Below are 57,671 nucleotides of genomic sequence, written 5' to 3' on the forward strand. Positions count from 1 at the left end.
ACAGCACCGTCAGCCACGAAGTAAGTCAGACCCAAACCCGGTCAACCACCCACACCCATTCTCACTGCCACGAAGGGTCAGGGAGCCGACTGTGCCGGTCCGGCCCCGAAGACGGTCCGGTACCAGATCGCGGTGAGGATCTCGATGGCCGTGTCGTCGTCGGGGATGGGTCCGGCGGCGTCACCGCGGACCGCAAGCCAGGTCCAGCACGTGGATTCGAGGGTCGCGACCAGCGCGGACGCCAGCGGCTCGAGCGGCAGCCCGATGGAGTAACCCGCGCGCTCGGCACCGTGCAGACCGGACAACACCTGCTTCACACCGGACACCCGGTTGGCCAGCCAGCGGTTGCGGAAATCGTCGTCGGTCATCGACATCTGGAACAGGCCGATGATCTCGGGCAGGTACTTCTTGTATGTCGTCCAGTACGCGGTCACGGCCGCGCGGACGCTCGCCTCCGGCTCGGTGTGCCGGGTCGCGAGCGACTGCTCCACCACTTCGTCCGAGAATTGATCCAGCAGGGCTTCGAGCAGTCGGTCCTTGCTGTCGTAGTAGTTATAGAACGAACCGGTCGACCGGCCGGCAGCGGCGGAGATGTCCGAGATCTTGGTGTTCAGGTAGCCCTTTTCGGCGAACGTCCGGCGCGCGGCGTCGAGAAACGCGGCCTCGGTCTGGCGACCTTTGTTCGTCGGCGGCACCGTGAGCTCCTTCCGCGGACCGATTCTCCATCGAACCATGGGGACGGTCGATGACCGCACTCGGATCGACGGAAAGTGTGACCCTTGTCATCTTCTGAACCTGAATCTAGCATCAGAAAAACGCAGAGACAGGAGTTCGGCATGGAATCGTTCGTCCAGCACCGCAAGGGGCGCACGCCTCGGCAGGTGCACCGAGATGTCGCCGATCTGAAAGACGATGAGCTCGGACGATACGGTTTCACCGGCCGCACGGCACATCTGTATCGACGCAACGACCCGACGCAGTTCCGGGCGGTGGGCACCCACACCGGCGTCGATCGAATCGTCACCGACCTCGCGCCCACCGACCAGAACGACCCCGCGGGTGAGCCGCTGCTGATGTTCCATAACGAGGACTGCCGGATTTCTTTGAGTCGTCGGAAAGAGGCCGCTCCGTTCTGGTTTCGCCCGGTCGACGGCGACGAACTCGTCTTCGTCCACGAGGGCACCGGGTATTTCGAGACCGAGTTCGGTCGATTGCCCTACCGGCCCGGCGATTACGTATATCTCCCCAAGGGGTGCACCTATCGTCAGGTGCCCGACGGTGCGTCGTTGCTGCTCGTCATCGAGGCGGTCGACGAGTTCCGGGTGCCCGAACCGGGCGTACTGGGCAGGTTCTTCCCCTTCGACTCCTCGCTCGTCGTCGTTCCCGAGGCGGAGGCGTTCGACGGTGACGGCCGAGACGAGTACGAGGTGCGGTTCCGGCAGCGAGAGGGGCAGACATCGCTGTTCTACCCGTTCCACCCGCTCGACGTAGAGGGCTGGCGTGGAGACAATTTCCCGTTCACGTTCAACATCGAGGACTACGACGTCATCACCTCCGAGACGGTGCATCTGCCGCCCACGGTGCATCTGTTCATGCAGGCGACCGGGGTGTACGTGATGAACTTCCTGCCGCGCCCCGCCGAGGCGCGCAGAGGTGCCGAACGGCTGCCGTGGTACCACCGGAACACCGACTTCGACGAGATCGCGTTCTTCCACGGCGGCAGCATGTTCGGAGTCGGCATGCCGCCGGGCCTGATCTCCCACGCACCCCAGGGGATGCATCACGGCATCCCGGAGCGGGCGCGAGAGCGTTCCCGGCGCAAGTTCGACGAGTTCGACCGCGTGGAATGGCAGGTGATCTCGATCGACACCCGTCGACGGTTGATCGCCGCACCCGCACTTTTCGAATCCGGGGTCGCGGACTCCGCACAGGCCGGCGCCGGGTCACGAGTATGAGCGACCGGGGGGACGTGCCTCGTCACGACTACGACCGCATTCCCTATCTCGTTGTCTTCGATGATCTCTCGGCGTACCAGGACACCTACGGCGGGGTGACCGAGAGTGTGGTGCTCGAGAGCTACCTGCTCCGCCCCTGTGGCGTGCCGTCGAAGAACGTCATCGTCTTCATGCACCCGATCGGGGGCGGCGCCTACTTGCCGATGACCAATGCGCTCGCCCGCGCCGGCCACCATGTCATCTACTGCAACAGCCGGTATCGCGGCGTCGACAGTGCGTTGATCATGGAGAAGGTGGTGCAGGATCTCGGTGCGTGCGTGAAGGATGCGCGCGAACGCCTCGGTTACGAGAAGGTCATCCTGGCCGGGTGGAGCGGCGGCGGCGCACTGTCGCTGTACTACCAGCAGCAGGCACAGCACGCGACGGTCGCCGCCACACCTGCCGGGGAACCGCCGGACCTGACCGCCCTCGACCTCCCCGCCGCCGACGGCATGATGCTGCTCGCGGCGCACGTCTCGCGGCACGGGACCCTGACCGAGTGGATGGACCCGTCGATCCTCGACGAGTCGGATCCCGACAACCGCGATCCGGAGCTGGACCTCTACAATCCCTCGAACCCGAACCAGCCGCCGTACTCGGCGGAGTTCCTCGACCGTTACCGCGCGGCGCAGATCGACCGCAACCGGCGGATCACCGCCTGGGTGAAAGAGCGACTCGTCGATCTGCGCGGGCGGGGCGAACCGCTGATGGAGCGCGGTTTCATCGTGCACGGAACGATGGCCGATCCGCGCTGGCTCGACCTGACCGTCGACCCGAGCGATCGCAAGCTCGGTTGCTATCTGGGTGATCCGCGGATCGTCAACATGGGCCCGGTCGGACTCGCCCGGTTCACCACGCTGCGAAGTTGGCTGTCGCAGTGGAGCTTCGACGACGCCAACGGCGACGGTCCCCGGTGTGCGGCCGATCTCGCGGTCCCGACACTGGTCATCGGCAACTCCGCCGACAACGCGTGCACGCCCAGTCATACGCACCGCCTCTTCGACGCGGTCGGTCATCCCGACAAGACCCTGCACACCATTGTCGGTGCGACGCACTACTACTCGGGCCGAGACCAGATCCCACACCTGAAAGAGGCGGTCGGGACCATCACCGAGTGGCTGGCCGAGCGGTCGTGGGCCAACTGACGGCCTGGGTTCGCTGAAAACCGCCCGGTGGAAAGTGCTCGGGGACGTAGCGCCCGGTGTCCGTTTCTGATGGGCGGTTATCAGCTTGGCTTTCTCCAGGCAGGCGACCGGGTGCGGTGGTACCCCCGAGCGATGATCTCGGCGATGTCCGCATAGGTGTCGGCCCAGTCGCCGAACACCTGTGCATAGGTGACCCGCAACGGAAAGTAACCGCGTGAGATCAGCTTTCGGTCTCGAGTGCGATCCTCCTCGTACTTCTCGATTCCGGAGTGGTGTTCGACGCTGTCCAGCTCGAGCGCGAGCCGTTCTCCGACGAGCAGATCGACCCATCCGACACTGGGTACGTGGTGCTGGACCGTGACTCGCAAGCCGGCGCTTCTGAGACGCAGGCGGGCTGCTGTCTCGGTTCCCGACGCGGCGAGTCGGTGAGTCTTCTCGATGGCGCGCTTGATGAACATCGGCGCGTCATCGAACTCGGTGCGGAGTCGTGCGGGCGTGATCTTGCCGGTGTTGAGTGCGGAGTCGCACAGGATGACGAATCCCTCGACGTCGAAGCATCGGGCGGCGTACTGCAATGCTGTCGCGACATCGTCGACGGCGCCGTTGGCCGGGGTCGGCCGGCCGTACCGTCGGCACCTGTCGTGGGATCGGCGTCGCTCGTGGCGCGTCACACGCGAATGCACTTGTTCGGGATGTTCAGGTATCCAGAGTCCGTGGCGTCGTAGCGCGGTCGCACAGGAGACGACGCCATGATCGGCGACTGCCTCGACCACTTCTGGTTCGGCGGCCTCGGTCCGGCACCACCCGTGGCGTATCGACGAGAGCGTGCCGGAACGGCACGCATCCCGGATCGATGCGGAGGTCTCGCCGGCGGCCAGGAGTTGATGGGTGGCGACGACGCCGCCGAACCGCTCGGTGAGCTCGTCGAAGGTCATGCGGGACAGTGTCTATCGTGGCGGCGGGCAGAACCCGGCGTCCGAGACGTCTGTGGATTACTACGTCAGCCGTGTGAAAACCGCCCGTGGAAAACGGACAGCCGGCAGACCGTCGTCGGGTCCGCTCCACCGGGCGGTTTTCAGACGACGGTCACTCCAGCAGCTTCTTCTGCACCTTGCCCATGGCATTGCGCGGGAGGGACTCGACGAACCGGATCTCGCGCGGCCGCTTGTGATTCGACAGCTCGCCGGCGACGAATTCGATGAGCTCGGTGTCGGCGACCTGGTCGCCGACGACGTAGGCGACGATGCGTTGGCCCAGGTAGTCGTCGGGGACGCCGATCACCGCCACCTCACGGACCGCCGGGTGGGCGAGCAGGACGGTCTCGATCTCGCCGGCCCCGATGCGGAACCCGCCGGACTTGATGAGGTCGGTCGCTCGTCGGCCGACGATGCGGTGCATCCCGCCCCCGTCGATGACCGCGACGTCACCGGTCGCGAAAAAGCCGTCCGGAAGCCAGGATTCGGCAGTCGCATCCGGACGATTCAGATACCCGGACGCCATCATCGGGCCGCGGACGTGGAGATCGCCCACGCTCTCGCCGTCGTGGGGCAGCGGCTCACCGTTCTCCACCAGCCTGGTCTCCACGTGGGCGAGCGGGAGACCCACCCATCCGGGCCGGCGCTGTCCGTCGACGCGCGTGCTGACGGTGATCAGTGTTTCGGTCATGCCGTAACGCTCGACGATCTCGTGGCCGGTGAGCTCGTGGATCCGCTCGAAGACCGGCACGGGAAGCGGGGCGCTGCCCGACACCAGGACGCGCGCCGACGACAGCGTCTGTGCCGCAGTCGGATCGGCGGCGACGCGGCTCCACACCGTCGGCACGCCGAAGAACATGGTCGCGCCGGATCCGGCGGCACCGGCGTAGGTGTCCGCGGTCGGGGTGACGGTGTGGATCAGTCGCCCGCCCCGTCGCAGGGGACCCAGGACCCCCAGGATCAACCCGTGGACATGGAACAGCGGAAGGCCATGCGCCAGAGTGTCGTCGGCGGTCCACAACCACGCATCGGCGAGTGCGTCGAGGCCCTCGGCGATGCTCTGCCTGGTGATCGGAACCCCCTTCGGGAGGCCGGTCGTGCCGGAGGTATAGAGGATCAGTGCGGTCGAATCGGCGTGCGGTTCCGGGTGACGGTGCCACGATTTCGCGTAGCGGCGGACCGGGATGACGGGCAGGGTCGGCGCGGTGGGGGCCTGTCCGAGCCACGCCTGTGCCCCCGAGTCCGCGAGGATGTGCTCGAACTCGCGCGGCCCGGAGTCGGGCGGAACGGGGACGACCGGCACCCCGGCGATCAGCGCGCCCACCACCGCCAGCACCGTCTCCACCGTCGGCGTGGCCAGTACCGCGACGGTTCGGGCACCGGCGATCCGTTCGGCGACCGCCGTCGCGGCCCCGACGAGGTCCTCGCGCGACAGCTTGTCGTCGCCGACACGGATCACGGCGGGGTCGTCCGGTGCGGTGGGGGTCAGGGTGGGCAGCAGCACGTGTTCACTGTGCCACGACGGGTCCATCCCGCCCGTCACCTGCGCAGATCGCCGAGGTCACACGGCGTGCGCCCCTCACGCCGACCGCCGTCGGCGGTGGGACACCCCGACCCGCACTCCTGAGCGCATGCCCTCGGCGCCGATGGCATGATCTCGTGCACACGCAGCGACCGATCGGGGGCAACGATGTCTGAGCGCTTTCACCTGAACACCATGCGCCTACGAGACCCGGCCGAACCGGGCCGGACGGCCAGCACGCTCGAGCTCTTCTTCGATCTGGTCTTCGTGGTCGCGGTCAGCATCGCGGCCGTCCAGCTCCATCACGCACTCACCGAGAACCACATCGTCGACGGGGTCGTGTCGTACGCCTTCATCTTCTTCGCCATCTGGTGGGCGTGGATGAACTTCACCTGGTTCGCGACATCGTTCGGCACCGACGACTGGCTCTACCGGGTGCTCACCTTCGTCCAGATGGCGGGTGTGCTGGTGCTGGCCGCCGGGATCGAGCCCGCCTTCGTCGACCACGAGTTCACCCTGGTCGTGTTCGGCTACGTGGTCATGCGCGTCGCGATGGTCGCGCAGTGGTTGCGCGCTTCCGGCTCTGCCGGAGACCGCCGCCGGACGACCCGGCTCTATGCCGCCGGGATCGCCGTCGTCCAGATCCTGTGGCTGCTATGGCTGCTCGTACCGTCGGGAGCAGCCGCAACCATCGGGTTCGTGATGCTCGTCGGTGCCGAGCTCGCGGTGCCGGTGGTCGCCGAGAAGCAGGGAAACACTCCGTGGCATCCGCATCACATCACCGAACGGTACGGACTGTTCACGCTGATCCTGCTCGGCGAGAGCCTGTTGGCGTCGTCGAACGCCATCATCGAGGCGCTGCACAACGAACAGGAGCTCGCCCCGCTGATCTCGATCGCGATCCTCACGTTCATCGCGACCGCCGCGCTGTGGTGGATCTACTTCTGGCCGCCGCACCACCGGGCCATCGGATCGCTCGCCGACTCCCTCCGGTACGGATACGTCCACTACTTCGTCTTCGCCGCTGCTGGTGCCTTCTCGGCCGGTATCGAGGTCGAGATCGACGTCCTGACCCACCACAGCGAGTTGACGGAAACCCAGGCGTCGTTCACTGTCACGATCCCCATCGCGGTCTTCATCTTGGGCATCTGGTGGATTGCTCTGCGCGCCAACGCCGATCGCGTGGTGAACACCGTGGTACCGGTCGGTGCGCTCCTGGTCCTGCTCGACCCGGTCATCCCGGTCCCGTTCGCCTTGACCGCCGTCTTCCTCGTCGCGATCGTCGTCGTCCTGGTCCTTCGACCACCGCTCACCACGGCCGGCGACCCGCACGTGTGACTACCGCATCGCCGCCATGATGCCGGTGAGCAGCCAGCTGCGTAATCGCGCGGTGCTCCAGTTCCGTTCGACGGTGAAGTAGCGATGGGTCGCCGGGCCGGTGAGATAGCTCAGTATGTCGGCGAATTCATCGACCCGGGTGTCGGAGATCAGGCCCCGGTGGACGAACCAGTGGCAGCCGGTGTGCACGTCGTCGAGCCGGCGGAGCTCAGACCGCTCGAGCTGTTCGCCGATGGCCGGGTCGGTGTCGGCCGCCAGCGTCGCGGCATGCCATAGATCGGCGATCCGGCTGTTCGCGGCGACGACGTGGTCGACGTACCGCCCGATGGCGCGATCGGTGTCGGTGTCGTTCATGATCGCGATGAACTCGGGTCGCTCGAGCAGCGAGACGAACTTCTCGTCACCGGTGAAGGCGCGTTCGAGGACGGCCGTCATGAGGGACGCTTTCGACCCCGCCTGATGCACGGTGCCGACGGACACCTCGGCCTGCTGCGCGATCTGCTGCACGGTGGTCCGCGAATATCCCTGCTGGACGAACAGCGCCTGGGCGGCGTCGAGGATGCGTGTCCGCGTCTGCGCGGCGCTGATCGCGCGCTTACGCGGTGTGTAGGGGCGTTTGCTCACGCCGGCCTCCGGTCGGGTCGGACTCCAACGACAACGATAGTAGTGGCGTTGCTGGGCTTCGCCCAAAGGTCGATCACGGTCCCCGAATTCACTTAGCCCGCTGAAGTGCAAAGATGGGACCGATTACGCGAGAGTGATCATCCGTCGTCTAATTTGGTTAGAGTCGAGCTCTATCCAAATGGAGGATCGATGTCGACCATTCTGCTGTGCGCCACGCCGCTGGCCGGACACGTCGGTCCGCTCACCGCTGTCGGACGTGTGCTCGCGGATCGGGGTCACGAGGTGATCATGCTGACCGGCTCGCGTTTCGCCGACCGGGTTGGCGACGCCGGGCTGACCGTCGAATCGCTGACCGGAGTCGCCGATCTGGACGAACGTGACCCCGACAGCTTCACCCCCGACCGGCATCGGTACCGCGGACTGGCGCTCTCGCGCTACCAGGTCGAGCGGACGTTCATCGCGCCGCTGCCGGAGCAGGCGACGGCGGTGACATCGGTCCTCGGCCGCCGGAGTGTCGACGTGATCGTGTGCGACGGAACCTTCGCCGGGATCATCCCCCTGTTGTCCCGGCCCCCGGGCCGGCGGCCTCCGGTGATCGGTGTCGGCACCATGCCGCTCGCTCAGTCCAGTCCCGACGTCGCCCCCTTCAACAGTGGCTTGCCGCCGATGTCCGGTCCACTGGGTCGGCTCCGTAACCGGTTGGCTCACATGGCAGTACGACGGGTGTTGTTCGCGTCCACGCAGTCCTCGGCGCGCGACCTGGTCCGACGGGCCGGGGGCTCGCTTGATCATTTCGTCCTCGACCTGTCCAGGGCGTTCGACCGTTTCGTTCAGTTGGGCCCGGCCGAATTCGAGTATCCGCGATCAGATCTCGCGCCGAACACGGTGTTCGCGGGGCCGGTGTTCCATGGTGGTGCTGTTCCCCCGCCGCCGTGGTGGTCGGAGATGGTCGACGACGACCGCCCGATCGTTCACGTCACCCAGGGCACGCTCGACAACGACGACTTCTCCCAACTGATCGAACCCGCCGTCGCCGGGCTGGCCGAGATGGACGTCCAGGTCGTCGTGACAACCGGCGGTGCGGACCCTGATCCCGTGCCGCGGAACGACAACACGCGGGTCGCGCGGTTCCTCGACTACGACGCACTGTTGCCGCGCACATCGGTGCTGATCACCAACGGCGGCTACGGCGGAGTGCTGCAGGCACTGCGCCACGGCGTGCCCGTCGTCGTCGTACCAGGGGGTGAGGACAAACCCGAAGTCGCGGCTCGGGTGGCGTACTTCGGGGTCGGCGCGAATCTGGGGACCCGGCGACCCGCTCCTGCGGACCTCGCCGCGACGGTACGCCGCATCCTGGCCGACGACGGCGTTGCCGTTCGGTGCCGGCAGATGGCGCATGCGATCGCCGGTTACGACTCGACCCAGACGATTGTGACCGAAGTCGATCGGGCGGTTCGTCGATCGACCCGCTCATCCTGACCCGCCGCGCGGTCTGTGTCATCCGGATACCCGAATGTCGGCGCATCTGCCGACGACAACCGAGAAAGAGAGCCCGACATGAGTGATGCACGAGCAGTCATCGACGCGCACATCGGTGCCTTCAACGACCGCGCACCGGAGAATGAACCATGGGCCGCCGATGCGGAATTGGTCTCGCCGGGTGGGGTGTTCACGGGACGGGAGGGCGTACTGGGTTTCCTGTCCGTCTTCCAGGGCGCCTTCTCCGACGGTCGCCTCACCGTTGGTTCGTATGTCGTCGACGGCGACAACGCCTCGGTGGAGGGCACGTTCGACGGTGTCCACGACGGTGTGTTGCAGAGTCCGTCGGGTCCGGTCGAACCCACCGGACGGCCTGTCTCGTTCCGATGGAGTGCGACCTACCGGATCGACGGCTCGGAGCTGATGTCCGAGCACCTGTACTTCGATCAGCTCGACTTCCTCGGGCAGCTGGGTGTGCTCCCCGGATGAGTCGTGCTCGGCGCCGGTTGATCAGGGTCTTCGCGGCTGCGCTCGTCGCCGGTCCGATCGTCTCGGGTACGCAGGGAATCGTTTCGGCGGCACCGGTATCCGCGTCGGCGTCGGTGATCAGCAGTGTGGCGGTCGGGCCGCAGCGGCACGATCTGGTGATCCGTTCGGCTGCGATGGGCCGGGACGTGCCGGTGAGTGTGTTGCACCCGGCGCACTCCCGGTCGCGCGGGACGCTGTATCTCCTCGACGGGGGCGGCCGCAAGACGGCGATCAGCGACTGGATTCGGGAAGCCCGCGCGGACAGGTATTTCCGCGACAAGGACGTCAATGCGGTGCTGCCCGGCGGCCAGGGGGCGTTCTACACGAACTGGCAGCACGACGACGCGACGTTCGGGCGTCCGCAGTGGGAGACGTTCCTGACCGTCGAACTGCCGTCGCTGATCGACGGCCGGTTCCACGGCAACGGGCGGAACGCGGTCGCGGGCCTGTCCATGGGCGGCCAGGCCGCGTTCACACTCGCGACGCGCCGGCCGGGCCTGTACACGGGCGTCGGTTCCATCAGCGGTTGCCCGTTCACGACCGGCCCGGTGCACGAAGGGCAGATCCGAGCCGCGATTATCCGGGACGGTGGGGATCCCACCAACATGTGGGGTCCGTGGAACGCGCCGGGATGGGCCGACCACGACCCGGGTCGCCGCCTGCCGGCCCTCGTCGGAAAGCGCGTCTTCATCGCGTCCGGGACCGGCGCGCCCGGCCCCCTCGATCAACGCACCCGGCTCGACCCGGGCCGGCACCGTGGGGAGAAGATCGCGACGGGAGCGGTACTGGAGAACTCGGTCAACGCGTGCTCGAACGAGTTCGCCCGCCGGATGAGGTCCGAGGGTCTGCAGCCGGTCGTCCATTTCCGTGCGATCGGAACGCACGCATGGCCCTACTGGGCCGAGGATCTGCCCGTGATGTTCGCCGCACTCGCACCCGGCCTCTGATCGCCCACGAGTGACTTCGCGCCATTCCGGGTACACCGCCCATATGGCTGACAACGACCCCGCCCGCAAACCGTTCAACCCGCAGAACCCCGACCCGTCCAGCACGGCGGGACTCGAGCCCGGCGGCGGAGTGGCGCCCGGTGACACACCGCCGGCGGAATCCGCGGTCGGGGGAGAGGAACATGAACCGCCGGAGCGCAGGCGTGCCGGCGGGGTCATTGTCATCGCCATCGCGGCGCTCATTTTTCTCATCGTCGCGCTCGGTCTGATCGGCCGCGCCGTGGGGCTCTTCTAGGGTTCAGCGCCGTCACCCGGCGTCGACGGGCAGCGGACGCGCCGCCAGCGGATCGCCAGCGCGATCTCACCGATGCCGACGACGAAGAGCACGGGTTGTAGGAAGAAGAACACCTGCAGCAGCGCGATCTGGATGATGATCCAGACCATCAGCGACGACCCGGCGAGCAGGCCGCCGATTATTCCCAACCGCGCGGGCACGGACGGGACGGCGGCGACCACGGCAGCCACGAGGTGGGGTAACGCGATCACGGCGATCAGCGCGACACCGGGAGCGGTCCAGGTCTCGAACGGCGTGTGGGTGAGCCACTCCCGCGGCATCGACCACTGATCGGTCATGAGAGCCGAGCCCCCGGCGAGTGCCGACAACGACACGAACAGCTCCATCCCGGCGAGCGTCCACGCCGTGCCGGTCCGTCGGTTCCCGACCCCCCGTTGGTCGAGGGAGTCGGAGGGCGCGGTCATGGTCGGAAGTCTGCACCGTCCGAGAGCCTCTGTCGTGAGGCAAAGGACACCAACTGAGCCGCACGTCGGCCACGGCGGCGGTGTCAGGGGCGCACCCAGCCGTCGGCGATGAGCTCGACCAGCAACTGGGCCTTGTTCCCGATCGGCCGGCCGGCTTCCTCGTAGCGTCGGGCGACACGCCGATAGTGCTCGCGCACCGTGCTCTCGGCGATCTCGTGGACACGCGACGTCTGACGCAGCGTCGCACCCAGCGTGTAGGTCTGGAGGATCTCCAGCTCCCGCTGGGTGATACGTACCCGGTTCGCGAGTGTGGGTGCGGACGACGGGGTCGGCGGTCCCACCGCAGTCTCGAGCGCCCGCTGCAGCTCGTCCTCGGCGGCCGGGGCCCGCGGTGAGACACGGATGTGATCGAAGCCCGCGACCCCGTTGCCCACGAAGATGACGTTGACGGTGTGCAGCGATGCCACCCGCCGGACGAATCCGAGCATCGCGGCCGACCGCACCAGAATCGCGCTCGGGTTCCGTAGGGCAGCGAGCTGTGCGGGTTCGACGACCGTCGCGTCGTAGCCGGCGCTCTCCACGAGAGCGGCCAGGGCGGCGTCGAAGATGTCGTGCTCGGCAACGACGGCCGTGATCCGCCGCTCCGGACTCGGCGCGGCAGTGGGCCCGGTGCCGGGGGTCGCCGACCGGGGGGCGTCGTTGAGGGGTACGGACACGTGCCGGGATCTCCTGTCGACTTCGATTCGGCCGGGAGCTGTGAGCCGAACAAACGGCGGGACTCTCTCGGATGATCGACATGACTCGCGATCGGGCATCGAGAATTTATTTCACGAACGCCAACTTCTTCAGCCTTACGAACGTGAGACGGTTTGTCAGCGGTATCTCGAACCCGATGTGATGATTGCAGGGTAAATAACTACCCTGTCGTCCGATCGGATGCGTGATCGCGCACACCGCGGACATATCGGGCATGATCATGCCTGTGCCGACCGACATGCGGGTCCTTGTCGCCTCCCCGCTGGGACACGTGGTCGCGGTGCCGCTGACCAAGGCGCTCGACCAGGCCACGGTCACCGTTGCCACCGGCCGCGACGAGTTCGTCCAGTGCATCGCCGGCAACGTGCGATTCGACGTCGTGGTGGCGGATCTGATCTGGAACCGACCCGACCTGGAATGGACCTTCGACGGACTCGACGTCATCGACACCCTCGACCACCATGACCGGCACGCGCCGGTTGTCCTGGCGACCCAGGGACACGGGCTGGAACAGGACCATCTCGACGAGGCGCGGTTGCGCGACGAGGTCGCGGGGGTCATCGCCAAATCGGACGGTTTCGCGACGCTGGTCGGTGTTGTGCGCTCGGTGGCGCTCGGCCAGGCCCTGCCCAGGGCCGCGTCGGCGCGCCGTCCACCGCTCTACCAGTTGTTCGATGGTCGGCGCGGCCATACCGCGGGCCGTCTCGCGGGGGCGATTGCGTCGGGCAGCGCCTCGGACAACGCCTCATTGGCCCGCGCCGCCAAGGTGTCGCCGAACACGGCGAACAAGGTGACGAGCCACTACCTCGGGCCCATCATCGTCGAGCGCGGTGAGCACGACGCATCGCTGCCGATGACCCAGGCCGCCGTCTACCGGTGGTGCGGCCTACACGCGCGATACCTGATCAGCTGGTGCCGACGCCATGGGCACTCCGACGTCCTCGGATCGATGCCCACGTGATCAGTTCGGTTGATCAGTTCGCGTGAACCCCGACGGTCCGGTCTCGCGCTGGAGGCGTCGCGGATTCCGGCACGGTGATCCCGCTCCGCTCGCCGAACCACCGCAGGATCTCGACACCGGCGAGGGCCCCGGTGTCGGCGGTGATCGTGAGCCCGGGCGCCGACCAGCCGAGCGATTCCAGCTCACCGTGCCGCGGGCGGATCGCGTGATCGGCGGCGAGCAACAGGTCGGTGTCGAGCCAGCCGTCGCCGGCCGCGCAGAGCACTGCCGAGTCGTCGAGGGTGCCGTCAGCGACGAGCCGTCGCCGGACTTCGGCGATGGCCGCCGACTTGGTCACCGGCTGCGGGGTCGCGTAGATCTTGCGACCCTGCTGGGAAGCCGTCCAGCCACGTGCGTCGCACCACTGCTGCCATTGTTCGAGGAACTTCGGCGGTTGGACCGCGGGGTCGACGACCAGGTAACAGAAGAGGTCGTCGGCGGTCCGCAGAGCGGTGACCCAGGAGTCGTCGATGCGTGTTCGGAGTTCGTCGCGGACCTCGTCGAGGGTGGCGCCCGCGCGGGTCACCTCGCGGTCGATGTGCGCACGCCATTCCGGATCGTCGGCGCCGTCGACGAGGATCCGGCCACCGTTGCTGACCACGGCGTGGCGAAATGGGCTGCCCGGCAGATCGATCCGGGCAAACTGTGCCGGGGTGCGAGTGGTCGTCGGTACGACGACGACCTCACGTGCCAGGATGGTCATCAGTTCGACGGCGGTCGTGGTCATGTACGACAGCGGCGCGTCGCGGTAGATCTCGACGCACACGGTCTCCAGGGTCGCGAACTGCTCGTCGCCCATGGCGGCGCGTGAGTAGATCATGGTCCGGTCGAGATCGGTGGCGACCAGCGCGTTCACGAGTCCTCCTTGATGAGCCCGACACACGAGTACGCGAGATCGGGCGAGACCTCCACGGGCACATCTCGTTCGGCGGCGAGCAACCGGATGTGGCGATGTTCGGGCAGATCGTCGGCGCGCACCAGGATGCGCCACGGTACGCGACGCAGCAGCACCCGCGTCGTCTCGCCGACGCCGGGCTTGACCAGGTTGATCGACGACAGGCCGTACTCGGCTTGGATCTGTTCCACGGAACGCCAGCCGGACCAGTCGGGCCGGCGTGACTCCGGCGTCATCGCCGACACCGTCGCCCGAACTCGGTCGGCGACTGCATCGAACTCGGCGCTGACGGTGTCCAGGAACAGTCCCGAGACATCGAAGTCGGCGAGATGGCGGTAGAACTTCGCTCCGTGGAACTCGCCCGGACCGATGTGGTCGGCGTTCAGGACGGTGCGCGAGACCAGGCCGGAGACAGTGGAATTCAAGCAGGCGGAGGCGATGAGGAAGTCGTCCCTGGTGCCGAACAGGGTCGTGCAGGAGCCGGAGTCCGCCAGCACCGCGAGTTCGTCGTGCAGTTGCGGCCGGCCGGCGCGCGCGTAGTCGTCGACAGCGGCGGTGAGTTCGCGCTGGATGGCGCCCTTGCCGGTCCAGCCGTCGACGAAGACGACCGACTCGGCAGGGTGCCGCGCCACGATGTGATCGAGTGCGACGGTGTCGATCCCGCGGGCGCGCACGATCGAGATCGTGTAGTGCTGGGGTTCGATGCCGTGGACGGCCGCCATCCACCGTCGGATCAGGATGCCGACCGGGGTGCCGGCCCGCGCCAGCGACACCAGCGTCGGCGTGGAATGCCGCTCGGCCAGGATGAGTTCGGACACCACGCCGACGGCTTCCGCGAGGCGCTGGGCCGAGGACCGTAGCGTCGCATGGAAGAGTTCCTGGTACTCGCGGCCGGGTTGATACTCGATCGGCAACGACTCCGCGTAGTGGGCCTGACCGGACTGGATTCGGCGTTCCCGTTCGCGCAGTTCACCTTCCAACGCCACGTCGGACAGGTCTTTGAGCAGCCAGGTGACCTCGTCGGCCGCGTACGAACCGAACTCCGGTCCGCACAGCGGTGGCGTGGTGGTGGCGATGTCCATCAGCGCACCGCCTCTCGGGTTCGTGCCAGGGAACGTTGGTCGGTGGCGGGCACGACGGCCAGCACCACCGGGTGCCCGGCGGCGGTGAGGACGTCGATGAGTCCACCGGGCGCACGCAGCTCATCGGTGTCGGCCGGCGAGTCGACGATCAGGACGACCTGCGGGTCCGGATGGTCGACGGAGGACACGTTGTAGACATACCTTGGCGTCTCCGGATCGGGTTCCGGTGCGGTGAACCGGAATCCGCGCCGGAGTGGATAACCCGGGACGTCGTGCACCTGGGCCGGCGACCTCGTGGTGGTCTGGTATCCGGTGGCGAAGCCACGACGCTCCAGCGACTCGGCGATGCACAAGGGTGCGTACATCAGTTCCTCGTGCCCGATCACGACAACCGGGCGCCGCGGATCGAGGTGTGCCGCCACGGTGTCGGCGGCCGCGGTCGCCGCTCGCCGGAAGCCCGTCGAGTCGGTGCGGAGAATTCCGTGCCGGCCGCCGTCGGGAACTGCCGCCGGCCAGTCGAGGGCCACCGCGACCAGGCCGCCGCGCCGGGCTGCCACCGGGTTGAGCTCGTCGGACCCGAGCTGCCACACCTCGTCGAGGAGGTCCGGGGGAAGGGTGATCGAGCCGTGCGCGAGCGCCACGTAAGCGACATCGACGCCGAGTTTCGCTGCGAGATCATCGCATTCCGACTTCTGCGCGGGGGTACGCATGTCGACCAGGGACGCCACGACGAACCGCTTACGAGGACGGTCCGCGACGATGGCCTCGATGGCGCCGAGCGCGGTCTTGCCGGTGGAGATCTCGTCGTCGACCAGGATCAATACCTCCTGGGGTGTCATCGCGTCGAGGAAGGCGGAATCGCTGGGCTGCAGCAAATGCGTCGTCGCATGTGAATGCCCTTCCTCGAAGGTGCCCGTCACCACCACATCCGGGCGTCTGCGCCGCGTCGAGTGCAGATACCGGGATGCGGAAATGCGTTCGGCGACACAGTGTCCGAGACCGGTCGCGGTTTCGGCGAAGCCGAAGACGACGGCGTCGCGCGCCGCATTCGCACCGATCTCGGCGATGATCGCGGCGCCCAGATCGTCGGCGGCGCCACGGACAATGGCGGGCGAGGTCGGGATGTGCTTGCCCAGCACGGTCGAGACCAGCAGATGAGCACGGCGTCGATTGTGGCGCAAGCCGAGTGAGACGAGGTCGCGGACCGTGTGACCCGGAGCGTCGCCGACGTCGGCGATCTGAACGCCGAAACGTTCGGTCACCCAGTCGATGCCGACGGTGTCCGGATCGTTCACGAGTTCGCCTGCCCGGGCGAGGCGAGCGCGGTGAGCAGGTCGACGAACGAGACCCCCTGGCGGGTCACGCCGAAGGCGGCAGCGCGATCGATGACCCGCAAGGCCCAGTTGCGGTGGGGCTTCAGCTCGTTCATCTTGTTGCGGTACGACGACGCCCGTACCCCGCCGGACTCGCCGGCCAGGATGTCGAGTGCATCGTGATACTCCTCGTGGGTGACCGCCGACAACGCGTGCACCGCGGCGACATGCGCGGGGTGGATGACGGTCTTGCCGTGCAGGCCGTTGGCGCGGTCGAGGGTGATCTCGCGGAGGAGACCGTCCATGTCGCGGCTGACGAGCTGCTGCCGGAAGTAGACGGCGTCGTTCTCGCGGAACGGCGTGTGACGCAACATGGGCTGGAACATGCGCTCGTGGTCGGCGAAGTACTCCCATACCGGCCCCGTCACGACGAAGCCGCTCTCGTCGCTGCGGCCGAGATGGTTGACGATGCCGGCGATCACATCGGCCGCGACCCGGACGTCGTAGATGGTCAGGTCACGATCCCGGCGGATTCCGAAGTGACTACAGATGTCGGTGGCACCGATGCGCACGGCGAGCACGTGGTCACGGTGCGCGCTCAGGAGCGACGCGAGGGCGGTCAACTCGTCGTCGCGGGTCTCGCGGTGCACGACCGCGGCCGACTCGAGAACCGGCATGACCCAGAGGTGCTTGTCGAGGATCTGTCCGGCAGCGGCAACGGCGTCGAACGCCTCGGGTGCATTCTCCGACGAGAACTTCGGGATGACGAACCCGGTCAGCACCGACGGGGTGTCGAGCGCGGTGGCGATCGGCACTATCCGGTCGGCCGACCGCGGACGGACGAACAGCAACATCGGCCGGCACGGGTTCGCGGCGATACCGCGCAACGCGGCCACGGCGTGCTCGATCGCCTCGGCCTCCTCGTCGTCGGCGACGGCGTCCTCGAGGTCGATGACCATCGAGATCACACCCTCGGCGCGGCGTCGGCGGATGACCTCGGCAAGATCGGGCCGGGTTGCCGGGACGTACAGGGTGGCGCCCAGCGCGACGGCGAGCCGCTGCGCCGGCCAGGTCGGCTCGATCGGCTCGGGCTGCCGATGGAACAGGGAGTTCGAGACCGACGGCTCCAGGTGGTCGAAGTGCCGGATCGTCCCGGGCTCGAGACCGGTGTCGTCGTGTCGTGCAGTGGTGGTCATCCTGCGGCCACCTGTCCTCTCATCCGCGAAACGATCTCGGTGATCCGGTCGTCCACCGCACGCAGCTGCGTCAGGTAGCTCCAGTAGTCGGGGTGGATGCGATCCAGAACCCCTTTGGCGCGCTCGATCCGGTCGGCCTGAGCATCGAGGACCGAGCCCCATTCGTCAACCAGACGGTGATTGACCGCAAAGAGCTGGGCGTCGCGCAGGCGAAAGCGCACGCGCTGCTCCGCGCCCCGCGGGTCGGCGCGCACCTCCCGCAGGAGTCGCAACCGGTCGAGCACGGCGTCGACGGCCTTCTCCGCGACGGCCAGGTCGTCGCGGGCGGCGTCGGCGCGGCCGATGGCCTGGTCGGGGGCAGCATCGACCATCGCGCGGGCGGCCGCGAGCTCGGCGTCGGCGTGTTCGAGCCGTTCGTCGACGACCGAGCCGTTGCGCTGTAGATCGAGGGAGCAATCGGCACTGAACTCCCGGCGCAGTGCCGAGAGGGTGTCGGGGAGTTGCGCGCTCCGGGTGGACACCGCGCTCCGGCGCGTTTCCACCGAACGGATGACCTGCTGTGCGCGGTCGGCGAAGGCGGGGGCCTCGGCGAGAAGTTGTTCGAGGCGACGCGCCGAACTGAGCACGGCTGCCGCGGCGGTCTGCCGGGCACGCAGCCCCGCGCCCTGGTCGAAAGCCGTGAGCGCACGAGCGAGGTCGTCGGTGGCATCCGACACCGACTGCAGTCGTGCCACCGCCGGTGCGGCGTTCTCCAGGGCGGTCATCGCCCGGTTGGCGGCCACCCGCGCCTCGTGGTCCTGGGCGTCGGCGGCCCGCACCGTGGCCCGCGCCCGCTCGAGGGTCTCGGCGTTGGTCCGGGCGAAGTCGCGCATGGAGGCGGTGATCGACCGCAGCGCCTGTGTCGACCGGTCGAGATCCCGGGGGTCGACGCGTGTGCCGGCCGGGGGGGACACCAGCCGGAGGTAGTCCGACGTCGCCTGGGCGTGCTGCTCGCGGATGTCCGACCACGAGGCGCGCAGGCGCGACCGCGGGTCGAGGGCGGCGGTCACCGCGACGGCCGGATCGATCTCGGCCAGGACGGATTCGGACTCCAGGAACGCTGCCGTCATTTGTTCCGATGATGCAGGTGGCGCGGAATTCGTGCGTGAATCGTTCCCGAACCAACGACGTACGAAGTTTCCGGGCACCACTCGATGCTATCGGCTATTTTCATCTCGGTATGAGGCCGGATTCCCCGGCTCACGGCGAGCTGGGATGCCGAGATGCCGGCAGGTGCCGCGGTGCGGGGATGGCGTCGGGAGACGAACGAGGGATGGTCGATCGGCGGCCTCCCCACGGCGCGAGAGAGGCACGTCGAATGCAGTTGGTACAACGGTCCAAACGCGTGGTGGAAGCCAGGCTGAACAACTCCGCGGTCCGCGCGATCAGCGGGTCGATGGTCGCCTACGAGGGACAGGTCACCTTCAAATCGGCGGGCTTCGGCGGCGGCGACGGCGTGCTCGCGGGCCTGAAGCAGCGGGCCACCGGGGAGGCGCTGTCGCTCATGGAGGCCTCGGGCAACGGCATCGTGTACTTCGCGCACAACGCCGCCGAGACGACCGTCATCGAGCTCAACAACGAGACCCTGCAGGTGGAGTCCGAGCAGCTGATGGTGCTCAACGGCAACCTGCAGACCAACGTCACCTTCGCCGGTCTGCGCGGAGCGTCGTCGGGTCAGGGTCTGTTCACCACGACGGTGAGCGGCCACGGACAGATCGCACTGTTGTCCAACGGCGGCCCGCTCATCCACCTCGAGGTGTCACCGCAGTATCCGCTCGTGGTCGACCCGGACGCGTTCGTCTGCGCCCGCGGCCAGTTGAGTCAGTCCTTCGTCACCGATGTCTCCTGGCGGTCGGCGCTGGGACAGGGTGGCGGAGAGGCGTTCTCGTTGCGCTGGGATGGCAGCGGCGTCGTGTCGATCCAGCCGGCCGAGCGGTGAGGGTGAGGTAGCGAGAATGTTCACCAAGGTCAACAGCAAGGTCGTCTCCGTCGACATCGGCCGTACCGGGCCGGTCGTCGCGCGACGCGGGGCGATGCTCTTCTACAAGGGCAACGTGCACTTCCAGCCCCACCAGATCGCGGGAGCCGGCGGTATGGGCGGCGGGATGCCGGGACTGGGCGGCATGGGCGGGATGGCCGGCCGGATGCTCGCCGGCGAGCACGAGTCGACGATGATCGCGCAGGGGCACGGCGAGGTGCACTACGGCTTCCTCGGCATCGAGGTGCACGTCGTGGATCTCGCAGCGGTCGGCGGCACGATCCGGGTCGAGGCGTCGCGGCTGCTCGCCTACGCGGCCAACCTGCAGGCCTCCGTCGTCTCGGTCGCCTCACAGGGCGGTGGTGGCGGCGGTGGTGGCGGCCTCTTCGGTGCATTGCGGTCCGCTGCCGCCGGAGCCGTCACCGGTCAGGGCATGTTCACGACGCAGCTGTCGGGTCCGGGTTCGGCGGTGCTGCTCGGGCACGGTGGGGTCTTCGAGCTCGAGGTGTCCCCGGCCAAGCCGCCGGTGACCGTCGACCCGCAGGCGTTCGTCGGGTCGGCCGGTCAGGTCAACACCAGCCTGCGGTCGGCGATGAGCTGGCGCAACGTGGGTCGAACCGGCGGTGAGGCAATGCAATTGGAGTGCTCCGGACAGGGCATCGTGTACGTGCAGGCATCGGAGGAGAAGCTATGAGTCAACTCAACACCGTGTGGAGTCCGATGAATTTGCCGTCGGACGACAACGTGCCGGACAACAACTACTCCTTCTGCATCGACCTCAACCAGCCGTGGTTCATGTCCAAGGGCGCGATGATCGCCTACTACGGTCAGATGCAGTTCACCGCACTGACCCAGGGTCTGCAGGGAAACATGCTGCAGATGGTGGCGCAGCAGTTCTCCGCCCCGCTGTACCTCGGTGACTACGTCGTCGCCGAGGGCCACGGCAAGCTGATCATCGGCGACCGCGGATACGACATCAACGCTTACGACCTCGAAGACGGCAACCTCACCATCCGGGCAGCCAATCTTCTTGCCTTCCAGCCGAACCTGTCGCTCAACCAGTCGATCGTGCCGGGGTTCCTGACGCTCATCGGCACCGGTAAGTTCCTCGCGTCGTCGAACGGCCCGGTGATGTTCGTCGAACCGCCCGTGCGCGTCGATCCCGAAGCGCTTGTCGGATGGTCGGATTGCCCGTCGCCCAGTCACCACTACGACGAGGCGTGGGTCAACGGTTTCATCGCGGCCGCGGGCCGGCGGATGGGGTTGAACTCGGGCGAGGAGCGCCAGTTCGACTTCACCGGCGCGGGAACGGTTCTCGTGCAATCGAGCGAGAAGGTGCGCGACGACTCGTCGGTCCTGCGCACCATCCAGGGTCATCTCCCGGGCATGTCGGTGCCGAGCCTGCACCAGATCAACCAGCAGATCACCCAGCAACTCGGGCAGCAGCAGGGCTGAGTCGGGCTCTCGAAACCACTGCGCCGCAGGACCTTCGGGTCCTGCGGCGCAGTTGTTCTCTCCGCTCCCTGAGGAGCGAGCTTGCGGGCGTCACGAAGGGTCTTCGCAACGTCGGTCGCCGGACCCTTCGTGACGCGCCCTCCGCAAGCTCCGGACGCTCCTCAGGGAGCAGGGCTGACGCGCCCTCCGCAAGCTCCGGACGCTCCTCAGGGGGCGAAGGGTCAGATGTTGACCTTCTCCTCTTCGCCCTTCGCCGCGAGGCGGTTGCGTCGGACGATGCTGGAGATCAGTGCGGCGATGATCAGCGCGACGCCGATCAGGCCGGTGATGATCTCGGGGACGTGGGTGCCGATGGAGTACAGCAGGATGAACGCCAGCGCGCCGATCGCCCAGTGCGCTCCGTGCTCGAGGTACACATACTCCGACAGCGTGCCCTTGCGCACCAGGTAGACGGTGAGCGAACGGACGAACATCGCACCGATGAGGCCGAGGCCGAGGGCGATGATGATCGGATCCGCCGTGATGGCGAACGCGCCGATGACGCCGTCGAACGAGAACGACGCATCGAGGACCTCGAGGTAGAGGAACAGGAAGAAGCCGGCCTTGCCTGTCGCCTTGGCCAGGTCCGACGGGCCCGACTTCCCGCTGTTCTTCTCGACTGCCGCTTTCTCCGCGGCGTCGGTGCCGGGCTCGGCCGCTTCGTCATCTTCCGCGGTCTCGACGTTGAAGTACTCGCCGAGGCCGTTGACCAGGATGTAGGTGATCATGCCGAGTGAGCCGGCGATCATGACCGTCGACCGCTCGTCGGGTGCGGCGATGTAGGTCGCGGTGAGGACGAGAAGCGTCATGGCGATGACGACCTCGAGCATCTCCAGCTTGCCGATCTTCTCGAGCGGCCGCTCGATCCAGGTCAGCCAGGTGAGCTCCTTCTGCTCGAAGACGAAGCCGAGGAACAGCATCAGCAGGAACATGCCGCCGAAGGCCGCGATCTGCGGGTGGGCGTCGGTGATGATCGTCTCGTAGCTGGGATCGCCGTTGGGGAAGTACGCCGCATCGTTGGGCGGCGGGTTCAGTGCGAGGTCGAGCGCCTCAACCGGGTTGAGACCCGACGCGAGCCACACGATGACCAGCGGGAACACCAGTCGCATACCGAAGACGGCAATCAGGATGCCGATGGTGAGGAAGATCTTCTGCCAGAACTCGCTCATCCGGCGGAGGATCGTGGCATTGATGACCGCGTTGTCGAAGGAGAGCGAGATCTCGAAGACGCCGAGGATGGCGGTCAGGATCAGCGCTTCGACGCCGCCATAGAGGAAAGCGATGATCAGCGACACGATCGTCACGACGACCGAGAGGCCGAAAATTCTTACTACCACTGGTTTGTGGCCTTTCTAGGGTGCGTGGAAACCAGCCGACCGCATTGTCGGAGAGGAGTGGTGACGCGCGGATGCCGCACCCGTTCGACAACGGGTGCGGCATCCACAAGCACGTTCAGGCGGACAGCCGGAGTCTACGAGAGACTCAGACGTTCACACCGAAGTCGCGGGCGATGCCCGCGAGACCCGAGGCGTAGCCCTGGCCGACCGCGCGGAACTTCCACTCCGACCCATGACGGTACAGCTCACCGAAAACCATCGCGGTCTCGGTGGAGGCATCCTCGCTGAGGTCGTAGCGGGCGATCTCGGCGCCGCCGGCCTGGTTGACGACGCGGATGAACGCGTTGCGGACCTGGCCGAACGACTGCGACCGTGCGTCCGCGTCGTAGATCGAGACGGGGAAGACGATGGAGTCGACGTTCGGCGGAACGCCCGCGAGGTCGACCTTGATGACCTCGTCGTCGCCCTCGCCCTCACCGGTCAGGTTGTCGCCGGTGTGCTCGATCGAGCCGTCGGGCGAACGCAGGTTGTTGAAGAAGATGAAGTGCTGGTCGGAGAGGACTTTCTTGTCCGCGCCGAGCGCGATGGCGCTGGCGTCGAGGTCGAAGTCGGTACCGGTCGTGCTTCGGATGTCCCAGCCGAGGCCGACGGAGACCGCAGTCAGGCCCGGAGCCTCCTTGCTCAGCGAAACGTTTCCGCCCTTGCTCAGGCTCACGCCCATGGTTTGCGCCTTTCTGTTGGTACGGGGTCTCGTGATGTCCGATGTGCCCGATACGGGCCACTCGGAGCAATCGACAACACTCTATGTGAACGGTTTGACCCGGTCACTGGTTCGGATGGATGACCTGCGGGTTCGCCCTCGGCGATCCGGACACTGCCGGTGCGGGGCGGTGATGGTCAACCCATCCGGGAGATCAACTCGACCAGTCGCCCGACGGCATCACCGGCAGTGGTCGCCCGCTGGTGACGTGCGGCGCTGTCGGATCCGTTGCCGGTCTGTACCCATTCCGGTGTTCCTCCGACGCTCTGCGCGACGCGCAATGCGTATCGGGCGTGGGGGGACGCGACGCGGACCTCCTCGGGCTTGTCCCGATCGACGCGCAGCGTGACGACCTTGCCCTCCGGGGTCAACACGACCTCGTCGATGGTGTCGGAGGCGGCACGCAGAACCACGCGATTGAGACCGATGGGCCACCCCGGGAGTTCGATCGGTACTCGCGCGGTCTCGGGCACAGTCTCGGTTCGGCCCAGGAAACCCTTGCGCTCGACCTGTCGGGTCACCTCCTTGTGCCCGACCACCGGAAGCGGCCGACGCTGGGCGCGCAATCGCGCGGCTGCGTCGGCGGCTGCGCCGGTGAGGTCGCTCAGTCGCGGCTCGGATGTGGAGGTCATGTCAGTTCGCTCCCCGTGCTTCGTCGATGATGTACTTCGCGATATGCCATTCGGCGCGCTCCTGACCGCACACCCAGTCGTTGTAGGCGTAGACGCCGAGCTCGCCGAAGTACGTGGGCCACGCGAAAGCCCAATCGGGAAGCCAACCGCTGCGGGACGTGATGGCATCCGTGATGTCAGTTGCGACGATCTCGAGTTCGCAGTTGTTGCGCCGTCCGAAGTCTTTGATATGGCCGTTGAACACGTTGGCGAGCTTGATGAACACGTCCTGACCGGAGACGTCGACATCGGCGACCATCGCCCCGATCCGGCGGATCGACTCGAGATGATCGAATCGCTGCGGAATGGCATCGACATGTTGGAGTTCGATGTCGCCGGTGGTCCAGTCACGATCTCCGGGGGTGTCCACGGTGTCGATGGTCTCGACGAAGTCGAGCACGTGCGTCCAGCCGATCTCGGACAGGTCGGCCATACCGCCTCGTGCCGCCCATTCCTGGATCTTCAGCTTCATGATGTTGACCCGAAGCACTTCGAGCGTGAGTGCGGAGGGATCCCACCAGTGAAGGCGCAGGATCGCAGCAGCTACCTGTTTCCACTCCGAGTCGACTACTCGACCCTCATACTCCAACCCCGCGTTCACGCTCGCGCGCAGACCGTCTGAGTAGGACTGCATCTGTGCCACAAACCCGTTGTCGAGGTATTCAGGCGCAGACTCCGGGAGGTGAAAACCGACGGGGCGGCGAGCTGTGACGGGGGCAGCCGCTGCATTCCGGGATTGGCTGTGCACACCCGCCAGTGCCCAGAGGTCGGCACCGCAAGACACACACTGGGCCAGCACGCTGCGATCCGCCGTTGCGCCACACGTGCAGGTGACCTGATCGTTGGCGTGTACGCGAGGAGTGGGCGTTGGCACGGGAGCCGCGTCCTGTCGGTCCGGAGCAGGTCGTGACACACGATCGCGCCGTCGATAGTTGATCGGCTGGCTCGACGATGCCTCGGTTACGGGATCGGCCGGACTGTCCGCAACTGGATCCGCAGTGGCCGGCCTGGCGCGAGATCCCCGGCCCGGATGTTCATAGTTGATCCGGCCCGGATGGGTGTAATCGATGGGCATCAGTCGCCGACCTCGTTCTGTGAGTGGGTTTGTGGCGTGTCGAGACCCTGCGAGTACTCGAAGGCCGGATGGGGGCGCCGGATGCTCGGAGTCACCGCAACCAGACCGTCCAGGTCTCACCTGAGCGTTTGACCCTGGTGACCGTCAGCTCCGGCGGGATCGTCGCCAGCTCGAACATCGCCCGTGCCAACGGATTCACGAGCATGGCCTCGAGGACGTTGGCGACACCACGGCCCCCGAAGTCGAGATTCAATGTCGCGCCCTGGCGCAGAGTCTGCAATGCATCCTCGGCGACTGTCAGCCGCGCGCCGGTGGTTTCGCGAACGCGGTTACCGATGTTCGTCACGAACAGGTCGACCAGGTCGTCGCCGACCGTCTCCGACACAAAGTCGAATACGACGATGTTCTCACCGATTCGGTTCAGCAGCTCCGGGCGACCCAGCTCTCGGGTGAAGTGCTCGGCTACGGCCTCGCGGATGGTCGACTCCACCTCGCGGTAACCGGCACCTCGGGCGATCCGCGGCGTTCGGTGTCCGTCGGCCCCGGTGGTGTAGACACCGAGATTGGATGTGAAGACGATCAGTGCTTCGGAGAAATACACCGTGGAACCGTTTCCGTCGGTGAGGCGGCCGTCTTCGAGAATCTGTAGAAACTTGTCGAAGATTCGCGGGTGGGCCTTCTCCACCTCGTCGAAGAGGATGAGTCGGAACGGTTGCTGTCGGACCGCGTTCGTCAGCTCGCCACCCGCGTTGTGGCCCACGTAGCCCGGTGGGGCCCCGATCAGCCTGGCTTCGGCACCCTCGGCCGAGAACTCGCTCATGTCAAACCGAAGGAATGCATCTTTCCGGCCGAAAACTAACTCGGCCAATGACTTCGCCAGTTCAGTCTTGCCGACGCCCGTCGGTCCGGCGAAGAACAGGACACCCTGGGGGCGCCCGCCGGAACTGGCTGTCTGCGCGCCGGTGAGGCCCATCGTCGACCGGATGAGGATGTCGACCGTCTTGCGGATCGCAGCGGGCTGGCCGAGCACGCTCTTGTTCAGACGGGTTGCGGCGTCGCGGATCTTCGCCTTGAGTGCCGGGTCATGCCACGGGTTGTCGGGGATGCCCACGCGGAAGGTGCGCACCGCGTCGTCGATATTCGGGGCCGGGATTCCGCGGTCGATCGCGAGACGGTTGATCTCGGTGATCGAGCGGAGTGTCATGCCACCGGTGAGCCCGGCGTAGTGGTCGATGAGCTTGGCAGTTTCGGGGTCGGGATCCTGATCGAGGGGCATGGGTGTCGCGCCCGGAAGCGAATTGACCAACGGCTTGATCAGATGTCGTCGGTCTCCCAGGGACGGTAACGGAATCGAGATCACCCGAACCAGGTCACTACCGACGATCCAGTGGGGGAGGTCGGACTCCCGATCGATCATCCAGAAGATGGTGTTGTAGAGAGGCGATCGGTGGGGGCCCTCCACACGCCGACGGGGCGCTGTCAGGAGAACGCGCTCGGCGGTCACCAGGAGCTCGTGGAGCTCGCCACCGAAAGACTCCGAGTCGGCCCGCAGGCGGGAAGCGCCCTCGATGATGAGGCAACACGGAGACTCCGACATCGCAACCATTCGGACTATCCGGCGCAGTTGACCTGTCAACGACGCTTCCGGCCCTGCACTCGACTCGGCTGCGCGTATCAACTCAGAGCCGACCTGCTGGTGCTCCGCCAGAATCCCCAGCCCCTCAGCCGGGTTGAACGAGAGAAGTGTCAGATGTCCGGCCTCGTGCAGCGCGCGTACGAGTGCTGACGTCGGGTCAACCGTGACGAAGCGAGGCCCGGTAGGCCGCGGATTCGGAACGAGCACGAGGTCTCGTAGGTTGCCGGTCAACACCACTTGCGGATTGGCCGGTAGTGCGACGTCGACCTCGCGAAGCCAAGTGGGCAGTGGTGAATCCGCGTACGTCAAGATCGAAGACCTCCGTGCTCAGTCCAGAGAGGTGAGACCGGAGAAGTTTGCCACAGGTCGGGGTCGATCGCTGTCCTATGAACATGTGAACGTGTGCGCCGCCAAGAGTAGCCCCTGTGTGGGACACACGTCCCAGACGGATGTCCGGCAACGTCGGCCTCGGGAATCCGGCGTCCGGACAGGCCGACAACCGCGCTCGTGCCGGATGTCTGCGTCGCAGATGCCGCACTGATGCAATGGAATTCGTACAAAATGATGACAGAGCGCGCTGACCCCGGCTGTTAGCTTCGATGTTCTGAGAATCTCTCGGACTCGTCTCTAACCCATGAGTACGCGGAAGCGTCATGTGTGATGACCAGGCGAGTACATCTCCTAGGAGCGTGTCTGCTGATGGTTGAAGTCGACTACTACGAACTGCTCGGCGTCACCCGCACTGCGAGTGAGGCCGAGATCGAGCAGGCCTCGAAACGGGCGACCCGGCAGTGGACCAAACGCGCATCCTCGCCGAACATCGACGTGCGGCACGAGGCCGAGACGAAGATGAAGCGGCTACGTGAGTCCCGCGAAGTTCTTCTCGGCGGCGCGGACAAGCGCGCGGCGTACGATCGCGCGCTGGCGCAGGGTGTGGCGCCGGCGTCCGCACCGTCACGCCAGCCTGTAGGAGCGGGCGGCCAGGTCGACTGGGTTGCAACGGCCCGAGAGGCTCTGGCGAACAACGACTATCATTCCGCTGCTTACGCGGCGAAAGAGGCGACCACTGTGCTAGCCGGAAACGCCGAGTCCTGGAGCCTTCGGTCTCGTGCGAACCTCGGACTGGGCAGAGTGCAGGACGCCCTATTCGAGGCGCGGCACGCCACTGAGATCGAGATGAACAACGCCGAGTATCACTTCAATCTCGGCAACGTCCATGAGCAGCTCCGGGATTGGGTGGCAGCGCTGAAGGAGTATCAAGTGGCCACTCAACTCGATTCGCAGAACTTCGTCTATCCCCTCGCACAAGGCTCGGTGCTTCAGCAGAACGGGCTCCTCGACGAGGCCATCGACATGTACCGCCGAGTCTTCGCCCAGCACCAGACTGTCGATCCGGTGCGCTACTACCTCGGAATCGCCTTGCTGGAGAAAGCTGAGACAGTTCCGAAGCTGAAGGGAAACGGCCGTTACGCGGTGACCGCGGAGGAGGAGATCGCTCCGATGGTCGCACTCGCGTCCGAGGCGCAGCAGCTCTCTCGGGACCCGGAAATTCAGCAGGAGGCGGCGCGGATTCTCGAATACCTGCACAAGCAGAACGAGATGACGTGGTGCCTACCGACAACAGTGTCCGACGCTCCGTTCATGTGGCTGGGTGGTGTCGTGGGAGCGTTCCTGCTCGGGGTGGTGCTGATGGGCGTCTCCTCCGGCATCGGGGTACTGCTCATTCTCGCGTCACTGGCGGCTGTCGGACTGATCGTGTGGCAGTCCTACGTTCCGGGCTGGAAGAAGTCCAAGCGTAAGAACTCTCTCGCGCTGATGATTGGGCACCTGCAATGAGCAAGGTCATCGGAATCGATCTGGGTACAACGAATTCAGCGGTTGCGGTGCTGGCTGACGACGGCATCCCGACGATCATCCACAACCGCGAAGGCGACAACACGACTCCGTCCGCGGTCTTGTTCGACGACGGTGACGTCACCGTCGGAAAGCAGGCCAAGAACGCAGAGACGTCGATGCCCGGCAACGTCGTCCGCTACGTCAAACGTCACATGGGAAGCCCCGACTACAAGTTCATCCCTGACGGCGACTCGACCGAATACGGACCCGAGTTGATCTCGTCGTTCATCCTCAGATTCTTGGTCGACGATGCATCGGCCTATCTCGGCGAGAAGGTCGACGAGGTGGTCATCACCGTGCCGGCCTATTTCGGTGATGCCGAGCGAACCGCAACACGCCAGGCCGGAGAGATCGCAGGACTGAACGTTCTGCAGGTGATCAACGAACCCACCGCTGCAGCTCTGAGTTTCGGTCTCAAGGGCGGCTACAACGGAAGGGTCCTCGTCTATGACCTCGGCGGTGGCACCTTCGATGTGACGCTGATGGACATCTCGCACAACAACTTCACGGTCCTGGCGTCGGCAGGCGATCGCAACCTGGGCGGCTTCGACTTCGACAACGAGCTCATCAGGTTGACCGAAGCGAAGTATCGGGATCTCGGAGGCGAGCTGGATCCCGACGATGACAAACAACAGGCGCTCATCCGCGAGCAAGCCGAGGCGGCAAAGCACAGGTTGTCCACCAGCGACAAAGCGAAGATCCGGATCGGGACCGAGTCCATCACGATCATGCGTGAAGAATTCGATCGGGTCGTCGGCGACCTGGTGACCCGGACCCGCTACATCCTCGAGGATGTGATGGATCAATGCGGACTGTCCTACTCCGACGTCGACAAACTGTTGCTGGTCGGCGGATCCACCCGGATGAAGATCGTGGAGCGGTCGGTCAAGGAGTGGACCGGACTCGAGCCCGACAAGAGCGTTCATCCCGATGAGGCCGTCGCGCTGGGAGCGGCCATCGTTGCAGAGCTCCGCAACGCGGTAGAGACAGGTGAACCACCAGCGGTGCAGGCGTCCGTGTCCGACGTGGTCGCGCAGGGACTCGGCGTCGCGGTTCTGGCCGACGACGGATCGAAGATGCTGAACAGCCTTGTCGTCGTGCCGAACACGAGGGTGCCCAATCGGGTTGAAGCCAGCTCCTTCTCGACGGTGGGGGCGACGCGCCAGATCAACTTCCGGATCACCGAGGGTGACGAGAACGGAGCCGAACTCCAGTACGTGAAAGTGATCGGAGAGTCGCTACTCGCTCTCGACTATGACTTGCCTGCCAAGGCGCCGCTTCGGGTCGTGTTCGTCATCGGAGAGAACCAGACTGTCGAGGCGGAGCTCCATGACGCGGTGAGCGGTCGGCTGATCGGCCAGATGAACGTACAGCGAACGGCCAACCTCGATGCCATGGAAGTCCAGTCCCTCCGTAAACAAAGTCGAGAGATCGTGGTGCAGTGAGCTCCGCGGACAGCACCGGATGGGCCGCTGATCCGGTACGTGACCCGGCGCCTGCCGGTCCCGCCCGCACCGACGTCGGCGAGTTCACCGAGTGCGATCCGGTGTACCCGGATGTGGATGGGACCGATCGAGCCGCCTCGCGCGAGGGTGCGCCGACGGGAGAGGTGTCGGGTCGGCCGGCGGCAGCATGGTCCTCGGTCTCGAACACAGTGGATTTCAGCGAATTGCACCTTCGGTTCGACCGGATGGAGAGTGCCATGGCGACTGCCTCCGGGGTCGTCGAGCGCAACTATGAGCAGTCGCTGATCGCCCTCCGAGATCGTGCCGCGGCCGCCGAGGTCGGGATGACGCAGACGTTGCTCCGTCCCATCGCGCGGCAGCTGGCGGCCTTGATCGATCGGGTCGAACTCGAGCAGGGACGTCGGCAGGTCGACCCATGGGCCCTGAGCGCCAGCGTGGTCGACGAATTGCACGACATTCTCGAGGACTTCGGCATCGAGACGATCGAGTGCCCACCGGGATCAGAGGTCGACAAGGCCAGACACCGAGTGGTCACGAGTCGAAGCCCGCGCGGGAGCTCGGACGACACACTGCGGATCGTCGAGCGGGTACGGCACGGGTACGAACTGTCGGGGTATGTGATCAGGCCGGCGGAGGTCGCGGCCGAATGGACACCGGAATGGGGTGACCCGACCTACCCTGGGTGACCACGCCGCCCGTCGGGTTGCGTGCATGTTGGCGCCTCCGAGGGACCGGTGCACCATGACAGAGCGCCCCGTCCGACAAGCCAGTCGGACGGGGCGCTCTGTTGTATCCGGCCGACTCGTCAGAGACAGCAACCTACAGAAGAAGCGGCATCCAGCAGGGTGGGGAAACGGCTCCTCGGTCACAACGACCAGGAGGAACCATGTATCAACTACCGACATCCACGCAACGGACTGCTGCGGCGGCAGGCCTCGACCACGCCATCGATGTCGCAGACCGCGTCGTCCGCCGGGTTCCGGCATACCGAGCCCATCTCCGGGCACACAGTTGCGATCCGCAGCGGATCATGACGAGAGACGATTTCGCTGCGCTGCCGATCACGACCAAGATCGACTACCTGGCTCCCCACGAGCTGGATGAACTGATGTGGGACGGTGACATCTCACGGGCACAGACATGGTCGGCGACATCTGGTTCGACCGGATCGCCGACATACTTCCCTCGCGACTCCCGGGCCGCTCGTGATGCTGCCGACTACTACGGGCGGATCTTCGAGGAGTGCTTCGATATCGGAGGGCACACGACCCTGGTTGTGGTCTGCTTCGCGATGGGGACCTGGATCGGCGGCACGTACAGCTATCAGGCCGCTCTCGGACTACACGAAGACGATCGTCGAATCACCGTGGCAACACCGGGAATCGATGTCGCGGCGGCGGTTGCGAGTCTGGTCGAACTGGGTCCACGCCACGAGAAGGTGATACTCGCGGGTTACCCCCCCCTGGTGAAAGACGTGCTCGACATGTTGCCCGCCGACGCACTCACCCAGGACCTGCACCTCCTGCTGGCCGGTGAAGGCATCACCGAGCGATGGCGCGACCACGTACTGGAACGCTTCGGTCGGCTTCACCGCCCGGAGCGGGTATGCCTGATGTACGGGACAGCTGAGGCAGGCGTGATGGGTCACGAGACACCGACGACCGTGACCGTCCGCCGGGCGGCATTCACTTCTGACAAATTGCGGCGGGAACTGTTCGGTCGCAACGCGACACCGTTGACCACGTTCGTCGAGGTCGACCCGATGCGCCGTTACACCGAGGTAGACGAGGACGGGTACCTCTTGTTCACGATCGACAGTGCCCTGCCCCTGGTGCGTTACCGGATCAATGACCAGGGTCGCGTCCTCACCGGCCTAGAACTCCAAGAGGTGCTGAAGATGAGTGGATTCGACGATCTGTCCACGATCGTCGATCCCGAAGGGTGCTTCGTGGTCCTGACCGGTCGGCCGGATGTGGCCACATCCTTCTATTCGTCGTCCATCTTCCCTGCGCAGCTGGCCTCGGCGTTCGACGCCGCGTCGGTCGCACGGTCGGTCACCGGGCGGTTCTGCGCGGACGGAAGTCCGGGGGACGATCACTGCCCGGTATTGCGCATCGACGTCGAGCTTTCGGCCGGAGCAACCACGCCGGAACCAGGTCTGGCCGAGAGACTGCGAAGTCTGTGTCTGGCAGCCCTACTGGACAACAACGACGAGTTCCGAACGCTGCGCAGTTCACACGGGGAGGAGCGGACCACTCCGGTGGTCAACGTGCACCCCTACGGAACCGGGCCCTTCCGACCCGGTGCAAAGCACACCTACACCTTGCGGGGTCGGCGATGATCGAGATCTTGGACCCACGGCTCGATTGCCGACGTCTGGAGGAGATCCGACGCGCCGGTACTCGTGTCGTCGATGCCTGGGCACACGCTTTCGACGAGTACTGCGCAATGGTGCGCCTCGATACGGAGCTGGAGCCGCTGGCGCACTGCGAACTCGAACGCCGGAGCCGTTATGTCTTCTATCCGTGGCGGGACGTGCTGGTCCGCCTGCCCGACGACGAGATCTTCCACCGAATCCGCACGTCCCGGAATCGGTTCCTCATCACCGACGAGGAGCAGGCGAGGTGGTCTGGCGCGACGATCGCAGTCGCCGGGTTGAGTGTGGGTGCGTCCCTGCTACACACATGCGCGCTGACGGGGGCTCGCAGCTTTCGCATCGGCGACCCAGATGTGCTCGGACCGTCGAATCTCAACCGGTTGAACGGGTCGGTGTGCGATCTCGGCGTGGCGAAAACGACTCTCGCGCAGAGGCGGTTACTCGAACTGGACCCATATACGACAGTCGAGACATTCGACCGAGGTGTCGGCCCCGATGACCTACAGCGCTTTCTGACGCCCCCCGGTGGCCCAGGTGCAGACGTTGTCCTCGAGGAGGTCGACGATCTGGCGATGAAGGTGGCGATTCGGCGCGCCGCGAGGGCGGCGGCGGTTCCGCTGATCATGGTCACCGACGATGGTGACGACGTCATCGTCGACGTGGAACGCTACGACCTGGAGCCCGACTATCCCGAGTTCCACGGGATGGCGGGCGATCTGGGGTCGTTGAGCGCCGACGAACTCTCCGACCCCGCCAACAAGATTCGCCTTGCCGGCGCGATCGTCGGACCCGACGTGTCACCTCGGGTGCACGATGCTCTCGGCGAGGTCGGCCGCTCGATCCCGTCATGGCCGCAGTTGGGCAGCGCAGCGACTCTTGCCGGCGCGGTCGGTGCCACCGTTGCTCGACGGATCGTCTGTGGGGGCCGGGTGCCTTCGGGACGGAGACACGTCCGCGCGGGTGATCTGGTGTGTTTATGAGATTCCTACTCCCGCCACCTACCGTGGCGCGAGGACATCAGCGTGGCCATGGCGCCGACACCAGCTCACGATGTAGCGCGCGTGCAGACCGCACCACCGGAAGACAGACGCCTGTGTTAGCGGCAGGCGTTCGTCGTGTTCGTTGCGGGCACGCATCATGGGACCTACGTAGTTGGACGCGACCTTGCTCGCGGTGTTGGCGGACACGCGCGCCACCTCCGCCAGGGTCGCGACGTCGGCCGCGTTGCCGGCGGCGATCGCCCCGGCCATGCGCGCCGCAGTGGTTCCGCGGCGTCCGTTGAACATCTCGAACAGGGATGGGCGCGAGCCCGACTCAGGCCGACTGGTGATCCGCTGGCCGTAGGCGACAGTCCGTAAGGACTCCACGAAGGTGTGCAGACCTGCGGACTTGGCCACCACACCGGAGACATCGGCACGTCGTCGTGCCTCGGCGAGATGGTCCTCCTCCATCGAGTGGCCTTGCGTGGCCAGCAGGACGGGCGCGAGACGATCCGACGTGCGCAGCCCCTCGATGACGTCGAGGCCGTCGAAAGTCCACTCGAGTTCGGCGTGGTTGAAGATGAGGTCTGCGCTGACGACATCGAAACGCACGCGTGCCGCGATCGCGTTGCGAAACTCATCGCGATCCCGGGCGACTGTCACCAAGGAGCCCTCGAACGTTGCCTTGAGCGGGTCTGCCACCACGTGCCCGAGTGGCGAGGCGATGAGGATGCGGAGTCCGGTCGTCACCCGCGTCATCTTGCCGTACTGGTCCGATTCATGCGCGATTCCACCTCCGCGTCGCTCTTCGGGGGCGGAATCCGTCCGAACCCAGCACGAAAATGTCGTCACTGTGGCTGATCGCTCGGCGGGATCACCTCACTCTTGACGGGTACCCGATATCCCGCCGACGCCCGCCGTACCCCTTCCCGAGGAGTGTTCATGACCACCGACATCAGCCACGATCTCGACGTCCCCATGCGCGAACTCACTGTGCGGCAGCCGATGGCGGTGATCGCCGAGCACGACCTGGGTGATGTCGCACTGATGGCACTCCTCGAGGACTTCGGTCATCGGGTGAGCATCATCGATGTCGATGCGGAGGCCGACATGCTGCCACCTTGCCCGGTCGCCGCCGTGATCGTCCGCAGTGAACGACGATTGGCGCGGCTGAGCGAGTTGGGCTGGTTCCGCGACTCGAGAATCATCGGAATCGGGGTTCGACCGGACCCGTCTACCGGTGTCGGGCTCCCCGATTCGGCGTTCTCGGCCGGTGTCCTCCGGCAGGTACTCGAGAAGATCGCCCCGTCCCGCACGCGTCGCCGAGTTCGACTCAGCGACCGGGAGTGTGAAGTCGTGTTGACCTATGTGCTCGGTGCGACGGTTCGGCAGACGGCGGCGCAGCACTACATCGCCGAGAGCACCGTCCGCACACACCTGCGCCGCGTCACCGAACGCTATGTCGAGGCCGGACACCAGGTGTCGAACAAGTCGCAGTTGCTCATCGAGTTGATGGCCGATGGCTGGATTGATCGCAACCAACTGCTCCGTCGCTGAGTGCCGGCGGGGATATCCGCCGCGTGGCGCAGGTGGCGCTGCCCAGAGTTGTTCGGGGCCTGCCGCGTCTGCGACATCAAGGAGCCGCCCGCCAGCACGAGCCGTGGACGGGGCATAGTCGGCCGGTGCTGAGGCAAGCAACGCAGGTGAGGCGTCCGGCAATGCTGTAACCGCCCGCCTGCCCCCGGCATGTAGGACAAACGTCCAGCAGTCGCGCGCATCGCTCGCACGCAGTCACCTCGGCCCTCTCTGTAATGTCGATGCCTGCGACGGTAGTCCGCGGATGGACGAAGTGGTCTCCTCCAAAACGATGAAGTTGCGGGTGCCTCGCCGGGAATGCGAACGCGTGGCGGGTAATCCGTACACTTACCGCAGACATCGACGAAGGAGCGCCGGAGTGAGCCGACTTGCGCCACCCGATATTTCCGGAGACCCCGGGCCTGGTGCCGACTTCCTGCCTGTGGTTCCGCCGGAAGGTATCGACCGAGTGGGATACATGTCGCAGTACCGGCGGGCGATACGGTCGCCGATTTCCGACATGCACACCCTGACAGGAGAATTGCACGGCTGGTGCGGCGCGCTCGGACGTAAGGCGTGGTTCGGTGAGCGATACTGCGCCACCAGCGCACTGATGGCGCGAAGTCGTCAAGTGCGAATCGCCGACGCCGAGACGATCGCGAACTTTGGGGAGGCGTGCCACGACGCTGTCGCGCCACTGAGTCGATACACCGCCGGATGGTTCACCAGCTTGGCTGACGTCACCCCGGTCGGGTTGCGTAAACCCATCGGCGTCGCGGTTCGTGAAGCGCGCCGCGCCGCGGCACGCAGTGTGCGCCGGAGCCTGGCCGCGACGCCGGCCGTTCACGAATCCTTCGCCACGGTGCGCGACTTCGCGCTCGGACCCGGCAAGCGAACCGATGCCGACGAGGTCATCGCATTGGACACGTTCGCCACTGCGATCGCGAAACTGGTCCACAGAGGATTCACCGGTGACCATGTACTGACCGACGCCGATCGTGCCGACCTCGCCGATCTGGGCGATCGAGTGATGACCGAATTCGGCGCGGTTCCTGACGAACCACTCTCGGACCGGCGCCGGGACGAGCTGCGCGGGGTCGCGGTGGAGTTCTTGAACCGGGTCATCGCGGAGCGCTTCGGGAACAGGGCGTTCGACCCGGATCACCTGGCCGAAGCGTACGAACGTGTGGTGACGACTTACGTGAATCGACTGCATGCGGGAAAGGCATTGGAGGGCACCGAGTTCTACCTACTCGTGCGTCTCGACGCGGTCCGGATCGATGAATGGCGGCGCGGCACGATTCGGCGCCGCCGCCAGACACACCTGGTGACCGGTGACGACCAGGGGAGCGCCCGCGCCGACGATCGGCTGGAGGACACGACCGCACCGTCAGACTCAGGTCCGGACGACCTTCTACGTGTCGCTGCGACGCTGATAGGCCAGGATCGCGCCAGTCGTGTCGACGGTGAGTTGTGTTGGGAGGCACGAACAGCGATGGCCCTGCTGACCGCAGGCCTCGATCTGGATGGGTCCCAGCAGGTTCTTCGGGAGACGATCTCGGGCCGTTGGCAAGCAGAACAGCCAGGTGACTCACGCAGCCAAGCGTCGTCGGCCGCCGAAATGACAGTGTTGTTGATGATGCAGACCGCTGTCACGCGAGCTCGTCGCGTCTTCGACGCACACCTCCGCCCGGAGGAGGCATCGTGAGTGGGACGGTGAGACACAGGCCGGACGGGAGCATGGAATGGCGAGCCGAGCACCCCGAAGCCATCCTGCCGATCACGGTGACCATCGGCGGTGTGGCCATCACCGTCGACGCCTTGCTGCCCGAAAGGCCGGTGGAGCTCACGGCGGAATCCGGCGAATCCCTGCGCCGGTTGACGAACGGCTTCGCCCTTCCGTCTTCTTTCGAAGAGCTGCTCGGTGCAAGCGACTCCGAGGCCGTGCCGGATCCGATCCTCGGCGACGAACTCGTCCGGCTCCTGACCGTGGCAGCTGTCGATGTCGTTCATCTCGGCGAGCTCGACGATGGGGTGTTGCTGCTCGACGCAGCCCATTCCCGGGCGCTCGTCGGAGATCCGATGACCGATTGGTACTACGCTCTTGCGGCATCGGTCCCGGGCCGTCTCGTCGACGAGATCGAATCGACGGATCAACTCGGCCCGATGGTCGACAGGTTGGCCGAGGTGATCGCAGCGGCGCCGACGGATTCCATGCCCGAAGATGAGCGCCGCGAGGCGCTGTCGCTGCTCAGCGCGCGCATTGATCGAGCTGATGCCGTATGGGACGTGTTTCAGGTGACGAGCGCCGGCGCCGAACTCGCCCTGGCATCCGAACTCGGTTCCATCTCCACAGTGACGATGGAGGTCGCCGACCTCGCATCGTTGCCTGCCCGCCTGCTGCGTTTCGACGGCCCGGAGGAGCCGGAGATCGAGGTGCACGAGAACGCGGACGGGTCGATCGAGATCTCGGCCGCGATTCGGTCGAGCGTCGACGCGGAATCAGTCACCGCCGAGGGGATATTCGCCGTCGCAGCCGACCGTTCCTCCGGAGAGATACTGGCGTTCGCACAGGCTGTCGCGGTGGACGGCCGGGTCGTCGCACGCATTGACGATCCGGATGGTTTTGTCGAGGGCGCACGATGTGCGTTTTTGGGGGCCGATGCCGACCTTTCGGCACTGCGACTCGATCCATTCGGCATGTCCGTCGCCCGGGTCGACCGTCACTGCCGCTACGCCTGGACTCGGTATCGGGCGGCTGGCGCCATCCGCGCCGGCCTGGGGGTGGTGGACGACGAGAGCCGGATAGCGGCCGCGGCGCAGATGGCGGATGCAGAACAAGTTGGTGCCGCCGAGGCGATCGATCAGGCCCGAATGCTCTTGCGACAGATGACGCGACGGTGGGGTGACACTGATCGGTCCGCGCTCGTGGCGTCCTATCGCGACATCCTGGTCTCTCTCGCAGCCAGATTCTCCGAACCACCGCCCAGCGATGGCGCGGCAGGCCCGACGCTCGCCGAACTGCACATGATCGGGCGGAGGTGAACCCGGCACCCGCGTCGGAGTTGCTGATCCGAGCTGTCGACGCGGACAGCACGTACGTGTCGTTCCGCTGGTTGGACAACCCGGACCATCCGATCGTGCATGCGATACCCGCATCCACCATGCGTCGCTTGCTGGCCCGGCTCGACTCCGCACTCATCACCACTGACGCCGACACCGAGATCGACCATCCCACTGGAGATGCCGAGGGCGATGCGGTCCGAAAGGCGTTGTCCGGTCAATTCACTCGGTACTGGAGCGAGTACACACTGAGTGAAGCGTTCGCGCGGGCCATCGTGCCTGCACAGATAATGACCGAGATAGGCGATCGGGCTAGGCACGGTCGGATCTCGATCCGCGTCACGCCGAGCAGGTCTCTGGCGAGGGTGCCGCTGGAGCTGCTCGTCATCGATGATGACCAGCGGCTGATCGAGCTCGCCGACGTCGTGTACGAACCGCCCGCGGCACTCCATCTGGGGCGGGCCCGGACCCCGGAGCCCTGGACAGGAGCGGTTCCGCAACGCCCGGTTCTGTATTTGGTGGATCCGAGGTTGCCGGCCGGATCTGGACTGAGGCAGGTGCTCGCCACCTCATCGTCGCGCGGCCTCGCGACAACAGGAGGCTCAACCAACGAGGGCCTCTTTCGAGACCGAATCGTTCGGCATCCGACGACCGATCTGTCGGGCATCGGGCGGGCCGTGAGCAGATGGGATCTGAGTGAAGAACTCAACGAATCGCGACCGAGTCGGCTGTTCTATTTCGGACATGTGAGTTCTACGGTTGACCAGCCCGGGTCTGCGGCCATCCACATGTACGACGACGAGCAGGTGTGGGGACTGGCCGCGTCGGTGAATCGAGCTCATCGACCGCTCACCGCACTGGATCTGCTGCTCGGTACCGCCAACCCCGAAGTCGGTCCCGAGGACGCTGATCCTGTGCGGGACAGGAGATCCGGGCATCAATGGTGGCCAATGCCTCCGCGAGTGGCGGTGATCGCATGTGAGGGTGGGGTCGACTATCGGAGCTCGGAGACCTTCGGACTGCTCGTCGCCATGTTCGGCGGGGGCGCCCAGATCGTCACCACAACACGCTGGACGTTGCCCTCAGACGCGGCTTTCGACAGGTTCGCCGGTGTGACCGCGGTTCCCGGTCCGACGACCGAACTGGCCCTGGCTGTGGACGACACGCACACGACGTCTGATCCTTCTGCCGCTCTGGCGGAATGGCAACGGACCAAACTGCAGCAGTGGCGTGACACGCCGGGACCAGCTACCTCACCACTCACCTGGGCTGCGGTTGGCACCCATGTCTGCGGGTATCGGCCCGTCACTGCGGGAGCGGCAAGTGCATCCCGAGGAAGGCCATCATCGTGACCGTGCCGGAGGACGGGCAGCACACAGAGGAATCGGATGAGGAATGGTCGAGACGCCTCGACGAACTAGATGAGCGGGCGCAACGGGCCGACGACGGCGGCAATCCGCGTGAGGTTGTCGAGGCCTACGTGGACCTCGCCGAACACCTTGCAGGCGTTGCCGATCACGATGTCGTGATCGAGTTGCTTCTCGTTGCACGCGAGGCCTGTCTCGAAGTCGATCCGGCGCGGGCCACCGAGCTTCTGCAAACCGTCGGTCTGCTCGCACACACCGCCGGTGACTTCGGATCCGCCTACGACGCGTTCGGAATCGCGTGTGAGGAGCTCTCAAGCGTCGCTGACCCGGAGCACTTCGCGAGCTCGCTGAACGACTTCGGCGCCATGTGCACACAGGTGGGCGAGTTCGACGAAGGAGAGGAGGTGCTCCGGATGGCCGAATCGATATATCTGGATCGCCGTCTTCTCCATGACGCTGCCGAAGTACGGCTGAACCTCGCGAACAACCTCTACCAGTCGGGCCGGGGCGCGGATGCGGAGCGGCTCCTCTCCGAACTCGTCGACTTCTTCGGAGACGACTCGGTGCGCCAAGCGATGTGCCTGACGTCTCTGGCGGCGGTCCACGTGGAATCTGGTCGGGCTCATCTCGCACGACCGGCTTTCGAACGCGCGATCAAGATCTTCGAATCGGCCGGCGACGCAGAGCACGCTGCCGAGAGCCGGATGGGTTTGGCGCTGGTTCTACTCGGGTCGGGGGAAGTCGACCGCGGCGAGACACTACTCGCAGAGGTCATCGATTACTACGAGAGCATCGGGAAGCCCGATCGGGTTGCGATCTGCGAGTACAACCGCGCGAATGCTGCGACTGCCCGCCATGACTTCGCTGTCGCCGATGCCGCGTTCGACGCTGCGAGCAACGGGCTCGCGGCAGCGGGAATGCACCACCAGCTCGCCAAGCTGCAGTGGAATCGCGTCAAACGCCTCACGACCGAGGCCGCCCGCGACCCGCAGCGGCAGGCCACACTCGGCGCCGAAGCGGTCGACACCGCAGTTGCGTCCCTCATCGCGTCCGACTATGAGCGCTTCCAGTTCACGGACTCGTGGCGGCGTGCCAGGTGGCGCGACACGCTCGAACACCGGATGACGTGGACGTTCCTACTGGCCTACAAATTGGGTGCGACCACTGTCACCGCGGATCTCATCGACACGATGATCAACGCCGGGGTGTATGGCTTCTCGGGGACGCTGATGCCGGATGAACCGGTGGCACTGGACGTGTCGACCGGACCGCGAGCAGGCGCAGCCATGCAGGACGAACCACCGACGTCGCTCGTGCTCGGGCTCGCCGCCACGTTCCTGCGGACTGCCGAGTTGCCGATGGCGCCGCCACCGGCGTTGGTTGACGGGAACGGGCGTTTGCTCCTGGAACGTCAGCGCGCAATGGCTGCCGCACTGGATCCTGACCTCGCTGCAGTGCTGGAAACAGCACCGCGAGTGCAGATTTGGTAGAAAACTCGGACCATCGCCGCTACCTTCGATCACAGGGTCGAGGTCGATGATGGCGTGGGAGCAACTCGATCTTGTCCGACGTGACCTGCACACCATCGGTCGGTGTCAGAGCCTCGCTACTCCATTCATACGAATTTCGGCACTTACGTTGCCGCCCCCAAATCGCCCGCTTAGCATTGCAGTGCTGGTCCAAGCTATCCGCCAAAGAAGAACGGACACAACACATGACCACTGGCAAGAAGAAGCTCTCCGAGCTCGTCGGAAGCGCGGTCGACAGCGATTCCCTCCTGGCCGAGGCAGTTGAGCGGCTCAAGAGAGAGAAGGAGACCGACAGCGTCGAGTTCTTCCGTCACGGACAGTTCGGTTCGCACAACGCGTAGCGACTCGTGAAACTCTGGCCATACGACGGATCGTGCGATGCCACCACTTCGATAGCGGAGGGGTGGCGTCCCCATCCGATCAACGAGTTCATCTTCAAAATCCAAACGCGCTGCAATCTCAACTGCGACTACTGCTACGTGTACAACCTCGGTGATGATTCGTGGAAACAAGCACCCGCGGAACTCAGTGACGAACTGGTGGATGCGGCGGCGGCTCGGATTCGTTCGCACGCAATGCGACACGGCCTGCCGTCCGTGGCAGTGTCCATACACGGTGGTGAACCGTTACTACGCGGGATCAGCAGAATAGAGAACTTTGTCGGGCGCATGAAGTCCGGTCTCGCGCCGGTCCACGTGGAGATCTCGATGCAGACCAACGCCACCCTGGTGACCGAGCAGGTCGCTGCTCGATTGGCTGAACTCGATATCCACGTCGGGGTTAGCCTCGATGGTGGAGAGAAGTCGAACTCCCACAGGTTGGACCTCGGGGGGAAGTCGTCCTTCGCGCGTGTTGTACGCGGGATCTCGAATCTTTCGCGGTTCCCGGGCCTCGTTCAGGGGGCTCTCGCGGTGATCGATCTCGAGAACGACCCCGCCGACGTGTACGGCACGATCAAGGATCTCGGATTCACCAGCCTTGACGTGCTGCTTCCACATGGGACATGGGAAGCGCTACCGGTACGAAAGAACCCGGACCGTCGACTCGACGCATACGCGCCGTACGGGGACTGGCTGATCGAGTTGTACCGTGTGTGGTCCACCGATGAGTCACGGATACGGTTGCGTCTGTTCGATGACATCATTCACCTCCTACTCGGCGGGGAGTACTCGTTCGAATCCCTGGGCCTGGCACCGGCCCAACTCGTGACGATCGAATCCAACGGCGACATCGAACTGGTCGACAGCATCGGCTTCACCTACGACGGCGCGGCCGCCACCGGTGCGAATGTCATGACCCATGAACTCGACGAGGTCCTGACCCATCCCGGCGTAGTCTGCCGACAGATCGGGGCGCGAGCCCTGCCGGAGGTGTGCCGAAGCTGCCCCGTTCTCGAGGTGTGCGGTGGAGGTCTCATCTCCCATCGATGGGACTTGTTGAACGGCTTCAAGAACCAGACTGTCTATTGCTCGGACATGAAGAAGATCATCGACCACATCGACACTGATGTACGTGGGCGAGTGGAGCGGGCGGACACCGCCGGCGTCGGAGCCGCGGGGTGAACTCATCGAGTCCGCAAGCAACGGATGAGGTCGACGAATTCGGTCCCGATGATCGAGTCGTGGACGCGCTTGGCATCCCCAGCGCTCTGGTGAAGTCGGCCCTCGACGAGGGAATCGCGGCGCATGACTTCTGGGCTGTGATGACGGTGGTCGGCACATCGCAGATGCGACCCGACAACGACGCGGCGTTGATCCGCGATCTCATCGACTCCTGCGGGGGTGTCGACGGCAAACGCGTCGCGGACCTGGGGAGTGGCTGCGGGAGGTACGCGGCCGAGATCCACCGGCGCGGTGCGAGCGAAGTGGTCGGATTCGAGACATCCGGCACGCTCAGGCGGATCTCGAGAGCATTGCATCCGGCGGTACGTGTCGTAGGCGACTCGCTCAGCGACATCGGGGTGAGAGGCGCATTCGACGTGGTTGTCGCGTTGTCGCACATCCTGTTCATCAACGAGTCGCATGACGGGTTGCGGTCTGATCTCCGGAACATCCGGAGTGCGATGCCGGACTTCGGTGTCATTGTGGTGGAGCAGTTCTCGATCACCGCTGGGGAGAGGGTCTGGGCAGCGGTCGAAGGGACATCGATCACCGAACAATGCCACCTCGCTGATGAATCTTTGGTCCACCGGTTCGTGGTACGACGGGACGGCACAGCGATATTCGAGGAACAGATGAAATCGCTGCTTCTGACGGACGACGAGTTCGAGGAGATCGCACGGGACGCCGGCTTCCTGGTGAGTGCACGTCGCTCCGATGTGACGTCTTCCGGTGAGAAGTCGGAGTTATGGGTCCTGCGCGCGCAGAAAGGATTCAACTACCTCAGTGACATCGATTCCTTCCTGGAATCGTGGTTGGAGGGAGATCACGAGCGAAACAGATTGTCGCGTTCGCTCGTGGCCGACGCCGACGGGCGTGTGCGTCCCGAAGGGACGTTCGCATGGGGCCAAGGAGCCTCGGTCTCCCGGAACCATCCGGAGTTTCTAGAGTGCTTGGAGCCTGCGGTCACTAGCCTTGTTGTCGAACTGGTCACCGAGTGGAATCTGGTCACGTACTCCAGTTGCGACGGCCATCGAGTCTCGCGTGAGCCGTGCGAGGACTACACAGAATGCTACGTAGGTGTGGTCAGCTTCAGCGACGTTCACGAGCAGGCGTTGGTCAAGCTCTTTGAGACCGTATGTGCCGAGTTGGCGACCGATACCGCGCACCCCAGAGTTCGACAGCGTCCACTACTCGGCCCGCGTAGCAAGCATCCGGCCGTGGATCTACTGATCAACCGGCGCGGGCCGCATGTCACGTGGGCGAACTATCAGGTGGAGCGAGATCGACTTGTACACAGCATTGTTCAGCGTCTGAGAAGGATGCGACTTGAGAACTGACCGAGCGAGTGACGACATCTGGACCGAACTCGCTGACCTCGACGTCCGTCCAGAGCGGGCTTTGGGTGTGCTCGACCTCCTGAGCGGACGGATTCGCGGGTCATTCCGCACTCTCGCCCAGAGTCTCGAGGTTCCGTTCCCGGAGCTGTCGAGAACGATCTTCGAGGTACTCGAGATGGCGCCGCACGTGGTCGGCTACGGCGCGGGGTACATCTGGATGACATCGGTTCACAGTGCGATACGAGTAGACGACACAAACCGGTTCGAGGAGCTCGCAGCCGATTTTGAGCGATTCCGGGCGGCAGCCGCTGTGCTCTCGGGTAGCTCGTATGTTGCCGATGGCTTCCGCACCGACCTGCTCTCACGCGGTGCCGAGGGCGGGCCGGTGGTTTCCCTACCGTCTATCGGCGCCTTCGAACTGAACTCCGATTCGGGGCTCCGTATAGAGTCCGGCATTGTGCACGGGGAGTATCGGTCCGGACCGAGAACCGGCGGCCTGCGAGTCGACGCCTTCGAGAGTGCGTACCGGCTTCCCCGTTCGAAGTCGCTGTTCGATCTCGCACCCGAGGGTTGTTGGGAGACTGCGCACGAGGAGATCATTGCGGCAGCCGACATGGCGCACCAACTTGTTCCGACGCTTATGGATCGCTATCAGGCTGATGTCGTTCCGCTGAAGCGTGGGGAGCACACCTCGAACGCGGGTACGGATGAAGCCGCGCCCTTCGTGCTGTACTCGTCCTTTCGACGGACTCCGGTGGACTTGGTGGCCTGCCTCGCGCACGAGGAAGCGCATGCACTGATGAATGCGGCCGAGAAGATCCTCGGCGGAGTGCTTCCGGAGTCCGAGCTGACGATGCCTGTCCCGTGGAAACCGGGTGTGACCCGCACCCTGTCCGATGTCATCCACGGGCTCATCTCGTTCGGGCGAGCCGCCCAGGTCCGTGGGCGGGCCCTTTCGCTCGGCGTGTCCGATGAGCAGAACGAGGAAGCACGCGAACGGGAATCCCGATGGGTGCGTGAGGTCACAGCCGGCCTGGAGAACGGTGTGCTGGGTCCGCTGTCCGACGAACTCCGATCGTGGCTCGGACAGAATGTAGAAAGACTTGAGCCCGCACCACCGGAAGCCCGCGACGGCCGAGATGTGGTGGCGGTGGCAGGTGACTCGACCGACGCATGTCCGTGGGTGCTCTATCGATCGACGGGTACCAGGAACGCAGCGGCGGAACAGTATCCGGAGCTGAGTCAGGGCGAATGGCTTCGCGGATCGGGTGCATTCGGCGATCAAGATCGGCGGGATCTGGAGGTTGTTGTCAAGTCCCGGCTCGACACTGTTCTCACGCAGGAGATTCCCGAGCTCATACAGAGTCGATTCGGCACCAACGTCGTCCTGGAGGCCGTCAAAGCCCACCGGCTGCGGGAGGGCGATTCGATTCGCAATCACTCCGACCATGACGATCGAGCAGGTTCGTCGTCGACCGGGTCCTACCGTGCGGTGCTCGGCTGCACCGTGGCGCCGACGGCCGGCGGCGAACTACGGTTCACCGACGGTGATCGGGAGGCCTTCGTGGGACTTCCGCTGCGGTTCGGTGATGCGCTGATCATGAACATAGATGTGCCCGGAGGCCACGAAGTGACGAAAGTAAGCTCGAACACGTTCCGTTACACCATCATCGCCACCTACCGGCGGGATGGAGATGCCTGATCCCCGCGATCGGAGGGCGAAGCTCGTCGTTGCCGACCTCCGGCCCAAGGTGATCATCTGGGATATCGACGGCACCCTTTGGGACGGCGTGATCGACGACAGCGTTGCGGGGGAACTTCGTCAGGGAGCTCAGCTGGTGCCGGCTTTGACCGAGCGAGGGCTGGTCAACTCGATCTGCTCGTACAACGAGACCGCGAAGGCCCGCCGGTGGCTTGAACAGCACGGGCTTGCCGACTACATCGTGTTCGAACAGATATCGTGGGAGGACAAAGCATCGGCGATCCGCCGAATGCTCGCATTCTTCAATGTCGCAGCCGAGTCGGTGGTCGTGGTCGACGATGATCTGCGGGTGCGCGAACGTCTTGCGGCCGATCTGGGCGTGACGACGCTGGCTCCCAACGACATTGAGACGGCTGATCTCGATTCATGGGGAGACGAATCGAGCGGTACCGAACGACTCGGACACTACCGTGTGCTGGAGCGCAGATGGAAGACACTCGAATCCCACCGGGCCAACTCACCTGGGAACGACCTCGTCCCGTTCCTGCGGGACAGTCGAATCACCGTCACTCCGGTTGACGTAGTGGCCAACAGCGGACGAATCGCTGAACTCTCGCAACGCAGCAACCGGCTCAACCTCACATCGAGTCGGATCGACCCGGAGGCCGTCGAAGAGCTAAGTCGCGATGGGGGACTCGTGTCCCGGGCCTTCCGCGTGGCCGACAGGTTCGGCGACTACGGACTGTGTGGATACCTGGTGGTGGAACCGAGTGTGTCGGTGAAGCACCTGCTCTGGTCATGCCGGGTGGTCAACCAAGGAGTTGTCGAGGCTGTCGCCGACAGGATTCGCACCGAGTTCGGGGTGACAGTCGATCACCCGGCCCTGATTGAGTTCGGCCGAGAGGTCGACTGGATCTCGGGTGTCGACGAGTTCTTCGGGCCTTGTTCGTCCATCGTGGAGCCTGCGGAGGCCGACCATCCGCCACCGGTCCTGAGTCAGGTCTGTCTCGTCGGTGGTTGCGACATGGATCTTGTGGCCGCGATGTGGCCACCCAGCGAGCATCTGGACGTTCTCGTCAGTGGGCTGACCAGTGCCGACGGTGTGCAGCAATACGGTCAGAGCAGCCTGCCGCTACTCGTGGGTGCAGCCGCGTACGGTGAAGAGTCGTTGAGAGTCAAGCAGATACCCTGGATCGGAGCGATCCCCTCGGTCGGCGACTGGGCCGAGGCAGATCTCGTCGTGATCAGTTTGTGGGTCGACTACAGCTGTAGCACCATTCGGCATCCGGAGGATCCCGACGAAGTGTGCGCGCCGGAGTACATCCGGTTGACTGCGTACAGCGACGACGCCGAATGGGGCCACTGGTTGGGCCAGTCAATGTGTAGGACAACATATCTCGGCGAGTTTATGCATGGGCCAGCGCTGACTGCCAGTGAACTGACGGGATACGTCGCGAAGTTGGCAGAGCTCTGCTCCGACACCACTGTCGCTCTGATCGGTGGTCCTGAGCTGTGCCGGGATGTCAGCTATCCATCGGGTGATGACCAGTACCGTCGCAATAAGACACTGAACGAAGCCGTGGCGGCTGAGGTGCGTAAGCATTCGAACCTGGTTTTTGTCGATATGAGTGCGATGGTGGACGGCGTCGGTCAACTCGCCTCGCCCGATGATCCGACCGGCTTCCACTATCGCCGTGATGTGTATGCGCGGATGGCAATCGAGCTTTCAGAGTTGCATGGGGAAGCGAGGGCCCGAGCGTACCGATCGCTTCTGGAGGCAGCGGAGACCGCGTTGTGAAGGTCGTGGGCGTGGGTCCGCGAGATGACTTCTACTGTCATGTGAACGGTGATTGGATCGATCAGCACGTGATGCCGCCGAACGTGTCGATCGACGGATCATTCAGGGACGCATGGAGAATGGCCGAGAGTCGTGTGCGAGATACCATCGCGTGCGAGCTGAAGGACACGCCTGTCTTCACATTCTGGTCCGCAGCGATGAGTGCATCGGATCCGTTGGTCGATCCGCACATCGTGTGCGCCGAGGAGCTGCAGGTTGTATCCACCCTGCGGGAGCCGTCCGACCTTCCCCGTGTGCTCGCCGAGCTCTACGAGATGGGTGTGACCGCCGCGCTGGAACTCACGGTCCGAACGGAACCAATTCTCGAATCGGGGGAAAAGCCAAATCGTCTGATCGTGAGGACGGTTCCCGGCGAGACGGACGACCGTGGGTCGGGCCCGGGCGTAGCGCAGAACCAGTTTACTTGTGATGACACACAGGCAAGTGCCCTCTCGCTCGACCTCGCTCACGCATGCCGGACCCGGAGTGCGGACCGAACTGAGAGGGTTTCTGTCCTCGACCTCTGCGATCGAGCCCCGTGTTTCGACTGGACCGGATGGCTCGACATCCAGGGCGTCGCATTGACCGAACAACTGAACGTGCAGGTCGTGGACGTCGAAGCGGTGGAGACAGTGGCGAACGCACTCACCGCGCACCCGCTCGCCGCCGTTCGGGAGTGGTTGCGATCACGAGTGATCCGGTGCCGCTACGGTCAACTGCGGGGTGGCGATAGCCCCGATGCACGACTGCTCGCCTGTCAACGGCTGACGGAACGCTTCTACGCCAAGGAGATTCTGGAGAGGTATCGACAACGTTTCGTCACTGAATCCCGAGTCGAGCAGGCGATGTCGATCGCGCTCGATGTCCGGAATGCTCTCCTGGAAATTCTCTGTCATCTTCCGCTCTCAGACGGTGGCCGACGCCATCTGGCCGAACAGATCGAGCGGGTCACCATCCGAGTCGGTCTCCCGGAGGCGAGACCGGTTGCCGCGGAGTTTCGGTGTTCGGACAACCCGTATGAGAATGTGCGCAACGCATTTCGAACTGAAGCTGCCGCCGTGCGAGCAACTCGGCATTGGCGGGAAGCCGCCGCCTGGGACCCGGCGAGGGCGTACAGCGCAACAGGGTATTACCACCGGGGTCGCGGGGAACTCCTGCTTCCGTGGGGCTTGCTCGACGAACCCTTCCTCGCCGACAACGGTGCGCCGGGCGCCAGCTTTGGGACGTTCGGTTGCATAGTCGGACACGAACTCGCCCATTCGATCGACCTTCACACCGAGGTCGACTTCGGAGATGACTCGCAATCAACGATGACGGTGTCAGACCTCCGGCGGGTGGCCGCCTGGCTGCACAGTCTGATCGACCAGAGTGACAAGGCGTTCTTTGATCCGATGTCCCGGCTGGAGTACGCAATCGACGCCGGTCGCGCACTCAACGAGGTCTTTTGTGACCACCTCGGGGTGTGGGCTGCGGCGGTCGCAACGAGTCATGCATCGCCTGGGCAGCAGGCGATGCGTGAGTTCTTCCGGGGCTACGCCACCATGATGCGTTCAGTCGCGACCGATGTCGAACGCGATGATCGCCTCTCCTACGATCCCCATCCCCCGGCTGAGGTCAGATGCAACTGGGTTCTTCGAAATCTGGACTACTTTCACGATGCCCACGCCACCACCAGCGGAGACCGGATGTGGGTCGAGCCGGCCCGTCGGCTGTGTCGGACACTCGAGGAGATGCCCGGTGAGTCGGGCTGACGTGTCGACCGATTCGTTCGCGTCCCTCGTCTCCGACGACGAGGTGTTACGCCATTTGTTGGAGGGAAGCGGGATCTCCTTGCCAGAGAGCGGATCGGAGATGTTGCAGGCATGGGAGTACAGCAGGCGATTCCTCGCCGGACTCATTCCGCGGCCCGGCACGCTGCTGGATTACGGCTGCGCCAACGGGTTTCTCCTCAAATGCCTTCAGAATTGGTCCCCGCACGACATCGTCCCTTTCGGCGTCGATATCGATGCCGCCCGTCTCCGGGAGGCGCGTCGGATCTTCTCAGAGGTTCCGGAGAACTTTGGTCTGGTCGGCCAGAGCGATGTGGTGGGTGAGGGGTTCCCCCGCCAGTTCGATCTGGTCTATTGGGCAGTCGGTGACAACATCGACTTCGCTGAAGCCGCGAACCAGCGGTGGCTGCGGAGCGTCCACGCGCTCACCGCTCCGGGCGGAAGATTTGTGATGGGGTTCTACGAATCGCCGACGGCGAATCGCGCCAAATTAGATGCCTTGTCGACGTGTGGTTTCCGCTTCCAGAGTGTGGTTCAGAATCCGCAGTCACCGGATGAACTCGCCATTTGGATCGACGTTTCACAGTGAGTGTGCACTCGGGCTCACCACCTGTGGGAACCCGGATGCCCGCCGGGGGTGGTTCGCGACGAGCAGATGAGAAACGTCCCCGTGCGGCCGGAACTCCGGCACACGGGGACGTTCAGTGGAATCTCTAGACGAGACTCAGGCCTCGATGATGAACTCCTCGAGCTGCTGACGCGCGACGTCGTCGGCGAGCTGCTTCGGCGGGGACTTCATCAGGTAGGCCGAGGCCGGGATGACCGGTCCGCCGATACCGCGGTCCTTGGCGATCTTGGCGGCGCGCACGGCGTCGATGATGATGCCGGCCGAGTTGGGGGAGTCCCAGACCTCGAGCTTGTACTCGAGGTTGAGCGGCACGTCGCCGAAGGCGCGACCCTCGAGGCGGACGTAGGCCCACTTGCGGTCGTCGAGCCACTCGACGTGGTCCGACGGGCCGATGTGGACGTTCTTGTCGGCGATCTTGCCGGCCAGCGGACCGTTCAGGTTGGAGGTCACGGCCTGGGTCTTGGAGACCTTCTTCGACTCCAGACGCTCACGCTCGAGCATGTTCTTGAAGTCCATGTTGCCGCCGACGTTGAGCTGGTAGGTGCGGTCGAGGGTGACGCCGCGATCCTCGAACAGCTTCGCCATCACACGGTGGGTGATGGTGGCGCCGACCTGGCTCTTGATGTCGTCGCCGACGATCGGGACACCGGCGTCGGCGAACTTCTGGGCCCACTCGGGGTCCGAGGCGATGAACACCGGCAGGGCGTTGACGAACGCGACGCCTGCGTCGATGCAGCACTGGGCGTAGAACTTGTCGGCCTGCTCCGAGCCGACGGGGAGGTAGCTGACGAGGACGTCGACCTCGTTGTCCTTGAGGGCCTGGACGATGTCGACACCGGAGCCGTCGGCCTCGGTGATGGTCTCGAGGTAGTACTTGCCGAGGCCGTCGAGGGTGTGACCGCGCTGCACGGTGACGCCGGTCGGCGGCACGTCGGCGATCTTGATGGTGTTGTTCTCGCTCGCGAAGATCGCGTCGGACAGGTCGAAGCCGACCTTCTTGGCGTCGACGTCGAACGCGGCGACGAACTCGACGTCGCGCACGTGGTAGGGGCCGAACTTCACGTGCATGAGGCCGGGAACGGTCGAGTTCTCGTCGGCGTCCTTGTAGTACTGCACGCCCTGCACCAGGGATGAAGCGCAGTTTCCTACGCCCACAATGGCAACGCGCACCTTATTGGGCTCACCCATGGTCGGGTTCTCCTTCTTCTCGCGGCATCGCAGTCGTTCGCTGCGCAACCGGTGTTTTCCGTTGCTCGGGTTCGTCGAGCTGTTCGTCCCGGCTCGGCGTCGAGTCCGGGTCTTGATGTTCGTCATCGGCTCGTCCGGTGGAGGCCGTGGGCCGCCCCGGATCGAACGGTGACCGTTCGCCGTCGGCGAGGTCGTCGTCGAACTGTCCGTCGAACGGGTCTGGCGACCCGTCCTGCTGGGAGCTCTCGGCCGCGATCAGCTCGTTGAGCCAGCGGACCTCGCGTTCGCTGGATTCGAGGCTGAGCTGATGCAGCTGACGGGTGTACCGGTCGACGGCCCGGTTGGACCGCCCGACGATCTCCCGCAACCCTTCTCGACGCTCCTCGACCTGCCGCCGGCGTCCCTCGAGGATGCGCATGCGCGCGACCGCCGGGGTGCGGCTGAAGAACGCCAGATGCACACCGAAACCGTCGTCGGTGTAGTTCTGGGGTCCGGTGTCGGCGACCAGCTCCGCGAACCGTTCCCGGCCCGCGTCGGTGAGCTGGTAGACGCGCCGGCCTCGCCGCACCTTCACGCCCAGGGGCGTCTCCGGTTCGTCGATGAGGCCGTCGGCCTGCATGCGACGCAGCGTCGGGTAGAGCGATCCGTACGAGAACGCACGGAAGGCGCCGAGCAGGCCGGTGAGCCGCTTGCGCAGCTCATAGCCGTGCATGGGGGATTCGAGAAGCAGTCCGAGAATGGCCAACTCGAGCACTTCGCCACCCCCTTCGCGGTCCTGCCGATGACTGTCACTACTTCCTCGGATCGATGTGCCGGCACGCTCTGACGAGCCGACACCTCGTTCCGATGTGTTTGCCAATGTATCGCACCGATATAACCGTGTCCACGAGCGGTCGGTCGGCGGGAGGACGGACACGCGACGACGCCGCCACGCGGCGATCGACCATCCCGGGTGTGGGCCCGTCGGACCCGCGTGCCGGACCCCGTCGGCCCGACGCCCCGGCGGAGACCACGTACCCTGAGAACCGTGCAACGCCAGATCGTCGACTACGCCCTGCAGCGGCGCGCTCGGCTGTCCTCGGTCCACGCGGGCCGGACCGCCGTTGCCGAGGTCTGCGATGCGAGCCCGTATCTCCTGCGCGCCGCGAAATTCCATGGTCGGCCCAGCACCACGATGTGCCCGATCTGCCGAAAAGAGCAGGTCACGCTGGTTTCCTGGGTGTTCGGCGACCGGCTCGGTCAGGTGAGCGGGTCGGCGCGCAGCAACGAGGAGATCGCCCGGCTCGCGACGACCGCCGAGGAGTTCTCGGTGCACGTGGTCGAGGTGTGCCGGACCTGTAGTTGGAACCATCTGGTCCAGTCGTACGTTGCCGGGCTGCCGCCGCAGACCACGCGTCGCTCTCGACGCGTGGCCAAGTAGCGCGCCGGCCTGCGGTTTTTTGCCCGGGGCGGTGGCCTGCTGTCACAGTGGAGCGGCACGAGGCCAGACAAGTTGACCGTGCTCGCCGGATGACGAATGTCCGTGCGACCCGGTAGGAAGGTGGACGATGAGCGAGGCACGTGGTTCTTCGCCCACGCCGCGACGCACCGGAGTCCGACCCGGTCCGGGCGGCGGCGGTCAGAACAGAAGTCAGACAGCGACACGACACCGACGGTTCGCGTGGGCGCTGGGGATCGTGGGCGCCATCGTCCCGGCGATCGTGCTGGTGCTCATCATCGCGTTCGCGGCCACCTACTTCACTGCCGAGATCCCCGAACCGGAGGTGAGCCAGAAGGCCACCATCGTCGACACGTCCGGGCGGACCCTCGCAGACGTCACCTCGCCCGACGGCAACCGCACGGTCGTCCCGTTCGACGAGATCCCCGAGACGATGAAGCAGGCGATCGTCGCCGCCGAGGACCGGGAGTTCTGGACAAACAACGGCTTCTCGCCCCGCGGCCTGTCCCGCGCCGCCATCGGTCAGATCACCGGCAACCAGACCGCCGGCGGTGGCTCGACCATCACGCAGCAGTACGTCAAGAACGCGATCGTCGGTGACGAGGTCAGCTACTCCCGGAAGTTCAAAGAGCTCGCGATCGCCGCGAAGATGAACGACCGGCACGGCTGGTCGAAGGAAAAGATCCTCGAGGCTTACCTCAACACGATCTACTTCGGCCGGGGCGCCTACGGCGTCGCGGTGGCAGCGCAGAAGTTCTTCAACAAGTCGATCACCGACAAGCGTCGCGCCGAGCGCAACCCGCTCACCTTCGAAGAGGCCGCGCTGCTGTCGGCGGTCATCCGCGCACCGTCCTACTACGACCCGGATACCAACCGTGAGGTCACCGAAGCGCGCTGGCGTTACGTCCTCGACGGCATGGTCGCGACCGGTGCGATCACCCGCGCGCAGGCCGACAACGCGATCTTCCCCAAGACCGTCAAGGCGCGTGTCAGCGACTCCGACGAGACCCCCGGGCCCAACGGTCTCATCAAGCGACAGGTCCTCGCCGAGCTCAACCGCATCGGCATCACCGACAAGCAACTGCGGACCGGCGGTCTCAAGATCAGCACCACGATCGACCCGCAGGTCCAGAACGGCGTCGTCCAGGCGGCCTGCCGCAAGAACCGGATCTACAAGTGCCCCGAAGGTGAGCTGAACGGCGAACCGGATGATCTGCTTGCGTCGGTGGTATCCATCGATCCGCAGACCGGCGGGGTGCGCGGTTACTACGGCGGCGACAACCCGGGCGGCTGGGACCTCGCCCAGGCGGGCCTGCAGACCGGGTCGTCGTTCAAGGTGTTCGCGCTCGTCGCGGCGCTCGAACAGGACATCCCGTTGTCGAAGACCTACAGCTCCGCGCCGTTCCAGGCCAGCGGCGGACTCACCGTCGAGAACTCCGACGGTGAGAGCTGCGGTACCTGCAACCTCGCGACGGCGATGAAGATGTCCCTCAACACGGTGTACTACCGCCTGATGATGGACCTCGACGGCGGTGCCCGGGCGGTCGCCGACGCCGCGCACCGCGCGGGTGTGGCCGAGTCCTTCGGCAACATCGAGCACACCCTGCAGGAGGCCAACGGCGAGCCCGAGGGCGGTGTGGTCCTGGGCCAGTATCAGTCCCGGGTCATCGACATGGCCTCGGCCTACGCCACGCTCGCGGCCTCGGGTGTCTACCACGAGCCGCACTTCGTCCAGAAGGTCGTCGACGCCAAGGGGCAGGTCCTCTACGAGCGCAAGACCGAGGGCAAGCGCGTCTTCCCCGCGAAGGTCGCCGACAACGTCAGCGCGGCGCTCGAACCGGTGGCGGCGTACTCCAACGGCAACTCGCTCTACGACTCCTCGCTCGGTTCGCGGCCGTCGGCGGCCAAGACCGGCACCGTCCAGCTCGGCGACACCGGGCAGAACAAGGACGCGTGGATGGTCGGGTACACCCCGCAGCTGTCGACCGCGGTGTGGGTCGGCACCAGCGACGGCACCGCCCTGACGAACTACAACGGCGCGTCGATCTACGGCAGCGGCCTGCCGTCGTCGATCTGGAAGTCGGCGATGGATGCCGCGCTCGAGGGCAAGGAGATCAAGCAGTTCCCCGAGCCGGAATCGGTCGGCGGCGTGGCGGGCGTGCCGTACGAGGCGCCGGCCACCACGTACGCGCCGTCGCAGCCCCGACGTGGGCCTTCCATACCGAACTTCGACATCCCCGACCAGGGCGGTGACGGCAACCTCACCCTCGCACCAGGCGTGACGATCCCGATCCCGGGCGCTCCGCGCAACGGCGGCGGTGGTGGCGCCGGCGGCGGGAACAGCCCCGGTGGTGGCGACGCCGGCGGTGGCGACGGTGGCGACCTCGGCGGCATACCCGGCGGCGGTGGAGACGGTGGCGGAGGAGTCCCTGAACCGCCCATCGGCTGACCCGGACCCGGCCGACTCCGCGGCGAGCGGCTCCGAACCCGTCTGGGACAGCCCTGCACCACTGGCGATCGATCAGCGCGTCGATGACGCGCGCGTCCTCCCGACGCGCACGGACGGTCTGGTGCGAGAAGCGAGTTCGCTCGTCGGTGGGCCGGTCGGGGCACACGCCGTCATCGGGCGGGGTCGGCGTCTGACACCGCTGCGAGTGTTGTTCGCGCTCGCGTTGTGCGGACTCGCGCTCGGCTGGTTCGGCAAGGCCGGGTGTCTGCAGCAGGCGCCGGCCGACTCCGGGGCCAACGGCGCGAGCGCCGAGATGCGACTCGACTGGGACGATCAGCGCCAGTTCACCAACCTCTGCTACTCCGACGTGATCAGCCTGTTCGGGGCGGAACGCCTCAACCGGGGAGCGCTGCCCTACCGCGACTTCTGGTTCCAGGAGGGCTCCGAAGGCGAGACCATCAAGCGGTACATGGAGTATCCGGTCGTCACCGGGATGTTCATGTACGGCGCGGCGCAGCTGACGCAGGGCTGGGTCTGGGCCGAGGCCAACTGGGGTGTCCCCGGCGCGCTCGACGTCGTGCTGTTCTTCACCATCGCCGCCCTGGCGTTGGCGGCGTTCTGGCTCGTGACCGTCTGGGCGACGGCCCTCACCGCGCGAACCCGCATGTGGACGGTATGGCTGGTGGCGCTGTCCCCCCTCGTCGTCGTCCACGCGTTCACCAACTTCGACGCCATCGCCACCGCGGCCGTCGCGGTGGCCCTGCTGGCCTGGTCGCGGGAGAAATTCTGGGTGGCCGGCCTGTTCATCGGGCTCGGCGCGGCCGCGAAGCTGTATCCCGCACTCCTGTTGGTGGTGCTGGGTGCGCTCTGTCTGCGCAGCGGGAGAGTCCGCGAGTTCGGGATCACGGCTGCGACGGCGATCGGCGCCTGGCTGGCGGTCAACCTGCCGATCCTGATCCCGTTCCCGACGGGGTGGTGGGAGTTCTTCCGATTCAACGGCGATCGGTCGGCGGACCCCGACACCATCTACCGGATCGTGGCCGACTCGGCTGGTTTCACATGGAACATCGGTTATCTGAACGCGTTGTCGGTGGGGTTGACGGTCGCCGTGATCGCGGCGGTGGCCGCGATCGGAATCCTCGCGCCGCACCGACCCCGCGTGGCCCAGATGACCTTTCTCGCGGTGGCGGGGTTCCTGCTGGTGAACAAGGTGTGGAGTCCCCAGTACTCGCTGTGGCTGGTTCCGCTTGCCGTGCTTGCCATTCCACATACTCGACTGCTGCTGGCCTGGATGACGCTCGACGCCCTGATCTGGGTGCCGCGGATGAGTCTGTTCCTGGAGGCCGAACGTCGCTGGCTTCCCGACCAGTGGTTCACCGCAGCCGTCGTGCTCCGCGGACTGATGGTGCTGGTCCTCTGTGCCGTCGTCCTCTGGCAGATCTGGCATCCGCGCGACGACCTCGTCCGCCGCGGGAACGACGGCCGATGGTACGACGACCCGGCCGGTGGTGTCCTCGACGGTGCTCCCGACCGGATCGGCCGCCGGGCGAGGACGCTCGGCACCGCGGATGGTCCTCGGGAACCGGCCCCGGTGGGCGGATGACGGTCACCGAACGCGACGGAACCGAACCGGACCCCGCTGCGTCCAAACGACCATGAAGCACACCACACTCGCACTCCCCGACGATCTCACCGACTGGCTCTCCGCGAGCGACCGGGCCGCCGAACTGCACTCCGACACCGTCGCCGTCGACCGGCAGTGGTGGACGGACGCGCTCGCCGAACACGGACTCCCGGATTCGTTGCTCGGCAACGAGATCAACAGAGCAGACCTGTTCGCGCTGGGGTCTCGGGCCACCGACTCGCCCGACGACGCGATTGCGTTGCTGTGGAACGTCGTCGCGTTCTGTCTCGGCCGCCGCACCTCCGACGGCAAGAAGCGGATCGCCGCGGTGTCCGCCGACCGGAAGTACCTCGGCGGGCTGCTGAGAGACGCGGCCGAGACGGGCCGCGAGGAGCCCGGCGCGGCGTATGCAATGCTTCGGCCCGACAAGGGCGGCAACATGATCGAGCGTCTGGGTCCGGCCGGTTTCACCTGGTTTCTCTACTTCGCGGGCGCCGGGGAGCCGAAACATCCGAGTCCGGTCCTCGAGAGCAAAGTGGCCAGGTCGCTGCGCCGTGCCGGCTGGCGGGACCTTCGCGAGTCGACGTGGACCGCGGCCGACTACGTCGCCTACTCGAAGGTCGTCGACGGGTGGCGTGCGGATGCGGGCATCGACCGCAACGACGTCATCGTGCGGGGCCTCTTCGCCATCTCGCCGCCGAGCGGCTGGGATCATCCGTGGCAGGCATGGGAACGACAGACGTGGGAACGCGAGAACTGGGTGAGGGGACCGTTGACGACGGACGACCTGCGCGCCGTACACCGCTGGCTGTCCACGCTCGCCGCGCTCACCTCCAGATCGGCTGCCGCACACGAGGAGTTCGAGCGGCTGGGGCACAAGATCAACACCGCACTAGGAGGTGAGGTCGGTGAGATCAGGGCGTCGCTCGAGGGCGATCGCTACCGGCACTCCTACCACGGGGAGTACTGACGGTTGGGTGACCGCTCCGGTGGGTAATGACGGATCATGTCGGATACCGCACCACACATCTCGGACGACACCGCGGAAGCGGTCGGCAAGGTGGGGGAGGCGCTCGAGTACATCGAGCGCGCCCGCGGCCACCTCTATTCGTTCCACCAACTCATCGGACGCGGCGATCTGCTGCTCGGGGAAGCAGTGGACGAACTACGAAAGGCCGGACACGGGGAGTTCGCCGACGAGCTGTCCACCGAGTTGGTGGGTCGCAACGTTCTCGAGGGGCGCTGGACATTCCAGGTCGTCGAGGAATTCGACGACACCTACTGGGGCCCGTTGCGCGAGTAC

The 57,671-nt window shown here is 65.5% G+C and carries 51 protein-coding genes (1 of these 51 running past the window's edge); 32 read left to right on the forward strand and 19 right to left on the reverse strand.

Annotated features, from left to right (window positions below):
* Positions 1-77: 77 nt before the first annotated feature.
* On the reverse strand, positions 78-695 hold the full coding sequence (locus KB201_RS19185) for a TetR/AcrR family transcriptional regulator (protein ID WP_211540118.1): 618 nt from the start codon (positions 693-695) through the stop codon (positions 78-80).
* Positions 696-836: 141 nt separating this feature from the next.
* Between KB201_RS19185 and KB201_RS19190 the strand changes: the two genes are divergently transcribed.
* On the forward strand, positions 837-1,955 hold the full coding sequence (locus KB201_RS19190) for a homogentisate 1,2-dioxygenase (RefSeq protein WP_137810177.1): 1,119 nt from the start codon (positions 837-839) through the stop codon (positions 1,953-1,955).
* Positions 1,952-3,139, forward strand: a complete 1,188-nt coding sequence (locus tag KB201_RS19195; RefSeq protein ID WP_137810176.1) for an alpha/beta fold hydrolase — start codon at positions 1,952-1,954, stop codon at positions 3,137-3,139. The genes KB201_RS19190 and KB201_RS19195 overlap by 4 nt, the downstream gene beginning before the upstream one ends.
* A gap of 80 nt (positions 3,140-3,219) precedes the next feature.
* On the opposite strand, the gene KB201_RS19200 is transcribed toward KB201_RS19195, so the two are convergent.
* Both KB201_RS19200 and KB201_RS19205 read right to left on the reverse strand, forming a co-directional pair.
* Entirely contained in the window at positions 3,220-4,074 is an 855-nt protein-coding gene (locus KB201_RS19200; protein WP_211540119.1) for a hypothetical protein, read from the reverse strand.
* A gap of 151 nt (positions 4,075-4,225) precedes the next feature.
* Positions 4,226-5,617: an acyl-CoA synthetase gene (locus KB201_RS19205; protein ID WP_211540120.1), complete on the reverse strand. Its 1,392-nt coding sequence runs from the start codon at positions 5,615-5,617 to the stop codon at positions 4,226-4,228.
* Positions 5,618-5,803: 186 nt separating this feature from the next.
* On the opposite strand from KB201_RS19205, the gene KB201_RS19210 reads away from it, so the two are divergent.
* Complete coding sequence (locus tag KB201_RS19210) at positions 5,804-6,973, forward strand: low temperature requirement protein A (protein WP_083207252.1); 1,170 nt, start codon at positions 5,804-5,806, stop codon at positions 6,971-6,973.
* Here the strand turns inward: KB201_RS19210 and KB201_RS19215 are convergent, their stop codons facing one another.
* Positions 6,974-7,597 carry a TetR/AcrR family transcriptional regulator gene (locus tag KB201_RS19215; RefSeq protein ID WP_065629504.1) on the reverse strand — a complete coding sequence of 208 codons (624 nt, stop codon included), beginning with the start codon at positions 7,595-7,597 and terminating at the stop codon, positions 6,974-6,976.
* Positions 7,598-7,786: 189 nt separating this feature from the next.
* Between KB201_RS19215 and KB201_RS19220 the strand changes: the two genes are divergently transcribed.
* From KB201_RS19220 to KB201_RS19235, 4 genes are all read left to right on the forward strand, one after another.
* Positions 7,787-9,076, forward strand: coding sequence for a glycosyltransferase (locus KB201_RS19220; RefSeq protein ID WP_211540121.1), 1,290 nt, complete (start codon positions 7,787-7,789; stop codon positions 9,074-9,076).
* 78 nt (positions 9,077-9,154) lie between these two features.
* The gene (locus tag KB201_RS19225) at positions 9,155-9,565 is read left to right on the forward strand and encodes an ester cyclase (protein ID WP_211540122.1); all 411 of its coding nucleotides are present in this window, start codon (positions 9,155-9,157) and stop codon (positions 9,563-9,565) included.
* Entirely contained in the window at positions 9,562-10,551 is a 990-nt protein-coding gene (locus KB201_RS19230; RefSeq protein ID WP_211540123.1) for an alpha/beta hydrolase family protein, read from the forward strand. The genes KB201_RS19225 and KB201_RS19230 overlap by 4 nt, the downstream gene beginning before the upstream one ends.
* 43 nt (positions 10,552-10,594) lie before the next feature.
* A complete protein-coding gene (locus KB201_RS19235) occupies positions 10,595-10,846 on the forward strand; it encodes a DUF6480 family protein (protein ID WP_211540125.1) in 252 nt (83 codons plus the stop codon).
* Here the strand turns inward: KB201_RS19235 and KB201_RS19240 are convergent.
* Together KB201_RS19240 and KB201_RS19245 are read right to left on the reverse strand one after the other, a co-directional pair.
* Positions 10,843-11,310: a hypothetical protein gene (locus tag KB201_RS19240; RefSeq protein ID WP_211540126.1), complete on the reverse strand. Its 468-nt coding sequence runs from the start codon at positions 11,308-11,310 to the stop codon at positions 10,843-10,845. The two genes, KB201_RS19235 and KB201_RS19240, sit on opposite strands and share 4 nt — an antisense overlap.
* A gap of 83 nt (positions 11,311-11,393) precedes the next feature.
* A complete protein-coding gene (locus KB201_RS19245) occupies positions 11,394-12,026 on the reverse strand; it encodes a helix-turn-helix transcriptional regulator (RefSeq protein ID WP_307848087.1) in 633 nt (210 codons plus the stop codon).
* A 260-nt stretch (positions 12,027-12,286) separates the two neighbouring features.
* On the opposite strand from KB201_RS19245, the gene KB201_RS19250 reads away from it, so the two are divergent.
* On the forward strand, positions 12,287-13,027 hold the full coding sequence (locus tag KB201_RS19250) for a response regulator (protein WP_065629525.1): 741 nt from the start codon (positions 12,287-12,289) through the stop codon (positions 13,025-13,027).
* A 13-nt stretch (positions 13,028-13,040) separates the two neighbouring features.
* Here KB201_RS19250 and KB201_RS19255 read toward each other — a convergent pair whose 3' ends face one another.
* Genes KB201_RS19255 through KB201_RS19275 form a run of 5 tightly spaced genes read right to left on the reverse strand, consistent with a single transcriptional unit; the run spans position 13,041 to position 18,661 of the window.
* Entirely contained in the window at positions 13,041-13,922 is an 882-nt protein-coding gene (locus KB201_RS19255; protein WP_065629500.1) for an HAD family hydrolase, read from the reverse strand.
* Positions 13,919-15,043 (reverse strand): cysteine protease StiP family protein, encoded by a 1,125-nt coding sequence (locus tag KB201_RS19260; protein WP_065629499.1) that lies wholly within the window; start codon positions 15,041-15,043, stop codon positions 13,919-13,921. The genes KB201_RS19255 and KB201_RS19260 overlap by 4 nt, the downstream gene beginning before the upstream one ends.
* Positions 15,043-16,338 carry a phosphoribosyltransferase family protein gene (locus KB201_RS19265; RefSeq protein WP_211540128.1) on the reverse strand — a complete coding sequence of 432 codons (1,296 nt, stop codon included), beginning with the start codon at positions 16,336-16,338 and terminating at the stop codon, positions 15,043-15,045. The genes KB201_RS19260 and KB201_RS19265 overlap by 1 nt, the downstream gene beginning before the upstream one ends.
* A complete protein-coding gene (locus KB201_RS19270; protein WP_065629497.1) occupies positions 16,335-17,552 on the reverse strand; it encodes an HpcH/HpaI aldolase/citrate lyase family protein in 1,218 nt (405 codons plus the stop codon). The genes KB201_RS19265 and KB201_RS19270 overlap by 4 nt, the downstream gene beginning before the upstream one ends.
* Complete coding sequence (locus KB201_RS19275) at positions 17,549-18,661, reverse strand: hypothetical protein (protein WP_065629496.1); 1,113 nt, start codon at positions 18,659-18,661, stop codon at positions 17,549-17,551. Before KB201_RS19275 ends, KB201_RS19270 begins: the two co-directional genes overlap by 4 nt.
* 248 nt (positions 18,662-18,909) lie before the next feature.
* On the opposite strand from KB201_RS19275, the gene KB201_RS19280 reads away from it, so the two are divergent.
* The 3 genes from KB201_RS19280 to KB201_RS19290 are packed head-to-tail and all read left to right on the forward strand — an operon-like array spanning position 18,910 to position 21,024.
* Positions 18,910-19,530 carry an AIM24 family protein gene (locus KB201_RS19280; RefSeq protein WP_033204169.1) on the forward strand — a complete coding sequence of 207 codons (621 nt, stop codon included), beginning with the start codon at positions 18,910-18,912 and terminating at the stop codon, positions 19,528-19,530.
* 16 nt (positions 19,531-19,546) lie between these two features.
* The gene (locus KB201_RS19285; RefSeq protein WP_065629494.1) at positions 19,547-20,263 is read left to right on the forward strand and encodes an AIM24 family protein; all 717 of its coding nucleotides are present in this window, start codon (positions 19,547-19,549) and stop codon (positions 20,261-20,263) included.
* On the forward strand, positions 20,260-21,024 hold the full coding sequence (locus KB201_RS19290; protein ID WP_058252893.1) for an AIM24 family protein: 765 nt from the start codon (positions 20,260-20,262) through the stop codon (positions 21,022-21,024). Before KB201_RS19285 ends, KB201_RS19290 begins: the two co-directional genes overlap by 4 nt.
* 221 nt (positions 21,025-21,245) lie before the next feature.
* Here the strand turns inward: KB201_RS19290 and KB201_RS19295 are convergent, their stop codons facing one another.
* The 5 genes from KB201_RS19295 to KB201_RS19315 all read right to left on the reverse strand — a co-directional run bounded on the left by KB201_RS19295 (position 21,246) and on the right by KB201_RS19315 (position 26,503).
* Positions 21,246-22,400 (reverse strand): DUF475 domain-containing protein, encoded by a 1,155-nt coding sequence (locus KB201_RS19295; protein WP_068972305.1) that lies wholly within the window; start codon positions 22,398-22,400, stop codon positions 21,246-21,248.
* A 145-nt stretch (positions 22,401-22,545) separates the two neighbouring features.
* Entirely contained in the window at positions 22,546-23,121 is a 576-nt protein-coding gene (locus KB201_RS19300) for a TerD family protein (RefSeq protein ID WP_058252891.1), read from the reverse strand.
* A gap of 176 nt (positions 23,122-23,297) precedes the next feature.
* On the reverse strand, positions 23,298-23,792 hold the full coding sequence (locus tag KB201_RS19305; protein WP_078112511.1) for a hypothetical protein: 495 nt from the start codon (positions 23,790-23,792) through the stop codon (positions 23,298-23,300).
* 1 nt (position 23,793) lies between these two features.
* Complete coding sequence (locus KB201_RS19310) at positions 23,794-24,465, reverse strand: hypothetical protein (RefSeq protein WP_078112620.1); 672 nt, start codon at positions 24,463-24,465, stop codon at positions 23,794-23,796.
* A 532-nt stretch (positions 24,466-24,997) separates the two neighbouring features.
* Positions 24,998-26,503 carry an AAA family ATPase gene (locus tag KB201_RS19315; RefSeq protein WP_249146056.1) on the reverse strand — a complete coding sequence of 502 codons (1,506 nt, stop codon included), beginning with the start codon at positions 26,501-26,503 and terminating at the stop codon, positions 24,998-25,000.
* A gap of 738 nt (positions 26,504-27,241) precedes the next feature.
* Here KB201_RS19315 and KB201_RS19320 point away from each other — a divergent pair.
* The 5 genes from KB201_RS19320 (at position 27,242) to KB201_RS19340 (ending at position 33,261) form a co-directional block, all read left to right on the forward strand.
* On the forward strand, positions 27,242-28,378 hold the full coding sequence (locus KB201_RS19320) for a tetratricopeptide repeat protein (protein WP_137810165.1): 1,137 nt from the start codon (positions 27,242-27,244) through the stop codon (positions 28,376-28,378).
* Positions 28,375-29,883: an Hsp70 family protein gene (locus KB201_RS19325; protein ID WP_137810164.1), complete on the forward strand. Its 1,509-nt coding sequence runs from the start codon at positions 28,375-28,377 to the stop codon at positions 29,881-29,883. The genes KB201_RS19320 and KB201_RS19325 overlap by 4 nt, the downstream gene beginning before the upstream one ends.
* Positions 29,880-30,590, forward strand: coding sequence for a nucleotide exchange factor GrpE (gene grpE, locus KB201_RS25210; protein WP_307848088.1), 711 nt, complete (start codon positions 29,880-29,882; stop codon positions 30,588-30,590). Before KB201_RS19325 ends, grpE begins: the two co-directional genes overlap by 4 nt.
* Before the next feature lie 344 nt (positions 30,591-30,934).
* Entirely contained in the window at positions 30,935-32,245 is a 1,311-nt protein-coding gene (locus tag KB201_RS19335) for a hypothetical protein (RefSeq protein ID WP_240199001.1), read from the forward strand.
* Entirely contained in the window at positions 32,242-33,261 is a 1,020-nt protein-coding gene (locus KB201_RS19340) for a ThiF family adenylyltransferase (protein WP_078112516.1), read from the forward strand. The genes KB201_RS19335 and KB201_RS19340 overlap by 4 nt, the downstream gene beginning before the upstream one ends.
* Before the next feature lie 18 nt (positions 33,262-33,279).
* On the opposite strand, the gene KB201_RS19345 is transcribed toward KB201_RS19340, so the two are convergent.
* Positions 33,280-34,011: a response regulator gene (locus KB201_RS19345; protein WP_249356286.1), complete on the reverse strand. Its 732-nt coding sequence runs from the start codon at positions 34,009-34,011 to the stop codon at positions 33,280-33,282.
* A 192-nt stretch (positions 34,012-34,203) separates the two neighbouring features.
* On the opposite strand from KB201_RS19345, the gene KB201_RS19350 reads away from it, so the two are divergent.
* From KB201_RS19350 to KB201_RS19405, 11 genes are all read left to right on the forward strand, one after another.
* Entirely contained in the window at positions 34,204-34,818 is a 615-nt protein-coding gene (locus KB201_RS19350) for a LuxR C-terminal-related transcriptional regulator (RefSeq protein ID WP_078112622.1), read from the forward strand.
* Positions 34,819-35,356: 538 nt separating this feature from the next.
* On the forward strand, positions 35,357-36,544 hold the full coding sequence (locus KB201_RS19355) for a hypothetical protein (protein WP_137810162.1): 1,188 nt from the start codon (positions 35,357-35,359) through the stop codon (positions 36,542-36,544).
* 32 nt (positions 36,545-36,576) lie between these two features.
* Positions 36,577-37,881, forward strand: a complete 1,305-nt coding sequence (locus tag KB201_RS19360; protein WP_205333618.1) for a hypothetical protein — start codon at positions 36,577-36,579, stop codon at positions 37,879-37,881.
* Positions 37,882-39,247: 1,366 nt separating this feature from the next.
* Complete coding sequence (locus tag KB201_RS19370) at positions 39,248-40,756, forward strand: tetratricopeptide repeat protein (RefSeq protein WP_211540130.1); 1,509 nt, start codon at positions 39,248-39,250, stop codon at positions 40,754-40,756.
* Between the two features lie 224 nt (positions 40,757-40,980).
* Complete coding sequence (locus KB201_RS19375) at positions 40,981-41,136, forward strand: hypothetical protein (RefSeq protein WP_171011647.1); 156 nt, start codon at positions 40,981-40,983, stop codon at positions 41,134-41,136.
* A 6-nt stretch (positions 41,137-41,142) separates the two neighbouring features.
* Positions 41,143-42,357: an FxsB family cyclophane-forming radical SAM/SPASM peptide maturase gene (locus KB201_RS19380; protein ID WP_078112522.1), complete on the forward strand. Its 1,215-nt coding sequence runs from the start codon at positions 41,143-41,145 to the stop codon at positions 42,355-42,357.
* A 59-nt stretch (positions 42,358-42,416) separates the two neighbouring features.
* Entirely contained in the window at positions 42,417-43,733 is a 1,317-nt protein-coding gene (locus KB201_RS19385) for a hypothetical protein (RefSeq protein ID WP_078112523.1), read from the forward strand.
* Positions 43,723-45,435 (forward strand): 2OG-Fe(II) oxygenase, encoded by a 1,713-nt coding sequence (locus KB201_RS19390; protein WP_137810159.1) that lies wholly within the window; start codon positions 43,723-43,725, stop codon positions 45,433-45,435. Before KB201_RS19385 ends, KB201_RS19390 begins: the two co-directional genes overlap by 11 nt.
* Positions 45,428-47,233: a hypothetical protein gene (locus KB201_RS19395; RefSeq protein ID WP_137810158.1), complete on the forward strand. Its 1,806-nt coding sequence runs from the start codon at positions 45,428-45,430 to the stop codon at positions 47,231-47,233. The genes KB201_RS19390 and KB201_RS19395 overlap by 8 nt, the downstream gene beginning before the upstream one ends.
* 119 nt (positions 47,234-47,352) lie before the next feature.
* Positions 47,353-49,023, forward strand: coding sequence for a M13-type metalloendopeptidase (locus tag KB201_RS19400; protein ID WP_176455905.1), 1,671 nt, complete (start codon positions 47,353-47,355; stop codon positions 49,021-49,023).
* The gene (locus tag KB201_RS19405; RefSeq protein WP_171011644.1) at positions 49,010-49,630 is read left to right on the forward strand and encodes a bifunctional 2-polyprenyl-6-hydroxyphenol methylase/3-demethylubiquinol 3-O-methyltransferase UbiG; all 621 of its coding nucleotides are present in this window, start codon (positions 49,010-49,012) and stop codon (positions 49,628-49,630) included. Before KB201_RS19400 ends, KB201_RS19405 begins: the two co-directional genes overlap by 14 nt.
* 135 nt (positions 49,631-49,765) lie before the next feature.
* Here KB201_RS19405 and KB201_RS19410 read toward each other — a convergent pair whose 3' ends face one another.
* Together KB201_RS19410 and KB201_RS19415 are read right to left on the reverse strand one after the other, a co-directional pair.
* Positions 49,766-50,857: an inositol-3-phosphate synthase gene (locus tag KB201_RS19410; protein WP_058252890.1), complete on the reverse strand. Its 1,092-nt coding sequence runs from the start codon at positions 50,855-50,857 to the stop codon at positions 49,766-49,768.
* A complete protein-coding gene (locus KB201_RS19415; RefSeq protein ID WP_078112529.1) occupies positions 50,850-51,611 on the reverse strand; it encodes a PadR family transcriptional regulator in 762 nt (253 codons plus the stop codon). The genes KB201_RS19410 and KB201_RS19415 overlap by 8 nt, the downstream gene beginning before the upstream one ends.
* Before the next feature lie 273 nt (positions 51,612-51,884).
* Between KB201_RS19415 and KB201_RS19420 the strand changes: the two genes are divergently transcribed.
* The 5 genes from KB201_RS19420 to KB201_RS19440 all read left to right on the forward strand — a co-directional run.
* The gene (locus tag KB201_RS19420; protein WP_065629491.1) at positions 51,885-52,277 is read left to right on the forward strand and encodes a DUF5318 family protein; all 393 of its coding nucleotides are present in this window, start codon (positions 51,885-51,887) and stop codon (positions 52,275-52,277) included.
* 127 nt (positions 52,278-52,404) lie between these two features.
* Positions 52,405-54,744: a transglycosylase domain-containing protein gene (locus KB201_RS19425; protein ID WP_159371694.1), complete on the forward strand. Its 2,340-nt coding sequence runs from the start codon at positions 52,405-52,407 to the stop codon at positions 54,742-54,744.
* Positions 54,671-56,347: a glycosyltransferase family 87 protein gene (locus KB201_RS19430; protein ID WP_374193956.1), complete on the forward strand. Its 1,677-nt coding sequence runs from the start codon at positions 54,671-54,673 to the stop codon at positions 56,345-56,347. The genes KB201_RS19425 and KB201_RS19430 overlap by 74 nt, the downstream gene beginning before the upstream one ends.
* Positions 56,348-56,399: 52 nt before the next feature.
* Positions 56,400-57,338, forward strand: coding sequence for a hypothetical protein (locus tag KB201_RS19435; RefSeq protein WP_211540132.1), 939 nt, complete (start codon positions 56,400-56,402; stop codon positions 57,336-57,338).
* 36 nt (positions 57,339-57,374) lie between these two features.
* Positions 57,375-57,671: the 5' portion of a hypothetical protein gene (locus KB201_RS19440; RefSeq protein WP_058252885.1), read on the forward strand. Its footprint extends 111 nt past the window's final position; only the first 297 of its 408 coding nucleotides appear in the window; its start codon is at positions 57,375-57,377; its stop codon lies off the right edge, out of view.

Source organism: Gordonia sp. SCSIO 19800 (assembly GCF_018132775.1).
GTDB lineage: Bacteria > Actinomycetota > Actinomycetes > Mycobacteriales > Mycobacteriaceae > Gordonia > Gordonia hongkongensis.

Bases quoted from the DNA above. Each gene is read 5' to 3' on its own strand.
- KB201_RS19190 (WP_137810177.1), top strand. From the start codon at position 837: ATGGAATCGTTCGTCCAGCACCGCAAGGGGCGCACGCCTCGGCAGGTG.
- KB201_RS19195 (WP_137810176.1), top strand. From the start codon at position 1,952: ATGAGCGACCGGGGGGACGTGCCTCGTCACGACTACGACCGCATTCCC.
- KB201_RS19200 (WP_211540119.1), bottom strand. From the start codon at position 4,074: ATGACCTTCGACGAGCTCACCGAGCGGTTCGGCGGCGTCGTCGCCACC.
- KB201_RS19210 (WP_083207252.1), top strand. From the start codon at position 5,804: ATGTCTGAGCGCTTTCACCTGAACACCATGCGCCTACGAGACCCGGCC.
- KB201_RS19220 (WP_211540121.1), top strand. From the start codon at position 7,787: ATGTCGACCATTCTGCTGTGCGCCACGCCGCTGGCCGGACACGTCGGT.
- KB201_RS19225 (WP_211540122.1), top strand. From the start codon at position 9,155: ATGAGTGATGCACGAGCAGTCATCGACGCGCACATCGGTGCCTTCAAC.
- KB201_RS19230 (WP_211540123.1), top strand. From the start codon at position 9,562: ATGAGTCGTGCTCGGCGCCGGTTGATCAGGGTCTTCGCGGCTGCGCTC.
- KB201_RS19235 (WP_211540125.1), top strand. From the start codon at position 10,595: ATGGCTGACAACGACCCCGCCCGCAAACCGTTCAACCCGCAGAACCCC.
- KB201_RS19240 (WP_211540126.1), bottom strand. From the start codon at position 11,310: ATGACCGCGCCCTCCGACTCCCTCGACCAACGGGGGGTCGGGAACCGA.
- KB201_RS19250 (WP_065629525.1), top strand. From the start codon at position 12,287: ATGCCTGTGCCGACCGACATGCGGGTCCTTGTCGCCTCCCCGCTGGGA.
- KB201_RS19260 (WP_065629499.1), bottom strand. From the start codon at position 15,043: ATGGACATCGCCACCACCACGCCACCGCTGTGCGGACCGGAGTTCGGT.
- KB201_RS19270 (WP_065629497.1), bottom strand. From the start codon at position 17,552: ATGACCACCACTGCACGACACGACGACACCGGTCTCGAGCCCGGGACG.
- KB201_RS19275 (WP_065629496.1), bottom strand. From the start codon at position 18,661: ATGACGGCAGCGTTCCTGGAGTCCGAATCCGTCCTGGCCGAGATCGAT.
- KB201_RS19280 (WP_033204169.1), top strand. From the start codon at position 18,910: ATGCAGTTGGTACAACGGTCCAAACGCGTGGTGGAAGCCAGGCTGAAC.
- KB201_RS19285 (WP_065629494.1), top strand. From the start codon at position 19,547: ATGTTCACCAAGGTCAACAGCAAGGTCGTCTCCGTCGACATCGGCCGT.
- KB201_RS19290 (WP_058252893.1), top strand. From the start codon at position 20,260: ATGAGTCAACTCAACACCGTGTGGAGTCCGATGAATTTGCCGTCGGAC.
- KB201_RS19300 (WP_058252891.1), bottom strand. From the start codon at position 23,121: ATGGGCGTGAGCCTGAGCAAGGGCGGAAACGTTTCGCTGAGCAAGGAG.
- KB201_RS19305 (WP_078112511.1), bottom strand. From the start codon at position 23,792: ATGACCTCCACATCCGAGCCGCGACTGAGCGACCTCACCGGCGCAGCC.
- KB201_RS19310 (WP_078112620.1), bottom strand. From the start codon at position 24,465: ATGCAGTCCTACTCAGACGGTCTGCGCGCGAGCGTGAACGCGGGGTTG.
- KB201_RS19315 (WP_249146056.1), bottom strand. From the start codon at position 26,503: ATGTCGGAGTCTCCGTGTTGCCTCATCATCGAGGGCGCTTCCCGCCTG.
- KB201_RS19320 (WP_137810165.1), top strand. From the start codon at position 27,242: ATGGTTGAAGTCGACTACTACGAACTGCTCGGCGTCACCCGCACTGCG.
- KB201_RS19325 (WP_137810164.1), top strand. From the start codon at position 28,375: ATGAGCAAGGTCATCGGAATCGATCTGGGTACAACGAATTCAGCGGTT.
- KB201_RS19335 (WP_240199001.1), top strand. From the start codon at position 30,935: ATGACGAGAGACGATTTCGCTGCGCTGCCGATCACGACCAAGATCGAC.
- KB201_RS19340 (WP_078112516.1), top strand. From the start codon at position 32,242: ATGATCGAGATCTTGGACCCACGGCTCGATTGCCGACGTCTGGAGGAG.
- KB201_RS19350 (WP_078112622.1), top strand. From the start codon at position 34,204: ATGACCACCGACATCAGCCACGATCTCGACGTCCCCATGCGCGAACTC.
- KB201_RS19355 (WP_137810162.1), top strand. From the start codon at position 35,357: ATGCACACCCTGACAGGAGAATTGCACGGCTGGTGCGGCGCGCTCGGA.
- KB201_RS19360 (WP_205333618.1), top strand. From the start codon at position 36,577: ATGGAATGGCGAGCCGAGCACCCCGAAGCCATCCTGCCGATCACGGTG.
- KB201_RS19375 (WP_171011647.1), top strand. From the start codon at position 40,981: ATGACCACTGGCAAGAAGAAGCTCTCCGAGCTCGTCGGAAGCGCGGTC.
- KB201_RS19395 (WP_137810158.1), top strand. From the start codon at position 45,428: ATGCCTGATCCCCGCGATCGGAGGGCGAAGCTCGTCGTTGCCGACCTC.
- KB201_RS19400 (WP_176455905.1), top strand. From the start codon at position 47,353: ATGGCCGAGAGTCGTGTGCGAGATACCATCGCGTGCGAGCTGAAGGAC.
- KB201_RS19410 (WP_058252890.1), bottom strand. From the start codon at position 50,857: ATGGGTGAGCCCAATAAGGTGCGCGTTGCCATTGTGGGCGTAGGAAAC.
- KB201_RS19425 (WP_159371694.1), top strand. From the start codon at position 52,405: ATGAGCGAGGCACGTGGTTCTTCGCCCACGCCGCGACGCACCGGAGTC.
- KB201_RS19435 (WP_211540132.1), top strand. From the start codon at position 56,400: ATGAAGCACACCACACTCGCACTCCCCGACGATCTCACCGACTGGCTC.